General features: G+C 66.2%; 50 protein-coding genes and 1 pseudogene (2 of these 51 running past the window's edge). 23 read left to right on the forward strand and 28 right to left on the reverse strand.

What is annotated here, in order from left to right:
• From L2D00_08790 to L2D00_08800, 3 genes are all read right to left on the reverse strand, one after another.
• Nucleotides 1-91, reverse strand: the 5' portion of a protein-coding gene (locus L2D00_08790; protein WBQ11941.1) for a metallophosphoesterase. 968 nt of this gene lie to the left of the window's left edge; the window shows 91 of its 1,059 coding nt (coding positions 1-91); its start codon is at nt 89-91; its stop codon lies off the left edge, out of view.
• Nucleotides 92-260: 169 nt separating this feature from the next.
• Nucleotides 261-1,253 (reverse strand): glycerophosphodiester phosphodiesterase family protein, encoded by a 993-nt coding sequence (locus L2D00_08795; GenBank protein ID WBQ11942.1) that lies wholly within the window; start codon nt 1,251-1,253, stop codon nt 261-263.
• Nucleotides 1,254-1,298: 45 nt separating this feature from the next.
• Nucleotides 1,299-3,320: a TonB-dependent receptor gene (locus L2D00_08800; protein ID WBQ11943.1), complete on the reverse strand. Its 2,022-nt coding sequence runs from the start codon at nt 3,318-3,320 to the stop codon at nt 1,299-1,301.
• Nucleotides 3,321-3,530: 210 nt separating this feature from the next.
• Here L2D00_08800 and L2D00_08805 point away from each other — a divergent pair, with 210 nt between their 5' ends.
• The gene (locus L2D00_08805) at nt 3,531-4,151 is read left to right on the forward strand and encodes a helix-turn-helix domain-containing protein (protein ID WBQ11944.1); all 621 of its coding nucleotides are present in this window, start codon (nt 3,531-3,533) and stop codon (nt 4,149-4,151) included.
• Nucleotides 4,152-4,195: 44 nt separating this feature from the next.
• On the opposite strand, the gene L2D00_08810 is transcribed toward L2D00_08805, so the two are convergent.
• On the reverse strand, nt 4,196-5,602 hold the full coding sequence (locus L2D00_08810; GenBank protein ID WBQ11945.1) for a beta-lactamase family protein: 1,407 nt from the start codon (nt 5,600-5,602) through the stop codon (nt 4,196-4,198).
• Between the two features lie 199 nt (nt 5,603-5,801).
• On the opposite strand from L2D00_08810, the gene bchI reads away from it, so the two are divergent.
• Genes bchI through L2D00_08830 form a run of 4 tightly spaced genes read left to right on the forward strand, consistent with a single transcriptional unit; the run spans nt 5,802 to nt 10,769 of the window.
• Entirely contained in the window at nt 5,802-6,809 is a 1,008-nt protein-coding gene (bchI, locus tag L2D00_08815) for a magnesium chelatase ATPase subunit I (GenBank protein WBQ11946.1), read from the forward strand.
• Nucleotides 6,806-8,566, forward strand: a complete 1,761-nt coding sequence (locus tag L2D00_08820) for a magnesium chelatase subunit D (protein ID WBQ11947.1) — start codon at nt 6,806-6,808, stop codon at nt 8,564-8,566. The genes bchI and L2D00_08820 overlap by 4 nt, the downstream gene beginning before the upstream one ends.
• Nucleotides 8,563-9,465 carry an alpha/beta fold hydrolase gene (locus tag L2D00_08825; protein ID WBQ11948.1) on the forward strand — a complete coding sequence of 301 codons (903 nt, stop codon included), beginning with the start codon at nt 8,563-8,565 and terminating at the stop codon, nt 9,463-9,465. Before L2D00_08820 ends, L2D00_08825 begins: the two co-directional genes overlap by 4 nt.
• Entirely contained in the window at nt 9,465-10,769 is a 1,305-nt protein-coding gene (locus tag L2D00_08830; protein WBQ11949.1) for a DUF3422 domain-containing protein, read from the forward strand. The genes L2D00_08825 and L2D00_08830 overlap by 1 nt, the downstream gene beginning before the upstream one ends.
• Before the next feature lie 14 nt (nt 10,770-10,783).
• Here the strand turns inward: L2D00_08830 and L2D00_08835 are convergent, their stop codons facing one another.
• Complete coding sequence (locus L2D00_08835) at nt 10,784-11,665, reverse strand: hypothetical protein (protein WBQ11950.1); 882 nt, start codon at nt 11,663-11,665, stop codon at nt 10,784-10,786.
• Here L2D00_08835 and L2D00_08840 point away from each other — a divergent pair.
• Nucleotides 11,658-12,983 carry a cytochrome P450 gene (locus tag L2D00_08840; protein ID WBQ11951.1) on the forward strand — a complete coding sequence of 442 codons (1,326 nt, stop codon included), beginning with the start codon at nt 11,658-11,660 and terminating at the stop codon, nt 12,981-12,983. The two genes, L2D00_08835 and L2D00_08840, sit on opposite strands and share 8 nt — an antisense overlap.
• On the opposite strand, the gene L2D00_08845 is transcribed toward L2D00_08840, so the two are convergent.
• Nucleotides 12,965-14,002, reverse strand: coding sequence for an ATP-grasp domain-containing protein (locus L2D00_08845; GenBank protein ID WBQ11952.1), 1,038 nt, complete (start codon nt 14,000-14,002; stop codon nt 12,965-12,967). The two genes, L2D00_08840 and L2D00_08845, sit on opposite strands and share 19 nt — an antisense overlap.
• Before the next feature lie 352 nt (nt 14,003-14,354).
• On the opposite strand from L2D00_08845, the gene crtI (L2D00_08850) reads away from it, so the two are divergent.
• From crtI (L2D00_08850) to L2D00_08860, 3 genes are all read left to right on the forward strand, one after another.
• Entirely contained in the window at nt 14,355-15,878 is a 1,524-nt protein-coding gene (crtI, locus tag L2D00_08850) for a phytoene desaturase family protein (protein ID WBQ11953.1), read from the forward strand.
• Entirely contained in the window at nt 15,871-16,902 is a 1,032-nt protein-coding gene (locus tag L2D00_08855) for a phytoene/squalene synthase family protein (protein WBQ11954.1), read from the forward strand. Before crtI (L2D00_08850) ends, L2D00_08855 begins: the two co-directional genes overlap by 8 nt.
• Nucleotides 16,903-17,051: 149 nt before the next feature.
• Nucleotides 17,052-17,516, forward strand: coding sequence for a tryptophan-rich sensory protein (locus L2D00_08860; GenBank protein WBQ11955.1), 465 nt, complete (start codon nt 17,052-17,054; stop codon nt 17,514-17,516).
• A gap of 40 nt (nt 17,517-17,556) precedes the next feature.
• Here L2D00_08860 and L2D00_08865 read toward each other — a convergent pair whose 3' ends face one another.
• Both L2D00_08865 and crtI (L2D00_08870) read right to left on the reverse strand, forming a co-directional pair.
• The gene (locus tag L2D00_08865; protein ID WBQ11956.1) at nt 17,557-18,264 is read right to left on the reverse strand and encodes a hypothetical protein; all 708 of its coding nucleotides are present in this window, start codon (nt 18,262-18,264) and stop codon (nt 17,557-17,559) included.
• 116 nt (nt 18,265-18,380) lie between these two features.
• Nucleotides 18,381-19,949, reverse strand: a complete 1,569-nt coding sequence (crtI, locus tag L2D00_08870) for a phytoene desaturase family protein (protein ID WBQ11957.1) — start codon at nt 19,947-19,949, stop codon at nt 18,381-18,383.
• 85 nt (nt 19,950-20,034) lie between these two features.
• On the opposite strand from crtI (L2D00_08870), the gene L2D00_08875 reads away from it, so the two are divergent.
• The 9 genes from L2D00_08875 (at nt 20,035) to pufM (ending at nt 29,640) form a co-directional block, all read left to right on the forward strand.
• Nucleotides 20,035-20,901, forward strand: a complete 867-nt coding sequence (locus L2D00_08875; protein ID WBQ11958.1) for a polyprenyl synthetase family protein — start codon at nt 20,035-20,037, stop codon at nt 20,899-20,901.
• A gap of 8 nt (nt 20,902-20,909) precedes the next feature.
• Nucleotides 20,910-22,013, forward strand: coding sequence for a methyltransferase (locus tag L2D00_08880; GenBank protein WBQ11959.1), 1,104 nt, complete (start codon nt 20,910-20,912; stop codon nt 22,011-22,013).
• Nucleotides 22,014-22,093: 80 nt separating this feature from the next.
• On the forward strand, nt 22,094-23,029 hold the full coding sequence (gene bchC, locus L2D00_08885; protein ID WBQ11960.1) for a chlorophyll synthesis pathway protein BchC: 936 nt from the start codon (nt 22,094-22,096) through the stop codon (nt 23,027-23,029).
• The gene (locus tag L2D00_08890) at nt 23,029-24,024 is read left to right on the forward strand and encodes a chlorophyllide a reductase iron protein subunit X (GenBank protein ID WBQ11961.1); all 996 of its coding nucleotides are present in this window, start codon (nt 23,029-23,031) and stop codon (nt 24,022-24,024) included. Before bchC ends, L2D00_08890 begins: the two co-directional genes overlap by 1 nt.
• Nucleotides 24,025-24,034: 10 nt before the next feature.
• Nucleotides 24,035-25,696, forward strand: a complete 1,662-nt coding sequence (bchY, locus tag L2D00_08895) for a chlorophyllide a reductase subunit Y (protein WBQ11962.1) — start codon at nt 24,035-24,037, stop codon at nt 25,694-25,696.
• The gene (bchZ, locus tag L2D00_08900) at nt 25,690-27,144 is read left to right on the forward strand and encodes a chlorophyllide a reductase subunit Z (GenBank protein WBQ11963.1); all 1,455 of its coding nucleotides are present in this window, start codon (nt 25,690-25,692) and stop codon (nt 27,142-27,144) included. The genes bchY and bchZ overlap by 7 nt, the downstream gene beginning before the upstream one ends.
• 440 nt (nt 27,145-27,584) lie before the next feature.
• Entirely contained in the window at nt 27,585-27,734 is a 150-nt protein-coding gene (locus L2D00_08905; protein WBQ11964.1) for a light-harvesting protein, read from the forward strand.
• A gap of 144 nt (nt 27,735-27,878) precedes the next feature.
• The gene (pufL, locus tag L2D00_08910; protein ID WBQ11965.1) at nt 27,879-28,700 is read left to right on the forward strand and encodes a photosynthetic reaction center subunit L; all 822 of its coding nucleotides are present in this window, start codon (nt 27,879-27,881) and stop codon (nt 28,698-28,700) included.
• 13 nt (nt 28,701-28,713) lie between these two features.
• Complete coding sequence (gene pufM, locus L2D00_08915) at nt 28,714-29,640, forward strand: photosynthetic reaction center subunit M (GenBank protein WBQ11966.1); 927 nt, start codon at nt 28,714-28,716, stop codon at nt 29,638-29,640.
• A 145-nt stretch (nt 29,641-29,785) separates the two neighbouring features.
• Here the strand turns inward: pufM and L2D00_08920 are convergent, their stop codons facing one another.
• The 15 genes and pseudogenes from L2D00_08920 to bchF form a co-directional block, all read right to left on the reverse strand.
• Nucleotides 29,786-30,352 carry an NUDIX domain-containing protein gene (locus L2D00_08920; protein ID WBQ11967.1) on the reverse strand — a complete coding sequence of 189 codons (567 nt, stop codon included), beginning with the start codon at nt 30,350-30,352 and terminating at the stop codon, nt 29,786-29,788.
• Nucleotides 30,319-31,539: a 5-aminolevulinate synthase gene (gene hemA, locus L2D00_08925; GenBank protein WBQ14501.1), complete on the reverse strand. Its 1,221-nt coding sequence runs from the start codon at nt 31,537-31,539 to the stop codon at nt 30,319-30,321. Before hemA ends, L2D00_08920 begins: the two co-directional genes overlap by 34 nt.
• A 14-nt stretch (nt 31,540-31,553) precedes the next feature.
• Nucleotides 31,554-32,330 carry a DUF3623 domain-containing protein gene (locus tag L2D00_08930; protein ID WBQ11968.1) on the reverse strand — a complete coding sequence of 259 codons (777 nt, stop codon included), beginning with the start codon at nt 32,328-32,330 and terminating at the stop codon, nt 31,554-31,556.
• An 11-nt stretch (nt 32,331-32,341) separates the two neighbouring features.
• Nucleotides 32,342-33,430, reverse strand: a complete 1,089-nt coding sequence (gene acsF, locus L2D00_08935; GenBank protein ID WBQ11969.1) for a magnesium-protoporphyrin IX monomethyl ester (oxidative) cyclase — start codon at nt 33,428-33,430, stop codon at nt 32,342-32,344.
• Entirely contained in the window at nt 33,427-33,720 is a 294-nt protein-coding gene (locus tag L2D00_08940; protein ID WBQ11970.1) for a hypothetical protein, read from the reverse strand. Before L2D00_08940 ends, acsF begins: the two co-directional genes overlap by 4 nt.
• A complete protein-coding gene (locus L2D00_08945) occupies nt 33,717-34,199 on the reverse strand; it encodes a hypothetical protein (GenBank protein WBQ11971.1) in 483 nt (160 codons plus the stop codon). Before L2D00_08945 ends, L2D00_08940 begins: the two co-directional genes overlap by 4 nt.
• A gap of 21 nt (nt 34,200-34,220) precedes the next feature.
• Nucleotides 34,221-34,898, reverse strand: a complete 678-nt coding sequence (locus L2D00_08950) for a PH domain-containing protein (GenBank protein ID WBQ11972.1) — start codon at nt 34,896-34,898, stop codon at nt 34,221-34,223.
• A gap of 1 nt (nt 34,899) precedes the next feature.
• Nucleotides 34,900-35,673, reverse strand: coding sequence for a photosynthetic reaction center subunit H (gene puhA / locus L2D00_08955; GenBank protein ID WBQ11973.1), 774 nt, complete (start codon nt 35,671-35,673; stop codon nt 34,900-34,902).
• A gap of 20 nt (nt 35,674-35,693) precedes the next feature.
• Nucleotides 35,694-36,909 (reverse strand): annotated as a pseudogene (locus tag L2D00_08960) (PucC family protein).
• Between the two features lie 215 nt (nt 36,910-37,124).
• On the reverse strand, nt 37,125-37,823 hold the full coding sequence (bchM, locus tag L2D00_08965) for a magnesium protoporphyrin IX methyltransferase (GenBank protein WBQ11974.1): 699 nt from the start codon (nt 37,821-37,823) through the stop codon (nt 37,125-37,127).
• Nucleotides 37,823-38,722, reverse strand: a complete 900-nt coding sequence (bchL, locus tag L2D00_08970) for a ferredoxin:protochlorophyllide reductase (ATP-dependent) iron-sulfur ATP-binding protein (protein WBQ11975.1) — start codon at nt 38,720-38,722, stop codon at nt 37,823-37,825. Before bchL ends, bchM begins: the two co-directional genes overlap by 1 nt.
• 37 nt (nt 38,723-38,759) lie before the next feature.
• Nucleotides 38,760-42,527 carry a magnesium chelatase subunit H gene (locus L2D00_08975; protein WBQ11976.1) on the reverse strand — a complete coding sequence of 1,256 codons (3,768 nt, stop codon included), beginning with the start codon at nt 42,525-42,527 and terminating at the stop codon, nt 38,760-38,762.
• On the reverse strand, nt 42,499-44,079 hold the full coding sequence (locus L2D00_08980; GenBank protein ID WBQ11977.1) for a ferredoxin:protochlorophyllide reductase (ATP-dependent) subunit B: 1,581 nt from the start codon (nt 44,077-44,079) through the stop codon (nt 42,499-42,501). The genes L2D00_08975 and L2D00_08980 overlap by 29 nt, the downstream gene beginning before the upstream one ends.
• A complete protein-coding gene (locus L2D00_08985; GenBank protein ID WBQ11978.1) occupies nt 44,076-45,362 on the reverse strand; it encodes a ferredoxin:protochlorophyllide reductase (ATP-dependent) subunit N in 1,287 nt (428 codons plus the stop codon). Before L2D00_08985 ends, L2D00_08980 begins: the two co-directional genes overlap by 4 nt.
• Nucleotides 45,359-46,015: a 2-vinyl bacteriochlorophyllide hydratase gene (gene bchF / locus L2D00_08990; GenBank protein WBQ11979.1), complete on the reverse strand. Its 657-nt coding sequence runs from the start codon at nt 46,013-46,015 to the stop codon at nt 45,359-45,361. Before bchF ends, L2D00_08985 begins: the two co-directional genes overlap by 4 nt.
• A 187-nt stretch (nt 46,016-46,202) precedes the next feature.
• Here bchF and L2D00_08995 point away from each other — a divergent pair, with 187 nt between their 5' ends.
• From L2D00_08995 to L2D00_09015, 5 genes are all read left to right on the forward strand, one after another.
• Entirely contained in the window at nt 46,203-46,931 is a 729-nt protein-coding gene (locus L2D00_08995) for a response regulator transcription factor (protein WBQ11980.1), read from the forward strand.
• A gap of 8 nt (nt 46,932-46,939) precedes the next feature.
• A complete protein-coding gene (locus tag L2D00_09000; GenBank protein ID WBQ11981.1) occupies nt 46,940-48,253 on the forward strand; it encodes an ATP-binding protein in 1,314 nt (437 codons plus the stop codon).
• An 82-nt stretch (nt 48,254-48,335) separates the two neighbouring features.
• Nucleotides 48,336-50,087, forward strand: a complete 1,752-nt coding sequence (locus L2D00_09005; GenBank protein WBQ11982.1) for a hypothetical protein — start codon at nt 48,336-48,338, stop codon at nt 50,085-50,087.
• A 97-nt stretch (nt 50,088-50,184) separates the two neighbouring features.
• A complete protein-coding gene (locus tag L2D00_09010) occupies nt 50,185-50,736 on the forward strand; it encodes a pilus assembly protein (protein WBQ11983.1) in 552 nt (183 codons plus the stop codon).
• A gap of 3 nt (nt 50,737-50,739) precedes the next feature.
• Nucleotides 50,740-51,456, forward strand: a complete 717-nt coding sequence (locus tag L2D00_09015) for a pilus assembly protein (protein WBQ11984.1) — start codon at nt 50,740-50,742, stop codon at nt 51,454-51,456.
• Nucleotides 51,457-51,459: 3 nt separating this feature from the next.
• Here the strand turns inward: L2D00_09015 and L2D00_09020 are convergent, their stop codons facing one another.
• From L2D00_09020 to thrS, 5 genes are all read right to left on the reverse strand, one after another.
• Nucleotides 51,460-51,954 carry a DUF3429 domain-containing protein gene (locus L2D00_09020; GenBank protein ID WBQ11985.1) on the reverse strand — a complete coding sequence of 165 codons (495 nt, stop codon included), beginning with the start codon at nt 51,952-51,954 and terminating at the stop codon, nt 51,460-51,462.
• 18 nt (nt 51,955-51,972) lie between these two features.
• Complete coding sequence (locus L2D00_09025; protein ID WBQ11986.1) at nt 51,973-52,797, reverse strand: TIGR02186 family protein; 825 nt, start codon at nt 52,795-52,797, stop codon at nt 51,973-51,975.
• The gene (locus L2D00_09030; protein ID WBQ11987.1) at nt 52,794-53,720 is read right to left on the reverse strand and encodes a sulfite exporter TauE/SafE family protein; all 927 of its coding nucleotides are present in this window, start codon (nt 53,718-53,720) and stop codon (nt 52,794-52,796) included. Before L2D00_09030 ends, L2D00_09025 begins: the two co-directional genes overlap by 4 nt.
• Nucleotides 53,721-53,724: 4 nt before the next feature.
• Nucleotides 53,725-56,808 carry a hypothetical protein gene (locus L2D00_09035; GenBank protein WBQ11988.1) on the reverse strand — a complete coding sequence of 1,028 codons (3,084 nt, stop codon included), beginning with the start codon at nt 56,806-56,808 and terminating at the stop codon, nt 53,725-53,727.
• 331 nt (nt 56,809-57,139) lie between these two features.
• Nucleotides 57,140-57,671: the end of a threonine--tRNA ligase gene (thrS, locus tag L2D00_09040; GenBank protein ID WBQ11989.1), read on the reverse strand. The gene runs 1,307 nt beyond the window's last position; only the last 532 of its 1,839 coding nucleotides appear in the window; its start codon lies off the right edge, out of view; it ends in the stop codon at nt 57,140-57,142.

Genomic DNA, 57,671 nt, shown 5'->3' on the forward strand with positions numbered 1-57,671 from the left:
GCGCGGCGTCCGGCGAGCAGGCGGCCAGGAACCCGGCTGCGGCCAGCGCGCAGACGGCGCGAATCCAGGGCATGGAGAGTGTGCGAATCATGGCGTCGGCTTTCTGTCGTGAGCGTGATGGAGGCCTGCGGGATACCCCATCGGCGCGAAAAACTGAAGCGCGCCGAGGCCGCATTCGCGCGCTGACCGGCGAGATTTCGGGCAAGCGCTTGAATGCGCAACGACGTTTTTTTCCCGTGGGCGATACCGCCGCCCGTCGCTTATCCCGCCGTACAGGCCCGGAACGCGGCCAGCGTGTCCTGGCGTTCACTGAGCGCCTCATAGGCGGTCCAGTGGATGTCGGTGGCAATGACCACCACGCCGCCATCGGCGATGTCGCGATAGATGGAGACATCCCCGCTCTCGCGCACATCAGCATCGATATACCAGAGCGCGCCGAACGCGACCGGGATGTCCGCCGCATGCAGCATGTCCCAGATGTCAGGCACGGGTGCACGGTGCACCCCGGTCCAGGCCATCAGACGCTCCGGCGCCACTCCGGCAGCCATCAGCGTATCGAGACGGTCCTGATCCTGGACCTCCACCGAAATCGCCACGCGCGGGTCCACGCCTGCGGCGCGGATAGCCTCTTCGGCGGAATAAACAATCACGGCGGCGTAGCCGATGGCGTCAGCCTCCACCACGGCGGCGGCCACCTCTTCGACAGGCACGCTGGACTTCACATCCAGCTGGACGAAAGCCCGTCCGCGCGCCCAGTCCAGCACTTCCTCCAGGGCAGGAATGGCGAAGTCCGTCACTGCCCCGTCCTGGTCGACCAGGCGCACATCGGCCAGATCAGCGAAATCCATCTCGCTGACCGCGCCGGCGCCGTTCGTGGTGCGCTCCAGCGTGTCATCATGCAGGGCGATGATCACCCCGTCCGCTGTGCGCCTGACATCGATCTCCAGAATCATCGGTCCGCGCGACAGGGTGTAGGCCGCGGTTTCGATCGCGTTCTCCGGATAGCCTGGACCCCAGCCGCCGCGATGGGCGCTGATCAGCGCCGCGCCCTGACTATGCAGGCAGCGCAGCACGTCCGGGATGATCTGACCGTCCGGCGTCACAGCCGGGATGAGCGGTTCAGGCAAGGCCGCACGGGCGGGCTGCGCCGTCGCGGGCGGGGCGGGCGCCATGCCCGGCGCGCCTTCGGGCGCCGAGCAGGCCGCGAGCCAGAGGCAGGAGAAGGCGGCGGACGCCTGTAGGATCGTCTTCATCGGATCATCCTGTCCATGGCTGTGGGTCTGCAGTCGGTCAGAACTCTAGAACCGCACTGAAATGCGCACATCAAACGTGCGCCCATAGGTCCCGTCGCCCAGCTTGTACTCATACTCGGTGTCGAGAATATTCTTCACCGCGCCCTGCAGGGTGACGGCGTCATTGAGCTGGTAGCGCACCGACGCGTTGAACAGCTCAAACCCCGGCATCTCGAAGGTGGAGGGGAAATCTGACAGGAAATCGCTGCGCGCATAACCATCAAAGGTCAGGTTCAGGCGTTCGGTGGCGCGGGCGGTGAAGGCGAAGCTGAACTCGTGCTCAGGCCGGCCGAACAGCTGCACGCCGGTGGCGGCGATCACGGAACGGGCATTGGTGTAGGCCAGGGTCAGATCGAGCCAGTCGGTCAGTTGGGCGCCGGCCTCGACCTCGATCCCGTCCATCTCCACCACGCTGGCGATGTTCTGCGGGCTGCTGACGCCGAGCGCCGGATTGAACACCGAGAAAATGCCATTGTCAGCTTCGCCGATATAACCGGTGACCGAAAGGGAGTAGCCCCCGCCCGGCGAGATGAGGTCGATGCCCGCGTCCACCATCCAGGTCTCTTCCGGCAGCAGATCGGGATTGCCCTGGAAGGTCGCCGACTGACCCAGCAGCTGGCGCAGGCTCGGCGCCTCGCGGCCCGTGCCATAGGAGGCGCGCAGCCGCACGCTTGCCTCGCCGGTCAGGCTCTGGGGCACGCCCCACGACACCGCCGCACGGCCGGTGCGCACGCCGCCGAACAACTCGTTCTCGTCATGGCGCCCGGACAGGGAAAGGAACAAATCTTCGGCGATCTGCCAGTTGAAATTGGCGTAGACGCCCAGATTATCGACACTCTCGTCGATCGCCGCGAACGGCGCGCCGCGCAGGCTGCGGAACTGGGCGCTGTCGCTTGTGTGGTTCACGCCCGCCAGGAAGAACGACTCCGATCCCAGATACGGGCCGGCGCCATCAAATTGCCAGGTGGCGAAGTACTGGATCTCGCGCCGCTCGCCCACGCTGTCGGACGCGCTGGCGGGCGCCTCGCTCAGGCTGTCCAGGCGGGTGTAGGCGATCTGGCCGTCATGGATGAGCCGCCCGCCGAGCGAGTCAGCGGTAAAGCCCGCATTCACGATCAGCTGATCGCTGTCGATATAGCCCTCTGAATCCTGAAACAGGAAGTTGGGCAGCACAGGATCGCCGAACAGGAAAGCGTTGTCGGTCTCATTCACCGCCTGCGCGAACCGCACGCCGCTGCGCAGCTCCAGGCCCTCGCGCGGGCGATAGTCGAGATTGAACGAGGCCGTCGTATTGCGATAGCCGTCATCCTCCACATTGCCCGGCGCGCGGCTGGCGATGGAGATGCCGTCGGTTTCGATGAAGGAGACTGAGGCGGCGTAGCCGAAATCGCCAATCTCGCCCTGCGAGCCGATGCCGGCCTGGACCGTGTTGTGCGTGCCATACCCGCCCATCAGGCGGAAGTCCGGCTCGCCGCGCCCGCGCTTAGTGGTAATGGAGATCACGCCGGCCACCGCCTCGGCGCCGTAGAGGCCCGATTGCGGACCGCGCAGCACTTCAACCCGCTCGATCATGTCCAGCATGACGTGGGAAATGCCGAACTGGTTGGAGAACTCGGACGGATTATTCATCCGCACGCCATCCACCAGGATCAGGGTGTGCTTGGTGGTGAAGCCGCGCATGCGCACCTGGGTGTTCTGACCGAACCCGCCCGAGCGCGTGACCGCCACGCCCGGCAGGCGCTGCAGCACGTCGTCCAGCACCCGCAAATCCTGCAACTCGATATCCTCGGCGGTGAACAGGCTGGCAGCGGACCCCACCTGATCTAGGCTCTGGGGCACCCGGCTGTAGACCGTGATGGTGTCGGCGCCGGGCGTCTGGCGCACGGTCCGGGTGTCCGTCTCCTCGCCGGCAGCCGCCTGGACGACGGCCTCGAGGGTGCCGTCGGAGGTGGCGAAAGCCCCCGGGGTCAGCGCGCTCACAGCGATGAGGCAGCTGGCGAAACGAATGGCGGTCTTGAAACGGGTCATGGGTCCCCTCCTGGGCCGAATGGCGGGATCGGTTTGCATCATTGTTGTGACAGGCGCGCCAAGGCGCTGAAAACTTTCCGTAACGCAAGCGCCTATAACCGCCTGCGCGCCTGCGATACGTTCAGGGGCGGGACCGGCGAGACTGCGCCGAGCGTCACACAACTGTCACACGACAGGCAGACAATGGGGCCAGCGAGCAAGGAGGCCTCCATGATCGAGGGGGAAAGCTACTGGCCGCGTCTGATCAAGAGCGTGCGTTCGCGCGAGAACCTGACCCAGACCGCACTGGCGGCCTGGCTGGGCGTGGATCAGACGACGGTGTCGCGATGGGAACGCGGCCAAGACGCGCCCGCTTTCAGGCTGCGCCAGCGCATCCGTGACCTCTACCGCCAGCGCGCGGCGGGCAAACAGGACCTGGTGGCGCGCGCCCGGGTGCGCAATGCGCTCTGGCCGGCGTCGCTGGTGGGGCCAGGTGCCGTGTTCATCGAGTTCAACGCCCGCGCCCTGAGCGAGATCGGCGTGGAGGCCAGCGACCTGCGCGGACGCAGCATTTACGGCCTGTTCGGGCCGGATGTGGATTGCGTCACCGAGCGTTGGGAAAGCACCGGCATATTCCAGGGCGAGCTGGCCATGACCGTGTCGCTCAACCGCATCGAGGGCCCCACCCGGACGGCCTATATCAAGACGCTCGACACGCCGCATTTCACTTGGGACGGCGATATCTGGTGCCTGTGCGAGATCCAGCGCATCAGCGAGACCGAGCACGCCCGGCTGATGGCGGAGTTTGGCGGCTCCAATTTCGCCCTGCCCTTCGACGCCTTGCATCCCTGAGCGCGGCCGCTCCGGAACGTTCGGTCCCGCGAACGCACCGGCTCTCAGGGCGCGTCGGGCGTGTCCTGCTCAGGGGCCGGCACATCAGCCTCTGGTGCGCTCTCCATAGGCTCCCGCGCGCGGCGCGCCGCCACGGCGGCCCTTGCGAAATCAACCACGCCGTCGGACTGGCCGTTGGTGGCCCCCAGGCGCACCACCACCAGGCCTTCAGACGGGATGATGAAGGCGTACTGGCCCTGAAACCCGTTCATGATGAAGGTCCCGTCGGGCAAGCCGGTTCGGTACATCCAGAAGCCCGATCCGTACAGCCCGTCCGACCCCGGCGTCGGCTCGGACACATAGGCCGTCCAATGGGCGGGGATGATCTGTGTGCCGTCCGGCGCGCGCCCGTCATCGAGATAGAGCTGGCCCAGCCGCGCCCAGTCGCGGGCGCTGGCATACATGTAGCTCGACCATTTCTGGGTTCCCGATTCGTCCGCCTCGAGGATGGCCGTGTTCATCGACAGCGGCTCGAACAGCCAGGCGCGGACGGTTTCGATCACCCCCGCCGGCGTATCACCCAGATACGGCTCCAGCGCAGAGCCCGCGAGGATCGTATTGCCCGACTGATAGTCCCAGCGCTCGCCCGGCGCGGCGATCTGTTCGCGCGTGGCGGCGAACATCGCCATGTCGCTTTGGGTGAACAGCATTTCGGACGTCGGGTCCGTGCCGTCATTGCCTTCATACCCGGCCAGCCCGCCGGTCATGCGCAACAGTTGATCCACAGTGATGTCCGACCGCCCGGCGGCGGCCAGCGCCGGAACCTGACCGGGCGCGTGAATATCGATCAGGCCGCGCTGGACCAGCACGCCGGCCATGGTGGCCGCCAGCGATTTGGTCATCGACCAGCCATGCAGCGCCGTCTCGTGGGTGACGCCGTTCGCATAGCGCTCGGCGACAATGGCGCCATCATGCATCACCAGGGCCGCCAGCGTGTTGCGGCCATCCTCGGTGAACACCGCGTCCAGGGCGGCGTCGAGCGCGGCGGCGTCAAACTGCGCATCGCGATGGGCGGCGTCGATCTGCGCCGAATCAGCGGGACGGGCCGGCACGGAGAGAGCGGCGTCAAACGCGCCCGATCCATGCACCAGCGTGCAGCCCAGGCCCTCGCGGTATACCGCGCGCTGGCGCCAGGCGAGGCCGAGCACGCTGGCCTGCGCCTCGCGGGCGGTCTCGTCCACCGACACGCTGACCAGCGGCAAGGCAGGGCCCAGCAGCGGATCGGTGTACAGCGCCTGCGCCCGCTCCGGCTCAAGGCCGGACACGAAGACGAGGGAACATACCTGTTTGGCGGTGATGCCTGTCCCGCTGGGCAGATAAATCCGTCCGATCGTTGATGTGTTCAAATAAATCGCGCCCGCGCCGATCGCTACGGCCACGATTCCGGCCGCCCCCAACAGAAGCTTTTTCATGATGCCCGCCCTTTTGAACACCGGACCATCGCGGCCCGGGGCAGAATGGTCAAGCGGGCCCGTTGCGCGCGGGCGCGACCGGCTCGTCAATGGCAGCCGAATTGGAGAAACTTCGCCATGCGCCGGTGTCAGACGAAAAAAATTGTGCGAGTGTCCAATTTGCTAGACACTTCAGATTCTGACGAACCGAGGCGCATCCATGACCCTATCCTTTCCCTTCCCCGCGATCGTCGGGCAGGAGGAGATGAAGCAAGCTCTGCTGATCGCTTGTGTCGAACCCAGAGTGGGCGGTGTCTTGATCTTCGGCGACCGCGGCACGGCCAAATCGACCGCTGTACGCGCGCTGGCCGGTCTGCTGCCCGAGATCGAGACCTATGAGCACTGCCCCTATAACAGCGCGCCGGGCTCTGATCCCATTGGCGGCGACGCAAAATCGCGCGGCGCGGTGGTACGCAAACCCACCCCCGTGGTCGATCTGCCGCTGGGCGTGACCGAGGACCGGGTGGTGGGCGCGCTGGATATCGAAAAGGCGCTGCGCAAGGGCGAGAAGGCCTTCGAGCCCGGCTTGCTGGCACGGGCCAATCGCGGATTTCTGTATATCGACGAGGTCAATCTTTTGGAGGACCATATCGTCGATCTGTTGCTGGACGTAGCGGCCACGGGCGAAAATGTCGTCGAGCGCGACGGGCTGAGCGTGCGCCATCCGGCCAAATTCGTTCTGGTGGGCAGCGGCAATCCGGAAGAAGGCGAGCTGCGCCCGCAATTGCTCGACCGGTTCGGCCTGTCGGTGGAAGTCGCCACACCGCGCGATATCGAACACCGCATCGAGGTGGTGCGCCGCCGCGACGCCTTCGAGCGCGACCCGCAGACATTCTGTGAAACCTGGGCCGAGGCCGGCGCAGAGCTGAGAGAGCGCATCTCTGCGGCTCAGAAGCGCGTGGCCAAAATCGAAACCACTGACGCGGTGCTGCGGCGCGCCTCGGAAATCTGTATGGCGCTGGGCGCTGACGGCCTGCGCGGAGAGCTCACCCTGATCCGGGCTGCGCGCGCACAAGCCGCGCTGGAGGGGTCGGACGAGATATCCCTGGAGCATCTGCGCGCCGTGGCGCCCGCCGCCCTGCGCCACCGCCTGCGCCGCGATCCGCTGGACGAGGCCGGCTCGTCCGCCCGTATCGAACGCGGGCTCGCCGAGGCGTTTGCGGCGTGAGCGAGACCACCCATATGCGCGACAGCTGGGGCGAAGCGCGCCTGGCCGCCGCGCTGCTGGCGGTGGATCCCGGTCTCGGCGGCGCGGTGCTCAAAGCCCGCGCCGGCCCTGCGCGCGACGCCTGGCTTGAGACTTTGCGCGATCTGGTCAATGAGGCCGCGCCCTGGCGGCGCATCCCGGCAGGTGTGGGCGATGAGGCGCTGCTGGGCGGCGTCGATCTCGCCGCGACGCTGAAAACGGGACACGCGGTGCAGCGCGCGGGTCTGCTTGATGAAATCCGCGACGGCGTCGGTGTGCTGGCCATGGCCGAGCGCGCCGAGACCGGACTGGCGGCCCGCCTGGCCCTGGCGCTCGACAGTGCGCCTGCGCCCATGCTCATCGCGCTGGATGAAAGCGCCGACCCGGATGAAGGCGCACCCGGCGCGCTCATTGAACGCCTCGCCTTCCACCTCGATCTGTCGAGCGTGTCCTTAAGCGATCTCAACACCGCCCCGCCTGGCCATGACCGCGAAGCCATCGCCATGGCGCGGGTGCGCCTGCCCCATGTGGAGAACGCCGGCGCGGCGCGCGCCCTGACCCAGACTGCGGCGGCGCTGGGCATCAATTCCCTGCGCCCGCCCTTGCTGGCCCTGCGCGCCGCGCGCGCGGCCGCAGCGCTGGAGGGGCTGGACGAGATTGGCGAGGATCAGGCGGCGCTGGCGGCCCGGCTGGTGCTGGGACCGCGCGCGCTTCACTTGCCCCACGAAGACCGGCCGGACGACGACCAGACCGAGGACCAGGAGCCCGATGCACCGCCCCCGGATGATGAGGCACACAACGACAACAGCGAGCCGGACGATCAACCCGAGGACCAGCCCGATGACGCCCACACCCCGGACGAATTGACCGAAATCACCACCGAGGCGGCCAAGGCTGCCATTCCCGCCGGCCTGCTGGCGCGGCTCGAAGCCGGTGTGTCGAACAGCCGGGCGAGCAGTGCCGGTCAGTCCGGTGCCACGCGCAAGAGCGGCCAGCGCGGACGTCCGGCTGGCACGCGCCGGGGCGATCCGGGCGAGGGCCGCAAGCTGGATGTCCTGGCGACCTTGCGCGCCGCAGCCCCCTGGGGCCGCGTGCGCCGGCGTGGCTGGGACCGGCTGAAATCCGGCCCGGCGCTGGAGGTCCGCCGCGAGGACTTCCGCATCAAGCATTTCAAGCAGAAGGCCGAGACGCTGACGATTTTCGTCGTCGATGCCTCCGGTTCTCTGGCGCTCAACCGCCTGTCCGAAGCCAAGGGCGCGGTGGAGCTGATGCTGGCTGAGTCCTACGTGCGGCGTGATCAGGTGGCGCTGATCGCCTTTCGTGGCAGCACGGCCGAAACACTGCTCCCGCCCACCCGCTCGCTCACTCGCGCCAAGAAATGCCTGTCCGCCCTGCCCGGCGGCGGCGGCACGCCGCTGGCCACCGCCATTGAGGCTGCTGAAGTCCTTGCCCACGCCGCCGCGCGGCAGGGACGCACCGTGACGCTGGTTTTCCTCACCGACGGGGCCGCCAATGTCACGCGCGCCGGAACCGGCGGACGGGATGTGGCCCAGGCTGAAGCGCATGATGCCGCACGGCGCCTGCGCGCGGCGGGTCATGCCGCCATCATCGTCGATGTATCGAAGCGGGGCGCGGAGACAGCCCGGTCCGTCGCCCAGAACATGGCCGCCCGCTACGTGCGCCTGCCCGCAGGCAATCCCGGCGCGCTCGCAGACCTTGCACGGACGGCAGCCGCATGACGATCGCGCGCATCCCGGACAACTGGCCCTGGCGCGCCAACAGCGAGATGGTCGCCGCCGGCGGGGTCAGCTGGCATGTCCAGCGCGTCGGGTCGGGGCCGGTACTGCTGCTGATTCACGGCACCGGGGCCTCGACCCATTCCTTCGAGCATCTGGCGCGCGAGCTAAGCGGCGAGTTTGAAATTGTCATGGCAGATCTGCCCGGTCACGGCTTCTCCGGACAGATGGAGGCCCCCGAACTGCCGCTGGTGGCGCAGGCTCTGGGCGCGCTGATGACGCGCCTGGGCACAGGGCCTGCCATGGTCGCGGGACATTCAGCCGGCGCGGCCGTCGCCATCCGCATGACGCTGGACGGGGTGATCCAGCCTAGGGCGGTGATTGGCCTGGCCCCGGCGCTGCAGCCTTATGGCGGTGCCGCAGACGGTATCGCGTCGAAACTCGCCCGGATGGCATTGCTCAATCCGTTCACGCCGCGCCTTTTTGCGATGCGGGCCAACAGCACGAGCGTCGCGCGCCTGATTGCCAAGACAGGCTCACAGCTCGATGAGAGTGGCGTGGCGCAGTATCAGCAATTGCTCAAGCAGCCCGGCCATGTCGCCGGGGCCCTGCGACTGATGGCCCATTGGCAGCTGCGGCCCCTGCTCGCAGACCTGCCGCGCCTGAAAACCTCAACCATAGTAGTGCTCGGCGAGAACGACCGGGCCACGCCGGCCGCCGAGGCATGGGCTGCGGCGCGCCGCATACCGGGCTGCCAGGAGATCCGGCTTCCCGGCCTTGGCCATCTTGCCCATGAAGAAGACCCCGGCCGCACGGCCGATATCATACGCCTCGCTGCACAGGCCGCCGGGCTCGACTTGAGCGCCAGCGCGCACACGCGCCGCATGGCCGGAGGATCCTGATGCCCGCTCTCACCCTGCCCGCCAATCATCCGCGCCGCGTCGATCTCAGCGAAGAGGTTCATGCGCGCCCGCCCCAGCCGCTCACCGCGCCGCTGAGCGCGTCCTATCTCGTTCTCTATACCGGGCCCGAGGAACAGGCCGCCGACCGCGCCGCCATCGCAGCTCTGGGCGCCCGCTTCAGCGCCGCCGAGCCGTCTGAAGGTGCCACGCATTACAGCGCCCATCTGGGCCCGGTACGCGTGATCTGGGAGCGCCACACGGAATTCACCCGCTACACCTTCATTCGCCAGAATGGCGATGAGCGCACCCCCTTCGACAATCCGCCCATCGCCGAAGCGCCCGCCGACTGGCTCGCCGGCCTGCCCGGCCAGGTTATCTTCGCGGCCCATGTCCTGATGGTGAATGCCCCCGAGGACGGCCCCGCCATTGACGAGAATGCCCGGCGCCTGTTCGGCGACGCCGAGCTGGTGGGCTCGCGTATCGCTTCCGGGGGTGCCGTGGCGCTGACCAGCTTCCGCAGCCATGGCGACGGCTTCAATCGCTATCTGATCCGCAATCGCAGCCTGTCGCCGATCCAGGCCGGGCGCCTGATGCGCGGCCTGCTGGAAATGGACACTTACCGCATGATGGCGCTGCTCGGACTGCCCGCCGCGCGCGATCTGGGACGGATCATGACCGCCCGCGAGCAGGAGCTGGCCGGCATCACCCATGAGATGGCCGACGGCATTCATGCCGACGAAAGCGGGCTGCTTGACCGGATTACGCGCCTGCAGTCTGACATCGAACGCCGGCACTCCCAGCACCGCTACCGGTTCGGCGCGTCAGCGGCCTATTACGGCATCGTCCAGGCCCGCATCGAGGAATTGCGCGAGCAGCGCCTGGAGGGCCTGCAAACCTTCGCCGAGTTCGTCGAACGCCGCCTCGCGCCCGCCATGAGCACGGTGGAGGCAGTATCGGACCGGCTGGAATCCATGTCCGAGCATCTGGCGCGGGTCACCCAGCTTTTGTCCACACGCGTCGCCCTGACCCAGCAGCAGGACAGCCGCAAACTGCTCGCCGCCATGGCGCGGCGCGCCAAGATCCAGCTGCGCCTGCAGCGCACGGTGGAAGGGCTCTCGATTGCGGCCATCACCTATTATGTCGTCGGCCTGATCGCCTATTTCGCCAAGGGCACCGAAGTGCTCGGCATGCCGCTGGATGCGGCCATCATCACCGCCGCCGCCGTGCCCATTGTCGCGCTGGCCCTCATTGTCGGCCTGCGGCGCGTGCGCGGCCGGCTCGGCAAGTCGGCGCAGGAGGATTGACGCGCTGAAGCCGCTCAATGTCCGTGCGTCGCCAGCCTTGACGCCTTGCCGACCCTGAACCGCCGACTGACCTGGTGACGGTAGTACAGGATCAGGCCGAGCCCGATCAGCAAAGGCACAGCCCAGAGCACGGGCGCAAGCGCCAGTTCGGGAACCAACCGGACCGCACCAAAGGCAAAGAAGGCCGTATAGACCGATATCCCCGTTCCAACGATGGCCTTTATGTGCTCCAGCAACCACTCGACCGGTCCGGGGCTTCTCCTCAGAAGGAACCAGAGATTGGTGCCCACAGTGGCGAATCCCACAAGCGACATCCCGATCATCATCGGCTGACCCAGATTGAAGCCCTGCAGGGCGCATTGGGCTGACGCGACAAGCAAGACCAGCTGCAGCATGCCGTTGACCCAGTCGCGATTGCGCGTGTGATTATGCTTGTTGACGGCAGCCCGCCAGCCATACCAGGCCAGATTGATGGTCAGGATGGACAGGTAAAGCATCATCCAGCCAAATATCCCCCGCACCAGCGCCGGATCGGAGAACTCTGCATGCTCGGCCAGGTGGGGGTGGGTCTCCATGGGCTGCCACAAGGTCAGGCTTGACATGATGGCCGCGGCCAGCGCGGTTATGAGCATGGCGATGGCGAAGAGTCGGCCTGACAGGCGATGAAGCTTGCCGCCTTTCCGGGCGGCGACGGGCACCCAGAAAACGATCAGTCCTGGCGCACCCGTGATGATGTGAAGGACGATGAAGACAACAAAGATGTCATGTGCAGACATGGATTTAGCACCAACCAGTTGAAGTGTTCGTATCAGGACGGAGGCGACAGGCATGCCAGCAGGAGATTTCAGGCCGCCGCGGCCATCGCGGCTTCCGGCAATCCTGTCGCTGATGCGCACTGTATGGCACGGGGACGGCGACCTGCTCAGCCTGCTTCCCGGCGAGGCGTTCTCCATGAAGGCCGGCGAGCTCGGTTTTTCGCGCCGCTCCATCAAGCTTTTCAATGATCCTGACCTGGTGCGTCAGATTCTCAATGAAACGGACGGGCTTTATCCCAAGAGCGACCTGATGGTGGGGGCGCTGGAGCCGCTCATCGGCGATTCCATTTTCGTTTCGGACGGTCCCAAATGGCGGCGCCAGCGCGCCATGATCGATCCGGCCTTCTCCAAGATGCGCCTCAACCTGGCTTTCGGCGCCATGCAGGCGGCAGCGGCGGATTGCTGCGAACGCCTCGGTGCCGCCGCTGAGACGGGCGCAACACTCTCCCTCGATCAGATTATGAGCGAGCTCACCGCAGACATCATATGCCGTACGGTTTTCTCCATCTCGCTCGACTCCCAGATCTCGCGGGACGTGTTTGAAGATTTTTCGATCTTCGAACGGGGCGTCGCTCAGGTGAAGATATGGCGGCTTATCGTCGACCCGGCCTGGACCCGGGCGGAGCAGGACCCGGATGTGCTGGCGGCCTGCTCCCGGATTCGCAAGCACCTGGGCACCTTGATCGACACCCATTTGGAAGCGGGGGACGGCACCTATGATGACATCGCCAGCGAGGTGATCGCCGCGCGCGACAGCGATACCGGCCAACCCTTTGACCGGGAGGAGCTGATCGACCAGCTGGGCGTCTTCTTCCTGGCCGGACACGAAACCACGGCCAGCGCGCTCACCTGGGCTTTTTACCTGCTGGCCATCCAGCCCGATATACTGGCTCGGTTGCGCGCCGAGGTCAGCGCCGTGTCCGACGGGGGGGGCATCAGCTTCGAAGCCGTGCGCAGATTGCTTTTCACGCGCAGCGTGTTCCGTGAAACCCTTCGCTTGTACCCGCCGATCACCTTCATGCCGCGCGTGGCCATGCGGGCGGGACGAATAGGCCCCTACGCCGTTCGAAAAGGGGCGCTGCTGATGATTTCGCCCTGGACGCTGCAGCGCCACCGGCAATACTGGTCCCGGCCCGATCATTTCGATCCGGATCGCTTCATGCCTGGCCGGGAGGCCGAGATAAACCCCCACGCCTACATCCCCTTCGGGTCCGGTCCGCACACCTGCGTCGGAGCCGGCTTTGCCACGCTGGAAGCGGTACTGATTCTGGCCACCCTGGCGCAGCAGTTTGATTTTGACGTCCTGGCGCGCGACCAGGTCCGCCCCTCCGCCCGCCTTACGACGCGCCCCGCTGAGCAGATCCATGTGCGGGTGAGGCGTCACAACGCAGGCGCCTGATGTGCCGGCGCGCCGGACTGCAGCAGGACTGGCCCCGCAGGATACCACTGGATGTCCAGCGTCGCTGCGTCGCCGAAACTGCGCCCCTGGAAGATCACCTGCTTGAGGACGGGCCATGACATGGGCGTCATCAGCGGAAAAACCCAAGGGTCGGCCGCTGACCAGAGCACATCGCGGGCGCTGGCCATGGTCTTCAACATGCGCCAGAACGCGCCGGGCCTGAGCGCCTGGCTGTAGGCCCGGGTCAGCGCGGTATGACTTTCCTGGTACCGCGGCTGGGCTTTCAGGCGCACCTGATGGCCGATGGGCTGTCCCATGATCACCGCCGCGAGGTCATCATGGCGCATGAAATGGAGACCGCTGGTCAGGCGTGGGTTGCACTCGAGGGGCCAGGGCGTTCCATCCGCGTCAACAATGAAATCAAAAGCGACAAACCCGGTGTACCGGGTCTGCTCGGCAAACCTTGAAACCCATTCATCAATGGCCGCAAGCGCCACTTGCTCAAAGCACACCGCCACGGTTCCGGAGAAAATGAGACCACGATAATTGACATGCGCCAGCACCTCGCCGTTGCGGCAGAATGATTGTGTGCTGTGCTCACGCCCCCTGATCCGGCGCTGCACCACCCAGTCTGCAGACCTGAGCTGATCGGGAAGGGCCTGGCCGGCGCGCAGAAAGTGCAATCCCGATCCCGCGCATCCGAAGCGCGCCTTCATGACCGTTTCGCCAGACTCCGAGAGCGCCGCCGCCCCGGGGCTGTCGCCCAGGCAGGTCGGCGGTGCCCGCAAGCCGGCCCGGGCGGCAGTTTCCATGAACTCGAATTTGTCGTGAAGCGTGAGGATCCGTTCGAACGGTTCGCACAGGAGCTCGGCCGTCTCGGGCAGACGGCCGGCCAGAGCGGCCACATGCATGACTTCCTCGGACACGGGAATGACCAGATCCACCGCCTCCTCGCGGATAATCCGGCACAGAGCGTCCAGATAGGCTTCAGGGTTTGACGCCGGGGCCGGCGTCGTCACGCAGCGCGCGACAGCTCTCGATGGCTTTGATAGATGCAAGGCGAAGGGATCCGCAATGATCACCCGGTTGCCGGCCGCGTGCAGGCATCGCGCCAATTCCAACCCTTTCGGCAACCGCCCAAGGGTCAACAGAATGGTTTTGCCCATGTCCACCGCCGATTCGTCCGAGCCGACTGGCCCAGCCAGAAAATTGAAACAAATTAGTCAACGCTCGGCAATATGAATTCACCCGGTGCAGGCCGCGCCACAGCTGCGCAGCGCCGCACACGGCCGGGCTGGCAAGGCTGGGCGTGTCAATATAGATACTAGAGTGACTGCGCCGAAGCTAAACGATGCGCGGATGGAGGCTACCATGCTCGAACGCACCGATGACACTCCCGCCCAGCAGCCAGGAAAGCCCCATGCGATCGTAATCGGAGCGGGCTTTGGCGGGTTGGCGGCGGCCGTCCGGCTCGGCGCGCGCGGGTATCGCGTCACGGTGCTTGAGAAGCTGGATGCGCCCGGTGGCAGGGCCTATGTCTTCAGGGACAAAGGCTACGTGTTCGATGCCGGGCCCACCATCATTACCGCCCCGTTCCTGCTTGAGGAATTATGGCAGCTGGCCGGGCGCACGTTCCAGGACGAAATCGATCTGCGCGAGATCGACCCCTTCTACGCCATCAGGTTTGACGACGGCAGCGTCATTCACTGCCCGCGCGATGCCGAAGCCATGCGCGCCGAGGTCATGCGGGTGGCCCCGGACGATCTCGCGGGCTATGAGCGCTTCTTGCGCAAGAGCAAGGATATCTTCGAAGTCGGCTTCAAGGAGTTGGCGCATGCGCCCTTCCACACGCTCTCATCCATGGCGCGTGCGACACCAGACCTCATCCGCCTGTCCTCCTATCGGACCGTGCACCAGCTTGTTTCCAAATATGTCAAGAATCCGAAGCTCCAAGTTGCTCTGAGCTTTCACCCCCTGCTCGTAGGCGGAAACCCGTTTGCCGCCAGTTCATTCTATTGTCTGATCTCCCATCTCGAGCGTCAGTGGGGCGTTCACTTCGTCATGGGCGGGACGGGCAGGCTTGTGGAGGGTCTGGTTGACCTGATCAGGGGCCAGGGCGGACAGGTGCTCTGCAACAGCGAAGTGCGTCAGATCAAGGTGGACAACGGCCGGGTCACCGGCGTGGAACTGGCCAGCGGCCGCCATATCCCGTCGCAGGTGATCGTGTCCAATGCCGAAGTCGGACACACCTACAAACATCTCATGTCCGGCGTCCGGCGCAAGCGATGGACGGACCGGAAAGTTGATACGGCCCGTTACTCCATGAGCCTGTTCCTGTGGTATTTCGGAACAAGAAAGCTGTACCCGGACGTGGATCATCACACAATTCTGCTGGGCCCGCGTTATCGGGGGCTGCTCAGCGATATCTTCGAGAAGAAGCACCTGGCGGAGGATTTCAGCCTGTACCTTCACCGCCCGACAGCCACAGACCCCTCCATGGCGCCACCGGGCTGCGAGGCGTTCTATGTGCTGTCGCCGGTTCCCAATCTGACCGGCGATACCGACTGGGCAAAGATGGCCGAGCCCTACCGCCAGGCGGTGGAGCAGCGGCTTGAAGAGACCTTGCTGCCCGGCCTGAAGGGCTCAGTTGAGGTCTCGCGGGTCATGACCCCCCTGGATTTCCGCGACCGCCTGAACTCGGTTCACGGTGCCGCCTTCGGGCTGGAGCCCCTTCTCACCCAGTCAGCCTGGTTCCGGGCCCACAACAAGAGCGAAGAGGTCGAAGGGCTTTACTTGGTCGGCGCTGGCACGCACCCCGGAGCAGGCGTTCCGGGCGTTCTGTCGTCTGCACGCGTACTTGACGCCATCGTGCCGGATGCCGCCGCCTATGGCTGAGCCGTTTGCCAGCCCGCAGGATATTCAGGCCTGTCGCGCAGCGATCAAGGGAGGTTCAAGGAGCTTCTTTGCCGCTTCGTTTCTGTTGCCCAGCGAGGCGCGGGACAGGGCCTTTGCCCTGTACGGGTTCTGCCGATGGGCGGACGATACAGTCGATCAGGGCGAAGACGCCGCAGCGGCCTGTAGCCTCGTCACCCGGCACCTGGAGATGATTTACGCCGGCCAACCGGCCGACAACCCAATCGACCGGGCCTTCAGTGATGTGGTGCGCCAATGCGACATACCACAAGCCTTGCCCGACGCCCTCATCGAGGGTTTTGCCTGGGATGCGACCGGCCGCCAGTATGAGACGCTGTCGGACGTGCGCGCCTATGGCGCCCGGGTGGCGAGCTCGGTCGGAGCGATGATGTCGCTGGTCATGGGCGCCCGGAGCGCCGAGGCCCTGGCGCGCGCTTGCGATCTGGGCGTGGCCATGCAGCTGACCAATATCGCACGGGATGTGGGCGAGGACGCCCGGGCGGGCCGCCTGTACCTGCCGCGCGCCTGGTTTGCCGAAGCGGGCCGCGACCCTGATGCATGGTTGGCCGAGCCATGCTTTGACGAGCACATCGCCGCCTGCGTCGAGCGGTTGCTAACTGAAGCTGACCGCCTGTACCAACGCGCGCGGCCGGGCATTGCCTTCCTCCCGTCCAGGTGCCGGCCCGCCATTCACGCAGCGGCCCGGATCTATCGGGAGATTGGCGTGGAGGCCGGGCGCAACCGGTTCGATACAGTCAATCGCCGCGCGACCACGTCGACCTTGCGCAAGCTGGGTCTGGCGGGAGCCGCAGTGCTTGATGCCGTGTTCGCCTCCAGCGCCGCAGCCGAAGCGCCGCTGGCCGAAACGCGTTTTCTGGTCGATGCCGCCCCGAACGTGCCAGCCCCAGACACGCCGCCGCCCTGGTGGCGGGTGGATGAGGAATGGGGGCGGGTGATCGGAATACTGCATGAAGTTAAGATGAGAGACAGGGCGGCCGGCGGCTGACGCGGCCAAAGACCCGGAGGAACTGCGAGCATGATTCACTATGTATTCTTCGCACTGGAAGCGTTGCTGGCTCTTGTGGTCATTATCTGGGGCTTGCGCGAACTTCGCCGCATGAAGCGCAAGGACGTCAAGGAGAGCAATCGGGAGTAATGGACGCCCCCTATTGGACCCTTCTACCATTTGTCGTCACAGTATTCCTCGCGTCCCTGACCGGGGCGATCTTTCGTCCGGGCGCCTGGTACAAGACCCTGAGCAAGCCCCGCTGGACGCCCCCGGACGTCGTTTTTCCGATCGTCTGGTCCATACTTTACATCGCCATGGCCATAGCGGCCTGGCGGGTGTGGGACCTTGCCGGATGGCATCCTGCGCTCGCCATCTGGGCCTTGCAGCTGGTGCTCAACGCGCTCTGGTCGGCCGTATTCTTCGGGATGCGCAAGCCCGGACTGGCGCTGGCCGAAGTGGTCCTGCTCTGGCTGGCCGTGGCGGCCAATCTCTATGCCTTCGCCCAGATCGACGCCATCGCCGGCTGGCTGCTGGCACCCTATCTGGTGTGGGTGACCATCGCCGCCACCCTCAATCTGGAGATCGTGCGGCTGAACAGAACAAAGGCATGACGAGGGTCTGCGCGGCGCGCCTGGGCAAACAGCTGCCTGTTCAGCGCCAGTACGCCCGCGGCATTCGGAAGGGTAGCATCATTTTCACCACCTGTGACGAGAACCGCGTCAGGTCGAGGCTTTCATGCATCGATGTCCGCCGCGCGCCCAGGAGCTCCGTCTCGATCAACGAGCGCGAGTAGAATGGCGTATCTTCCAGCGTTTCGATCACCCGCGCCGGCCCGTCCGAGCGCGCGGCGCGATCCACCCGCCAGCCGGTCTTTGGCAAAGCCTGTACCCGTGGCGCATCGAATGATTCGGCCCGGCCGGCCGGATCGATGCGCAGGGCAAGCGACTGCCCGCCGCCATCCGCCCAGACCGAATCATACAGGATCGCCGCGCCGCCTTCCGTCGCCGTGCGCGCCCAGTTCCAGGACCGGAACCCCGCTTCCAGCGGTTCGGCGCCGGCATTCATGTCCACATAGCCATCGCCGGAAAAACGTAAAGCCGGCGCGTCAAACTCAGCTTCCACCCGCGCACGGGGCCAGACCGGGCGCCAGACATGGCGGCCTTCCGCGTCCAGCGTAAAGGTCTCGCTTTGCTCCACATCGGGCCGGATCACGACCCGCCCGCGCACGGCCTTGGGCAAAGGCGCACCATGCTCGGCGATGTCATAGATCAGCGCCCCGTCTTCAAAGCGCACCTGGCTGGGGCCCAGCGCCAGGCTGTCGGCGCTCGCCTGCACCGCGCCGCGCCGCCGCTCGGTCATCGCCCAGCGCCGTACGCCGGGGCCGTAGAGGCAAACATTAAGCGCGCAATGATTGAGCGGATCACCCCGGCCCGACCAAGCGTAATAGGGTGAGAAGACACTGCCCAGAAGCGCGATCAGGACGAGGGCGAACCGTCCGTCCTCGCTGACCGCGTCGGCATAGACCCAGCGATATCCGCCGGGTGGAAGCGCCGCATCGAAGCCAAATCGGCCAAGATCGAGCGTGCCGCGATCCGCCCCGACAGCATCGCCGTGGGCACGCCCGGCCCCGGATGCACGCCGCCCCCCGCCAGGTACAGACCCGGCAGCCGGGTGCGCGCGCCCGGCCTCTGGAACGCCGCCTGCCAGCCGTGCAGGGCTCTGCCGTATATGGCCCCGCCGGACCCGGGACAGAGCCTGGCGAAACCGTCCGGCGCTGTTGTGGCGATGCTTTCGAGGTCGAGGTCGAGACCGCGCGCCTGCAACCGGTTGAGTGTCAGATCGAGCCATGCATCCGTCTCCCGGGCCGTATATGTGCGCGCATCGCCATCCGCGGGCGCATTGATCAGAATCAGAAACCGTTCGGGGCCGTCAGGCGGCGGCCCTGCGCCGCGATCTTGCGCGCAAACATAGACCGTCGGGTCATCAGGAATGCGGCCTTCAGCAAACAAGGCGTCAAACTCGGCGGCATAATTGCTTGAAAAAACAACATTGTGCCGATCCAGCGCGAAGCCGTGGGGCCGCCCTGTGGCCGTCCATACCAGCGCCGAGAGACTGCGCGGCAGCCGCGCCGCGCCCAGAGCCGGGGCCGCTGCCTGGCCAAGCAGGCCCTGACGCAGGGCGTCGGGATCAGCATTGGACAGAACCGCGCGCGCAGCCAGAACCTCACCAGATCCCAACCTGACCCCGCAGGCCCGCCCGCCCTCGACAATGACCTGCTCGACGGCCTCGCCATAGCGGATCTCACATCCCAGCCGAGCCGCAAAGGCGGCCATGCCGTGCGCCAGCCGGCTCATGCCGCCTTTGACGTACCAGACGCCGCGCTGCTCCAGCTCGGCGATCATCATGAGCGTGGCCGGCGCCTGATAGGGCGACGCGCCGCAATAGGTGGCGTAGCGGCCAAACAGCTGGCGCAGCCGGGGATCCGGAAAGTAATCTCCCAACGCATCCCAGAGGCTGGAGAATGGCCTCAGCGTCAGCGCCCCACGCGGATTATGCCGCAGCATGCGGCCGGCCAGGCTGACCGGCGACGACTGGGGCATTTGCATGAAGTTCCTGTCCAGAGCCTCATAGAGCCTGCAACCATCCGACAGGAAACGGCGGAACAATCCGGCTTGCCGCGCCCCGCAGAAACGGCCCACCTCATCAATGGAACGCTCGGGATCTGCAAACAGGTCGAACGTGTCCTCTGCATCCCAGGCATGGCGGGCCAGGCGCTCGGCCGGGATGAGGCCGACATAGTCTTCAAATGTGGCCCCGGCCTCCTCGAACAGGCGGTCAAAGGCGCTTCGAAGCGTCATCACGGTCGGACCGGCGTCAATGTCCTGCCCGCCTACATGGAGCGCGCGCATCTTCCCGCCGGGGACGTCAGCCCGCTCGACAAGGGTCACCGGCAAGCCGCGCGACGCGAGGTCAATCGCGGCCGCCAGCCCGCCGACGCCGGCACCGATAATGACCGCGCCGTGCTCAGACCGCGTCCGCATCATTGACAGCCCAAGCTGAAGTGTCCAATCATCATAACACTTAAAGTGACAGGTATTCTTGACGCTCGCAAGCGATGAGGAGCGGGACATGGACGCGGACGCACGCATTGAGGCCAAGCTTCACGCCGCAATCGAGCGGGCTGGCGGCAAGGGATGCCCGCCCCGCTTTTCCGAAGCGCTGGCCTATGCGGTGTTTCCCGGCGGCGCTCGGGTCAGGCCGCAGCTTTTGCTGGCTGTGGCGGCTGCTTGTGGCGATCCGGCTCCGGACCTTGCCGATTCAGCCGCCGCCGCACTTGAGCTACTGCATTGCGCGTCGCTGGTTCATGATGACCTTCCTGCCTTTGATGACGCCAGCCTGCGCCGCGGAAAGCCCACCGTGCACGCCGTATTCGGGCAACCTCTGGCGATTCTCACGGGCGATGCGCTGATCGCGCTGGCCTTCGAAACGATCGCGCTGGCGAAAGCGCCTGACCTATCGCGCCTTCCGGCCCTGACTGCACTGATCGCGCGCTCCATCGGCGCGCCGAACGGAATCTCGGCCGGCCAGGCGTGGGAAAGCGAACCGGCGATACCGCTGGAGCAGTATCACCGCGCAAAGACCGGCGCACTCTTCGTCGCTGCAACCATGGGCGGGGCGCTGGTGGCAGGCGGGAACCCGGAGCGCTGGCGGACTTTGGGTCAAAAGATCGGTGAAGCCTATCAGATCGCTGACGATATAATGGATGCTGCAGGCGGCGGCGAGGCGGGCAAGGGAGCCGGAAAGGATGCGCAGCTCTGTCGGCCCAACTGCGTTCACGAGCTTGGCATGGACGGGGCGATTGGCCGGCTGAAGGCGCGCGTGTCCGAAGCCGTAACGTCAATTCCCGGCGTCAATGGTGCCGACCGGTTACGCCAGATCGTCACCGCCCAGGCTCATCGACTTGTACCCAAGAACATAGCCGTGCCCGCAGAGTAGAGCCGCACATGGGCTGGCGGTCTGCTCTGGGTGATCTTCGCAATGGGCTGGTGTCAGATCCGGGCTTCCGGCGCTGGGCCAAAGCCTTCCCGGCCACGCGCGGCAGCGCCAGGGCCAGTGCGCGCTCGCTTTTCGACCTTTTTGCCGGCTTCGTCTATTCCCAGACTGTACTGGCATGCGTCCAGGCCGACCTGTTCACCTTTCTCAAGGACGGTCCCCAGCCGGTCGAGGCGATCGCCGCCCATGCAGAGCTGCCCTTGGACGGTGCAGCACTGCTGGCGCGCGCTGCGGCATCTCTCAAACTTCTCGAACCGCGCAGCGGCGAGCGTTTTGCGCTTGGCCCACTGGGCGCGGCGCTGATCGGCGAACCAGGCCTGGCCGCCATGGTGCAGCATCACCGCCTGCTATATCAGGACCTCATCGACCCCATGGTGGTGCTGCGCGGGCAGACGCCGGGCCAGCTGGCTGATTTCTGGGGCTATGGGCGCGGCGACGGCGCGTCGGGCCGCCCGGACGCCTATTCCGCCCTCATGGCCGCCACCCTGCCCATGGTCGCCGAGGAGGTGTTCGCGGCAGTAGACCTCAAAAAATACAACACGCTTCTGGATGTGGGCGGCGGCGAAGGCGCATTCGTGAAAGAGGCTGCGCGCGCCGCGCCCCGGCTCTCGCTCGCCCTGTTCGATCTTCCGCCTGTAGCGGCCCGGGCGCGCGAGCGCCTCGCCGAAGCCGGTCTGGCCGATCGCGCCAACATCCATGGCGGCAGCTTCCTTACGGACACGCTGCCCTCCGGGGCTGATCTGATCTCTCTGGTGCGCATCATTCATGATCACAGCGATGACGATGTCATGCGCCTGTTACGCGCCTGCCGCGAATCGATAGCGCCGGGCGGCACGCTTCTGGTCGCCGAACCCATGGCTGACGCCCCCGGCGCCGCGCCCATGGGGGACGCCTATTTCGGATTCTATCTCGCGGCGATGGGCGCAGGCCGGCCGCGTAACGCGGCCCGATTGGCCCGCATGCTGGGCGATGCAGGCTTTGCCGGCGCACGCGTCCACCGGTCGCGAATCCCCCTTATCGCCAGTGTCATGACCGCGCGAACCGGAAAAGCGTAAATCAGAATTGACTGTGGACAGTGTCAATGTAAACTGACAGATGACGCCTTAATCCGACCACAAGCCTGGGGAGGCAAAACTTGGACGCCCTCGCTATCGTTCTCGAAGAGCCCAAGCGCATTGCGCTGAACAGGCTCGATATCGCCGCGCCCGGCGATCAGGACGTGGTGGTCGAAATCGCCTGGTCAGGCGTGAGTACGGGTACCGAGCGCCTGCTCTGGTCCGGCACGATGCCGGCCTTCCCCGGTATGGGCTATCCGCTGGTCCCCGGTTACGAATCCATTGGACGCGTCGTTGAGGCAGGGCCCGCTTCGGGCCGGGCTGAAGGCGACTGGGTCTTTGTTCCGGGCTCACAATGCTTTGGCGCAGTGCGCGGCCTGTTTGGCGGCTCCGCCTCGCGGGTCACCCTGCCCGGCGCGCGCGTCACCCCGGTCGATGAAAATCTCGGCGAGCGCGGCGTGCTGCTGGCGCTGGCCGCCACCGCCTATCACGCCATGGCCAACACCAGTGTCGCGCCGGATCTGATCATCGGACATGGGGCGCTCGGCCGTTTGCTGGCGCGCATCGCGGTCGCCTCCGGCGGGCCTGCCCCGACGGTGTGGGAAATCAACCCGATGCGCATGGATGGCGCGGACGGCTATCCGGTCATCCGCCCCGAAGACGATGCGCGGCGCGATTATCGCGCGATCTATGACGTCAGCGGGGATTCCTCCCTGCTCGACTCGCTGGTGGGCCGGCTGGCCAAGGGTGGCGAGATCGTCCTGGCGGGCTTTTACGCCGAACGGCTGAGCTTCAATTTCGCACCCGCCTTCATGAAAGAAGCCCGCCTGCGCATCGCGGCGGAATTCAATCCCGGCGACCTTGAGGGCGTCGGACACCTGCTCAATAGCGGCGCGCTGTCACTGGATGGACTGATCACCCATTACAGCGCGCCCGATGCGGCCGGAGAGGCGTACGAAACCGCTTTCTCCGACGCCAACTGCCTGAAAATGATCATTGATTGGAGTGCCCATTAATGGATGGCGAATTCAAGCAAGACAGCGGCTCTGACGCGCTTCGGCGTGAAGCGGCGATCGAGCCCGATGCGGTCCATACCGGACCGATCAAGAAGACCACACAGGTCATCGCCATCTATGGCAAGGGCGGGATCGGCAAGTCGTTCACCCTGTCCAATCTCAGCTATATGATGGCCCAGCTGGGCAAGAAGGTCCTGCTGATCGGTTGCGACCCGAAGAGCGATACGACCTCGCTCCTGTTCGGCGGCCGCGCCTGCCCCACCATTATCGAGACCTCGTCCAAGAAAAAACTGGCGGGCGAAGCTGTCGCCATTGGTGATGTCTGCTTCAAGCGCGACGGCGTGTTCGCCATGGAGCTCGGCGGACCGGAAGTCGGCCGCGGCTGCGGCGGACGTGGCATCATTCACGGGTTCGAGCTTCTGGAAAGCCTCGGCTTCCACGAGTGGGATTTCGACTATGTCCTGCTGGACTTCCTGGGCGACGTGGTGTGCGGCGGCTTCGGCCTGCCGATCGCCCGCGACATGTGCCAGAAGGTGATCGTGGTCGGCTCCAACGACCTGCAATCGCTCTACGTGGCCAACAATGTCTGCTCGGCGGTGGAGTATTTCCGCAAGCTGGGCGGCAATGTCGGTGTGGCCGGCCTGGTCATCAACAAGGATGACGGCACGGGCGAGGCCCAGGCCTTCGCCAAGCAGGTCGGCATTCCGGTTCTGGCCGCCATTCCGGCCGATGACGACATCCGCAAGAAGAGCGCCAATTACGAGATCATTGGCCGTCCCGGTTCGCCCTGGGCGGCGCTGTTTGAAGAGCTGGGGATCAATGTCGCCGACGCGCCTCCGGTGCAGCCCTCGCCGTTGAGCCAGGACGAGCTTTTGGCCCTGTTCGACTCCCAGGAGGCCGAAGGCTTCTCCATGACGCCGGCGACCTCGGCGGACATGTGCGGGCTCAACCATGTTGAAAAGCCCTCCCTTGAAGTCGTGTACGACGAAGTCTGAGGGCAGCGGCATGGCGAAAGACTCTGTGACTCTGATCAATACCCGCTCCGGTGGAGAGGTGCGTTATGACGGTGCCGGCGAGACATCGCTGGACGATACCGCCGTGGTGAGCGCGCCCGTCCAGGCCATGACCGCACCGGGTGACGCATCAGCGGCGCAGGGCATGCCGTCTGCGGCGGCGGGCGATGGGTCGGGCTGTCACGCCGGCGCGGAAAAAATGCTGGCCCAGGCGAAAGCCTCGGGCGCGTCAGAGATTCTCGAGCAATACGAGAAAGACTATCCCAAAGGCCCCCACGACCAGCCGCAATCCATGTGCCCGGCCTTCGGCTCGCTGCGCGTGGGGCTGCGCATGCGCCGCACCGCGACGATCCTGTCGGGCTCGGCCTGCTGCGTGTACGGGCTGACCTTCACCTCGCACTTTTACGGCGCGCGCCGGACGGTGGGCTATGTTCCGTTCAATTCGGAAACGCTGGTCACCGGCAAGCTGTTCGAGGACATCCGTGACGCAGTCTATGACATGGCCGACCCGGACAATTACGACGCCATCGTGATCACCAATCTGTGTGTCCCGACCGCGTCCGGGGTACCGTTGCGTCTTCTGCCCAAGGAAATCAACGGCGTGCGCATCATCGGCATCGACGTGCCGGGCTTTGGCGTACCGACCCATGCCGAGGCCAAGGACGTTCTGGCCGGCGCGATGCTCAATTACGCCCGCACCGAGGCCGAGCTCGGCCCGGTCCAGGCACCCGACCGTCCGCGCGACGAGCGCCCCACGGTGACCTTGCTGGGCGAGATGTTCCCGGCGGATCCGGTGGTGATCGGCCGCCTGCTTGAGCCTATGGGCCTGGGGGCCGGACCGGTGGTCCCGACGCGCGAATGGCGCGAGCTCTATGCCGCGCTCGACAGCCAGGTCGTCGGCGCGATCCACCCCTTCTACACCGCCTCCATCCGCGAGTTCAAAGCCGCCGGGCGCGCCATTGTCGGTTCCGCGCCGGTGGGCCGCGACGGCACAGCGGCCTGGCTTGAGGCCATCGGCGCGGCGGCCAATGTCTCCAACGCGAAGATCGAAGCGGCCAAGCAGGCGGTCCTGCCGGCCATCGAGGGCGCGCTCAAGGCCAAGCCGATCCAGGGCCGCATCACCCTGTCGGGCTATGAAGGCTCTGAGTTGCTGGTCGCGCGCCTGCTGGTCGAAAGCGGCGCGGACGTGCGATATGTCGGCACCGCCTGCCCCAAGACGCCCTGGTCGGCGGATGATCTCGAATGGCTGACCGCCAAGGGCGTCCACGTCCAGTTCCGTGCATCGCTGGAACAGGACATGGCGGCGTTCCGCGAGTTCAAGCCCGATCTGGCCATCGGCACGACGCCAGTGGTGCAGGCGGTAAAAGAGACCGGCACGCCGTCGCTCTACTTTACCAATCTCATCTCCGCCCGGCCCCTGATGGGTCCGGCGGGTGCCGGCTCCCTGGCCGAAGTCGTCAATGCGGCCATGGGCTCCAAACACCGCTTTGACACCATGCGCGACTTCTTTGAGGGCGTCGGTACCGGCCATGCGGCCGGGGTGTGGGAAGACACGCCCGAGGATGTGCGCACCTTCCGCATGAAAGAGGCCCGCAAGCGCTTCAGCGCCGAAAAAGCCCGCGAAAAAGCGATCGAGGCGCCGACAGGATGCTAGTACTCGATCACGACAGGGCCGGTGGATACTGGGGCGCGGTATATGTCTTCACTGCGGTGAAGGGCCTGCAGGTCATCATCGACGGACCGGTGGGATGCGAAAACCTGCCCGTCACGTCCGTCCTCCACTATACAGACGCTCTGCCGCCCCATGAGCTGCCCATTGTGGTCACGGGGCTCAGCGAAGACGAAATGGGCGCAGGCACCGAAGAGGCCATGAAGCGCGCCCATGCCGTGCTGGAGCCCGACCTGCCCGCGGTGGTGGTTACCGGCTCCATCGCCGAGATGATCGGCGGCGGCGTGACGCCCGAGGGCATGAATATCCATCGCTTCCTGCCGCGCACGATCGACGAGGATCAGTGGCAGAGCGCCGACCGCGCCCTCCTGTGGCTGTGGACCGAATACGGTGCCAAGCATGGCAAGCGGCCCAAGGCGAAAAAACGCGCCGAGGGTGCCAAGCCGCGCGTGAATATCATTGGCCCGGCCTATGGCATGTTCAACATGCCGTCAGACCTCGCCGAAATCCGCCGCCTGATCGAAGGCATCGGCGCGGAGGTCAACATGGTCTTCCCGCTGGGAAGCCACCTGGCCAATGCGCCGCGCCTGGTCGATGCCGACGTCAATATCTGCATGTATCGCGAGTTCGGGCGGCTTCTGTGCGAAGCGCTCGACATGCCGTATCTGCAGGCGCCCATCGGCCTGCATTCGACCACCAAATTCCTGCGCAAGCTGGCTGAATTGCTCGAGCTGGACGCCGAGCCCTTCATCGAGCGCGAGCGCCACACCACGATCAAGCCGCTCTGGGATCTGTGGCGGTCGGTCACCCAGGACTTTTTCGGCACGGCGAGCTTTGCCGTGGTGGCCAACGAGACCTACGCCCGGGGCCTGAAGCATTTCCTCCACGAGGAGATGGGTCTGCCGTGCACCTTCGCCTTCTCCCGGCGCGCCGGCGTGAAGCCGGACAATGCCGCCGTGCGCCAGGCGATCAAGGACACGCCGCCCTTCATCATGTTCGGCAGCTTCAACGAGCGCATGTATCTGGCCGAGACCGGCGGACGCGCGCGCTTCATCCCCGCCTCTTTCCCGGGCGCGGTGATCCGCCGGCACACCGGCACGCCCTTCATGGGCTATTCGGGCGCCACCTACATCATCCAGGAAACCTGCAACGCGCTGTTCGACGCGCTGTTCCACATCCTGCCCCTGGGCACGGACATGGACCGCGCGCCCGCCACGCCCGCACGCCTCGCCCGCGAGCTTACCTGGGACAGCGATGCGCGCGCCCTCCTGGACGAACTGGTGTCGCGCGAGCCCATCTTGGTGCGCATATCGGCCGCCAAGCAGCTGCGCGACGCGGCGGAACACGACGCACGCTCAGCCGGCGAGACCCGGGTGTCGACCACCCGTGTGGCCAAGACCGGGCGGGCCTTGAAGGCAGGGAGTCCGGCATGACGCAGGCCCCACACATGAAGAATCGTGCGGGTGAAACCTGCATCCCCGTGCCAGCGGCCAAGTGGGCGGCGCCGGGGTATGCGGCGACACCCGGTCGAAAGAACATTTCACACCAGAACCTGACCACTGGTGCGGATGAGCCAGATCTTGACTTGATCTGGTGCCCTTGCCGCGAGGGTTCTGCGCGGTAACCGCCGACAGGCAAAAGGGAGGTCATTCCTATGGCTTCAGATAGAGAGTCTCTTTCGGGGCTCACCCACGGAGAGGCGCAAGAGATTCATCGCTATTTTGTGAAAAGTGCGATCCTCATGTCCCTCTTCCCGTTTCTCGCACACGTTTCACTGTGGCTCTACAAGCCTTGGCTCTCGTTCTAGAGTCACGCAACAAAAGGAATCGAGACAATGTGGAGAGTTTGGCTTCTGTTTGATCCGCGCCGCGTAATGATCGCGCTCGCGGTATTTTTGTTCACCCTCGCAGTGCTTATCCATTTCATCCTGCTCTCAAGTGACAGGTACAACTGGATTGATGGCGCAGCGGGCGGTGGCGCTTCGGCGTCACTGAGCCAGGACGTTGAAGTCGTCAACCTCTAGCAGGTTGAGCATCTTGATGCCGCCCCATTCAGGGGCAGCAAGCCGGACACGTATGTGTGTTCCGGTCAATGCTGACGGCCGTACAGCGGTGCCGGGCTCCATGCGCCCGGCACCGCCCGGACGACCGATAACGGAGACAGCGCAATGGCATTATTGAGTTACGAGCGCAAATATCGGGTCCGCGGCGGAACGCTGATCGGCGGTGATCTGTTTGATTTCTGGGTCGGTCCGTTCTTTGTCGGCTTCTTCGGCGTGACCACGATTTTCTTCGCGGTGCTGGGCACCGGGCTGATCTTTTTCGCTGCCTCGCTCGGCGATACCTGGAATCCCTGGCTGATCGACATTCAGCCACCTGACGTCAGCTACGGGCTTGCCCTGGCGCCGATGCGGGAAGGCGGTCTGTGGCAGATCATCACGATCTGCGCAACGGGTGCTTTTGTATCCTGGGCCCTGCGAGAAGTGGAAATCTGCCGCAAGCTGGGCATCGGCTATCACGTGCCCATCGCCTTTGGTGTGGCGATCTTCGCCTTTGTGACCCTCAACGTGTTCCGGCCCATGCTGCTGGGTGCCTGGGGGGAAGGTTTCCCCTACGGCATCATGAGTCACCTCGATTGGGTCTCCAACGTGGGCTACGCCTACGTGAACTTCCACTACAACCCGGCGCACATGATCGCGGTGAGCTTCTTCTTCATCACGACCTTCGCCTTGGGCCTTCACGGCGCGCTTGTTCTGTCGGCGACCAATCCCGGCAAGGGCAAGACGGTGAAGACGCCGGACCACGAAGACACCTTCTTCCGAGACATCCTGGGCTATTCTATCGGCCCGCTGGGGATCCACCGTCTGGGCTTGTTCCTCGCCCTGTCGGCCGGTTTCTGGAGCGCAGTCTGCATCATCATCTCCGGACCCTGGGTCCGGTCATGGGTGGACTGGTGGGAATGGTGGCGCGAGCTGCCGATCTGGAGCTGAGCGGAGACATATGATGACAACCTATCAAAACATCTTCACCCAGGTTCAGGTCCGCGGTCCGGTCGAGCAGGGCGTACACCTGCCGGCCGGCGACGAACCGCGCTATGGCGGGGGTTTCTTCAGCCACCTGCTGGGCCGGATCGGCAACGCCCAGATCGGTCCGATCTATCTCGGCTTCACCGGTGTCGCCTCGCTCATCTGCGGCTTCATCGCGATCGAGATCATCGGGCTGAACATGCTGGCCTCGGTGAACTGGGACCCGCTGGCTTTCGGCCGCGAGTTCTTCTGGCTGACCCTGGATCCCCCGGGACCTGAATACGGCTTCCAGCCCTTCGTGCCTCTCAATGAGGGCGGATGGTACATATTGGCCGGCTTCTTCCTGACCGCGTCCATCCTGCTGTGGTGGGTGCGCACATACCGGCGCGCCATCCAGCTCGGCCTGGGCACCCATGTGGCCTGGGCGTTCGCCTCGGCGATCTGGCTGTACCTGGTGCTGGGCTTTATCCGGCCCATGCTCATGGGTGACTGGTCCCAGGCGGTGCCGTTCGGCATTTTCAGCCATCTGGACTGGACCAATAACTTCTCCCTGATCTACGGGAACCTCTTCTACAACCCGTTCCACATGCTCTCGATCGCCTTCCTATATGGCTCAGCCCTGCTGTTCGCCATGCACGGCGCGACGATCCTGGCGGTGGGCCGGTTTGGTGGGGACCGCGAGATCGAGCAGATCACGGATCGCGGGACCGCCACCGAAAGGGCGGCGCTGTTCTGGCGCTGGACCATGGGCTTCAACGCGACGATGGAATCCATCCACCGTTGGGCATGGTGGTTCGCGGTCCTGACGACCCTGACGGGGGGAATCGGTATCCTGATCACAGGCACACTTGTGGACAACTGGTTCATCTGGGCCAGCGAGAACGGGATCGCGCGGCCGCTCTAGGGCCCCGCACGACCCATCCCTCGACGGGCATGCCAAAGACCCCCGGGCGGCGCACCCAGCGCTTCCCGGGGGTCTTTTTTGCAGTGATTGTGAACTTTGATTGTGAGCCGTGCCTTTTGAGCCAGCGCCCATCAGACCCCGGGTATTACCCCGTAAGCCCCAGCGCGTCCCAGCGCTCCAGATAGATACGCAGCCAGGGCGCAAAGCGCTCGGGAGCCTCCGCCACCTCACGCAGCAGCACCTCACGGCTTACCCAGCGCACGTCGCACACTTCCAACGGGTTCAGAGCGAAAGTGAGCGCACAGCGATCTACATGCGCGCGGAACAGGCGCACGCGCTCATATTCGACCATCCCGCCGCCGACATCAGCCCGGTAGGTGGTCTGGGCAAATTCGGTGAGATCGAGATCGACTCCCAGCTCCTCGCCGAGGCGCCGGCGGGCGCTGACGCACGCATCCTCACCCCAGTCGGGATGCGTACAGCAGGCGTTCGCCCACAGTCCGGCGCAGTGATATTTGCTGGCCGCCCGACGCTGCAGCAGCGTCTCGGGGCCATCAAAGACAAACACCGAGACAGCATCGTGCAACAGCCCCTCACGATGCGCTTTCAGCTTCTCCACAGGGAAGCGCGCGCCGTCAGGGCCGATGGCCGAAATGATGCGATCGTCCGGACCGGAGGTCAGGCGGCACCGTATTTTCGGTGCAGGGCGCATTCCGACCAGATTTCCGACAGGGCTGTGATCAGGCGATCAATGTCTGCATCGCTGTGGACCGGCGAGGGCGTGATGCGCAGGCGCTCGGTCCCTTTGGGCACGGTAGGATAGTTGATCGGCTGCACATAGATGCCGTGCTCGCTCATCAGCCAGTCGCTGATGCGCTTGCACTTGACCGGCTCGCCCACCATCACCGGCACGATATGGCTGGGATTGTCCAGGGTGGGAATACCCATGGCTGCGAGTTTGGCGCGCACGCGGCGCACATTGCGGCGCTGGCGCTGGCGCTCCATGTCGGAGACCTTGAGGTAGCGCACCGCCGCCAGCGCGCCGGCGGCCACGGCCGGCGGCAGGGCGGTGGTGAAGATAAAGCCCGAGGAGAAGGAGCGCACGAAGTCGCACATCGCGGCCGAGCCGGCGATGTAACCGCCCATGACGCCATAGGCCTTGCCCAGCGTGCCCTCGATCAGGGTGACGCGGTCCATCAGGCCTTCACGTTCGGCAATGCCGCCGCCGCGCGGGCCGTACAGGCCCACCGCATGCACTTCATCCAGATAGGTCATCGCGCAATGGCGCTCGGCCACGTCGCAGATCTCGGCAATGGGCGCGATGTCGCCATCCATGGAATAGACCGATTCAAACGCCACCAGCTTGGGCGCATCGGGATCAAGCTGGCTGAGGCGCCGGTCCAGGTCCTCGGGATCATTGTGCGCAAAGACATGCTTCTCGGCGCGCGAGTGGCGTATGCCCTCGATCATCGACGCATGGTTCTGCGCATCCGACATCACGATGCAGCCGGGAATGCGCGCCGCCAGCGTGCCCAGCGTCGCCCAGTTGGACACATAGCCCGACGTAAACAGCAGCGCGGCTTCCTTGCCATGCAGATCGGCCAGCTCACGCTCCAGCAGCACGTGATAGTGATTGGTGCCCGAGATATTGCGGGTCCCCCCCGCCCCGGCACCACAGCGGTCCAGCGCCTCATGCATGGCGTCGAGCACCACGGCGTTCTGGCCCATGCCCAGATAATCGTTCGAGCACCAGACCGTCACCTCGGTCTCGATATCGTCCTGGTGACGCGTGGCGACCGGGAAGGCACCTTTGCGCCGCTCGATATCATTGAAGACGCGGTAATTGCCTTCGGCTTTCAGATTGCTGAGCTCGTTTTCAAAAAATGCCTGGAAGTCCATCATGTCCCCTCCCCTCACAGATCGGGCGAGCGGCGCGGGTCGCGCGCCGGCAAGAGCCAACGCCACAGCGCTGCGTCAGGCAGCGGCAGGGCCAGAAACAGGTGTTCGAGCACGCCGAGGGCCGCAAGCGTCCCCAATAGCGCGAAGGCGGCCGCCTCAAAGGGCGAGGCAGCGGTGACGGCGCTCCAGATCAAAGCCCCGGTGATCAGCGCTATCACGCTGGTGGTGACGACAAAGAAGCACCCGGCCGGACGGGGGCTGAAATAACTGCGCAGATGGCCAAGCCGTCCGGGCAGGAACTGGTCTGTGAAATGGGGCGCGCCCAGGAAGAGATTGAATTTCGAGCTCAGCCGCAGGGCGAACAGCAGCACGAAGAGCTGAAGCGCCACCTGGTTAGCGGCGCCGAGGCTCATGACAGCCATCACCACGACCGTGGCCGCAATGGCCAGCTCATGATGCATCAGCGTCGCCGCCGCGGCCCGGAACCGCGGCCAGCCGGTCAGATTGTCCGGGCATGGCTTGCGGTTGGGGCCGGTGAGATAACCGAACAGGAAGCTCATCTCATGCCACGCCCACAGCGTCAGTGCGCACAGCGCACCGGCATAGGCACCGAACGGCGTCGTGATGTCACGCACCATCCAGAGACCGATCAGACTGCCCACCGCCAGCACGCTGACGATGGCCATCGCGGCACGGCGCGAGCGCTCGGAGCGCTCGCCCAGCATCAGGATCGCACCGGTGGAGAACCACCAGAGCGCCAGCATGGCGAGGATGGGGGCGACCAGGCTCATGCGCAGGCTCGCTACCAGACCGGTGCCAGGCGCACGTCTTCGGGCAGGTCGTGGCGCTGAACCGGATGCAGATACAGGGTGACAAAGGTGGTGAAGGCCTGGAAGGCGGCGACGCCGCGCTTGAGGCCGCCCATCACCCCGCCCTGCGCCTTGGCGTCCTCCATACGGCCCATCACCGCCCGCATGCGCTCAAGGCCAGCACGGAATTTCGGGCTGTCCGTGTCCAGCGTCAGCGGATACACCTGCCGCGTGATCTCGGTGGTCAGGCGGAAGACCTGATGATCGTATTCGGTGGGATCAACGCCCAGCGCCGCGTGGAAGTGCGGCCGCGCGTGATCGCGCACATACATGGTCGAATACACCGCCACCAGGAAGAAGCGGATCCACAGCTTGTTCATGCCGCGCAGAAGGTGCGGATTAGCGCGCATGATCAGCGCGAACGCCTCGCCATGGCGGAACTCGTCATTGCACCATTCCTTGAACCAGTTGAAAATCGGGTGGAACTGGTATTCGGGATTGCGCTCGAGCTGCCGGTAGATGGTGATGTAGCGCGCATAGCCGATCTTCTCCGACAGATACGTCGCATACAGAATGAATTTCGGCTTGAAGAAGGTGTATTTCTTGGTCTTGGTCAGGAAGCCGAGATCCACGCCGATCCCGTAATCCTTCAGACAGGTGTTGATGAAGCCGGCATGGCGGCTCTCATCACGCGCCATCATCTTGAACAGCTTGCGCATGTCGGGATTTTTCGTGTTCTTCACGATCTCCCCGTAGAGCACGCAGCCGGAAAACTCCGAGGTCAGCGAACTGACCAGGAAGTCCACGAATTCCTTGCGCAGACCCTCGGGCAGGCTCATGAGCGCGTTGTCGAACGCCTCTGTACGCTTGAAGTGACCCTTGTTGGGATCGGCTTCCATCTCGGCGATCAGCTTGTCCCATTCGGCGCGCATCGGCTCGACATCCAGCGCATCCATTTCCTTGAAGTCGGTCGTGTAGAAGCGCGGGCTCAAAATCGTGTCGGTCTGGGCCAGACGCGTGGATTCATTCGGTTCCTGGCGCGCACGGGGCGCAGCGGCAGTATCGAGGGTCGCGGTGTTCATAATTTCCTCCCGGCGGAAAAGCTGACTTCATAAAGCTCGGTGATTTCCAGGCGCGCCATGAAGCGCGTCCACTGGCGTGACAGCCAGCCCGCGCGCATGACGGTCGCCACCCGGTCATAGCGGGCGGACTCCCCGTAATTGACCCGGATCGGAGAGCCGTGCACGCGCACCCGGTCGCCCGGATAGATCGGCACATCACCGGCCAGCGCCACATGGGCGTGCAGATGTTCGTTTGTGTGCTCCACCTCGATGGTGCAGTTCACATCAAACTGGCGCGGACCCCGGCTCATGACGCGCTGCCTTCGGCTTCAGCACGCAGGCTTTGCTCGCCGCGCTCCAGTATCTCGGTGAAAGCGGCCAGATTATCCGGCCCGAAGGCGTTGAGATACATCTGCACGCCGCTGGCCGGATCGATCAGCCAGAGGGCGCCGCCTTCGAACCGCGACAATTGCACCGGCGTCTCGCGGCCCATGCCGCGCATGCGGCGCTGGCGCGCCACGGTGCGCATGATGGCGCGCACGAACACGCCTTCATTCTCGCCATACTCGATGAGACGCGCGCCCGTCACGGCATTGTCCACCGTGACCAGGCCGCGCGCTCCATCTTCAAAGAGGAGTTCGGTTGTCGCAATCGGTACGCCTTCGGGGGCATAACGCGCCCCGCCGCCGGTGAATTGCGTGACCGCCGCCAGAATGACCGTCAGCACGACAAGGACACCCATGCCCTGCACGGCGCGGCGGTGGATGACTTCCTGACGGTTCTCTTTCATGGGCTCGGTTTCCATCGGTTTCTAGCTGTTCACCGCCGCCGCGCCACGGTCAGGCATGGACTGGCGGCGGGGCTTTTCAGTCGCCGGAACCGCGATGCGCGGCGCCGGCTGACCCGCCTTCTCCGCGAGCGCCACGGCCAGCACGCGGGCGGCTTCGGCCGCGTCGGGCAGGCCGCGCAGCATGGGCTGGGCGTTGTTGAGGTGCCAGGGCCGCACGTGCGGCCACAGCGACAGATAGGCCACGCGGTCCGGTCCGGTCAGCTTGAGCGGAATATCGCCATTGCCGCTGGCGCGGGCCTTGAGCGAGGCCGAGCCGATCACCTTGAACGGGATGTTGACCGCCTTGGGCAGCGCCACCCCGGCGCGGATCACGACCCGCTCATTGGTCACCGTGTAGACCGTCGAGCGGGCGATCAGCCAGGCAAAGAGCGACAACAGGCCAATGGCTGCGGCGGCGAGCAGGACCTGCAGGACCGCCGTCGTGGCCGCCTCGCCGGCGGCGACGCCGGCCGACAGGCCGGAGCTGGCCTCCCAGGTGACGAGGATGGCGAAATAGATCGCCACCGCACGCACATGGAAGACATGCAGGGCCAGCGATTTCCAGTCCGGCGCGCCGCTCCAGAGGACACGCTCGCCTTCTGGAAGCTTGTCGGGCAGGCCGGGGATGGGCTCAGGTTTGATTTTATCGGGATCACACATCTTACAACCAGGGCTCCGATCTGTCGGGCGTGGCGTAGAGCGTGCCAGCTCCGTAATATGCGCTGATGCGATCCTCTTCGAGGCGCGTGACCTGAGCTGACGATGCGTGGGCGGGCACGCCGTCGAACTGGCTGGCCAGAATTGACGACACGATGACCTTGCCGGACTTGCCCTTCACGTTGGCGAAGGCGTACGGCAGCAGCACCTTGCGTCCTCCAGCAGACAACTCGATCTCATAGTAGCGGACGAGGGCTTCGGCGCGGTCGACCCAGATATCGGTCACCTTGCCGGCAGAGTTGCCGTCCGCGCCCACCACGTCCATCCCCCGCGGATCGGAATCCTGCTCGGCGACCGAGAAGGCCGGCAGGATCGACATCGGCACGATCTTCGGCAGGTTTTCATGGGTCAGGTCCGGCACATCCTCGCGCATCGCATAGGCACCCGGTCCGATGCCCGACTGCATGGGATCGCCGACAGGCTGGATGGGCGCGCCGGCCCAGGGGGCAAGCCGCTTGAACCGGTCAGCGAGGCTCGCATCGCGTTGACCGTCCGGCTTCACCACCGAGCGCCCGTCGGCAAGCTTGTAGGTCTTGGCAGCCGGCATCCAGGTGACGCCGATGCTTTCCAGTTTCCCGGTTTCATCGGACTCCAGCGGAAAGCCTTCGCGGCGCCCTTCCTTCTGAAGATGAAAAACCAGACCAATAAAGAACACGACAAACAGTATGAACAGGAGTGTTGCGAAGTCTAAAGATCCGATGATCTGTACGCCTTCCATGTGTGGCCTCCTTCAAGCCCCTAGCCGGGAAACTCGGCCAAGCCGAATTTACCCCGAGCACGCTCCGGTCCGCTGACCCTGTACCGGGCCAGCGGCCCGATCGCCGCGAGCGCGGCGAACAAGAGCGCAATTTCAATGTGATAGACGACCGAATACCCGACAGCGGGCCCGGTCATGCCCGGACCCAGCGCGCCAGCCTGACCCAGCGCATCGGCAACGTCCCGCACGCCACCGCCGAGGGCGATGGCCGCGCCGGCGCAGGTTGCCTGCACCGCGCCCCAGGCACCCAGTGCCATGCCCGACCCGCTGCTCTCGCCCAGCTCCATCGCCGCGGTGAGCGTACCCACGGCGAACAGGCCGCCGCCAAGGCCGATCAGGACGGTGCCGGCGCGAAACAGCAAGGGCGACCCCAGCGGATCGGACAGGATCACGAACGCAAAGGCGAAGACGCCCACGACCATGCCATAGGCAGCCAGGCGATGAGGATCGACCCCGGCGCTGAGACCCTTCGCCGCCAGGGCAAAGCCGGCCAGCGCGCCGAACGCCCACAGCGCGGTCAGCACCGTGGTTCCGGCGACGGAAAGGCCTAGCACTTCCCCGCCATACGGCTCCAGCAGCACGTCCTGCATGGAAAAGGCCGCAGCGCCCAGGCCAATGGCGACGAGCAGGCGCGTCTGGCGCCCACCCNKGGRAAARGGCYYCCMRGGCCTCTGCAAAGGTCTGGCGCGGACGATTGGCGCCGGTCTTCTGGGGCGCGCGCGCTTCCTGTCGCCAAAGGGCGACCATGTTCAGCACAAGGGTCAGCGCCGCGGCCCCCTGGACCACCCGGATCAGCTGCGTGGGCGAAAAATCATTCAGCGCCAGCCCGATTATGAGCGCGCTGATCAACATCCCGAAGAGCAGCATGAGGTAGAGCAGCGCCACCACACGGGGGCGGTTCTCGTCGCTGGACAGGTCGGTGGCCAGCGCCAGGCCGGCGGTCTGGGTGGTGTGCATGCCTGCCCCGACCAGCAGAAACGCCAGCGCTGACGCCGCCATTCCGAACCAGAGCGGACCGGCATTCTCAACCGTCAGCAGGATCAGCGCGAACGGCATGATCGACAGCCCGCCAAACTGAAGCAGTGTTCCGAACCAGATGAAGGGCACGCGCCGCCAGCCGATGGCGGATACATATGTGTCCGACCTGAACCCGATCAGGGCGCGCAGCGGCGCGAACACCAGCGGCAGGGCCACCATCAGCGCGACCAGCACGGCGGGCATGCCGAGCTCCGCGATCATCACCCGGTTGAGCGTGCCGGTGAGCAGAACCGCGGCCATGCCCACAGACACCTGGAACAGAGACAGGCGCAGAATACGGCTGAGCGGCAGCTCTTTGGTGGCCACGTCCGCAAAGGGGAGCATGGACATTCCAAACTCCGCCCAGCGCCGCGCCAGAGATGCCGATTCGCGCTTCATGCCTGCACCAGCTCCATCGCCTGAGAGATGTAGAAGAAGCTGTCGATGCGCTTGGTCCGCCCGATCCGCCAGCCCTTGAGGTCCGGGCAGGCTTCGATGCGGCGGCGCAGGCCGCTTTCAGAGATCGGGACGATCGCCGGGGCGCGGTCCGATTTGGGAAACAGCTTGCCGGCCGCATGCATCACGGTGAGCAGAGGCGTGCGCGGTGCAAAGCTGAACATGACCGAGGTTCTGGCCCGGCTGGCCAGGCCCTTGATCATGGCGACCATGTCATCGGGCCCGTAATGGATCACCGAATCCATCGCCACGACGCGGTCGACCATGCCGCCCGACGCATCAAGCATATCGCCCGCGCGGAAGGTCACCGAGCCCGGCAGGTCGGTCGGCGCACGCTGGGCGGCGATCTCCAGGAGGGTCGCCGACAGATCGACAGCCTCCACGTGGGCACCGCGGCCCGCCATGGCGAAGGAGAGCTGGCCCGGCCCGCAGCCCGCATCCAGCACGGTCTCGCCAGCCATGTTTTCCGGCAGCCAGGACAGGAAGGTGTCGCGCAATGAGTCGCGGCCCGCGCGCACGGTGGCGCGCACGCCGCTGACCGGCGCTTCGGACGTCAGCTTGGCCCAGGCATCGGCCGCGGTGCGGTCGAAATAGGTCTCAAGCGCGTCGCGCGTGTTTGTGTAGGTGAGGTTGGCCATCAATCAAATCCCAGGAAATCGAAGATCTCGCGATCTTTCATCGGCGTGGCCAGGCACGGCTCGATCCCGGCCAGAAGCGAGGCGGCCAGACGCAGATACTCGTTCTTCACCGCCTCCAGCTCGGGCGTGGAATCCATCTCGAACAGGGTGCGCTTTTTCAGCCGTGACAAGCGGATGGCGTCCAGATCGGGGAAGTGGGCCAGGCGCTTGAGCCCGGTTTCGGCCGCGAACCGGTCGATCTGGTCAGTGGCCGCCGAGCGGTTGGCGATCACGCCGCCCAGGCGCACTTCGTAATTCTTCGACTTGGCCCCGATGGCCGCCATGATCCGGTTCATGGCGAAGATGGAGTCAAAATCATTGGCCGCCACGATCAGCCCGCGATGGGCATGCTGCAGCGGCGAGGCGAAGCCGCCGCACACCACATCGCCCAGCACGTCGAAAATCACCACGTCGGCGTCGTCCAGAAGATGGTGTTCTTTCAGAAGCTTGACTGTCTGGCCGACCACATAGCCGCCGCAGCCCGTGCCCGCCGGCGGGCCGCCCGCCTCCACGCACATCACCCCGTTATAGCCCTCGAACACGAAGTCTTCGGTGCGCAGCTCCTCGGTGTGGAAGTCGACGCTTTCCAGCACGTCGATCACCGTCGGGGCGAGGCGCTTGGTCAGGGTGAAGGTGGAATCATGCTTCGGGTCGCAGCCGATCTGAAGCACTTTCTTGCCCAGCTTGGAAAACGCGACCGACAGGTTCGACGAGGTCGTCGACTTGCCGATGCCACCCTTGCCATAGACCGCGAACACTTTCGCAGAATCAATGGCCAGCGTGGGGTCCAGATGGACCTGAAGACTGCCCTCTCCGTCAGGGCGCTTGGGCGCGGGTCGATTGAGGTTCAGCGTGGTCATTGGGCCATCCTTGTGCGCGAGGGTGGGATGCGCGCGGTCATGCGATTTTCACTGCGGCGGGGGCGATTCCCTCCAGCCGGTCTTCAATGGCTTCACCGGCGCGCCGCAACGCCTCCAGCGTGGCGGCGTCGGGCCGCCAATAGCTGCGCTCATGTGCTTCGATCAGGCGTTCGGACAGGCGCGCCGAGGCCTTCGGGTTGAGCTCGGCGAGGCGGTCGCGCATCGCTTCGTCCAGCACATAAGTCTCGGTGATTTTCTGATAGACCCAGGGGTCAACCTGGCCGGTGGTGGCCGACCAGCCCATCGTGTTGGTGACGTGGGCCTCGATATTGCGCACGCCCTCATGGCCGTGACGCAGCATGGATTCGTACCAGCGCGGATTGAGCACCCGGGTGCGGGTCTCCAGCGCCACCTGTTCGGACAGGGAGCGCACCTTGCCCTCGCCCGAGGTCTGATCGCCGATATAGACCGGGGATTCCTTGCCGCGGGCGCGGTGCACTGCGCGGCCAATGCCGCCCAGCGTATCGAAGTAGTGATCGATGGTGGTGACGCCGAGCTCTACCGAGTCAAGATTCTGATAGGCCAGATCCACTTCGCTCAGGATCGAACCCAGAAGCTCGCCCTGTTTGGCCGGCATGCCATTGCGGCCGAACGCATAGCATTTGCGGGTCTGATAGGCGTCGGCCAGCTCGTTCTCGTCATCCCACATGCCGCTGTCGATCAGCTGGTTGACGTTGGCACCATAGGCCCCGTCCGCATTGGAGAAGACGCGCAAGGAGGCGGTGTCCATGTCAACGCCATGCTGCGCAGCATAAGCCAGCGCATGACGGCGCACCGGGTTCATCTCCGCCGGCTCGTCCGCCGTGGCGGCCAGATACGCGGCCTCGGCCAGCATTTTCGTCTGCAGCGGCAGAAGATCGCGGAAAATGCCCGACAGCGTCATCAGCACGTCGATGCGCGCGCGGCCTAACTCCTCCAGCGGGATCAGCTCGGCACCCGCCAGGCGCCCGAAGGAGTCCTGCCGGGGGCGCGCGCCGACGAGCGCCAGTGCCTGGGCGATGGGTCCGCCTTCGGTTTTGAGATTATCGGTGCCCCACAGCACCAGCGCGACGGTTTCCGGCATCGCGCCGGTATCGGCAATATGGCGGTCGATCAGGCGCTGCGCCTGCGCCGCGCCGTCCCGGACCGCCCAGGGGCTCGGCAGACGGAACGGGTCGAAGCCGTGCAGATTGCGGCCCGTGGGCAGAATGTCCGGATTGCGTACCAGATCACCGCCGGCCACCGGCGCGACGAAGCCGCCGCCAATGGCGTGCAGGGTGGAGTCCAGTTCTCGATTGGCGCTGAGACCGTTCTGGGTTTTTTCCAGACGGTCGAACACCGGTGCCCAGGTTTCACGCTGGGCGGCCGGCAGCAGGGCCAGCGCCGAGGCGGCTTCGCCGGTTTCCATCAACCGGTCGAGCGCATTGTCGGGCGGCGGGGTGCCGCGCTCGATCTCGGCAATGGCCGAGAGCAGTTCGCGGCGTGCCGCCGTGTCCGGCACTTCACCCAGAATATGAAGGCCATTGGGAATAAGCGTGCTTTCCAGCTCGGTCAGCGTATCGCGCAGGGCGGCGATATGGGCGGCGTCCGCGCCGGTCCACAGCGGCTCGGGCTTGGCCAGATCCAGAACAGAGGCCTGGGTCTGGATCAGCTCGGCCAGCGCGTCGCGGCGATTGGCCGGCGTGTCGGGCGGCAGGAGGCGCCAGTCGCTCAGCGTGGCTTTCAGCTCGGTCATGCCGCGATACAGGCCCGCCTTGGAGATGGGCGGCGTCAGATAGCTGATCAGCGTGGCCGCGCTGCGCCGCTTGGCTATCAGGCCTTCGGACGGGTTGTCTGCACAGTAGAGATAGAAATTGGGTACATCGCCGATCAGCCGGTCGGACCAGCACTCGCTGGACATGCCGGTCTGCTTGCCGGGCATGAATTCCAGCGCGCCATGGGTGCCAAAATGCAGCACTGCGTCGGCCGCGAAATCCTCGCGCACATAGCGGTAGAAGGCCGAGAAGGAGTGGGTCGGCGCGAACGAGCCTTCAAACAGAAGGCGCATCGGGTCGCCCTCATACCCGAACGAGGGCTGGAGGCCGATCATCACATTCCCGAACTTGGCGCCGAGCACGAAGATCGAGCGGCCATCGGTGTCCTTGCGGCCCGGCGCCGGACCCCACTGGGCTTCGATCTCTTTGAGGTGCGGCTCGCGCATCACGTGATCATTGATGGGGATGCGGTCGAGGATATTGGCGTCGGTGCCGAACCGGACCGAGTCGCCCTCCAGCACGGCCGCGCGCAAATCGTCCACCGTGGCAGGCGGCTCCACCGAATAGCCTTCGGCCTTCATGGCATGCAGCAGATTGTGGAGCGAGGCGAAGACCGACAGATTCGCCGCCGTGCCCGCCGCGCCGGCATTGGGCGGGAAGTTGAACAGGACGACCGCAACCTTGCGGTCTTTCAGCTTGGCGCGACGCAAGCGCACCAGCTTGGCCACACGGGCCGCCAGAGCTTCGGCGCGCTCGGCGCAGACCTGCATGGCGCGCGGCTGGCCTTCGGGGAAAGTGCACTCGCGCTTGCAGCCGTGGCACACACGTCCGTCCGCGCAGCGTCCGCCGAACACCATGGGATTGGTGGCGCCGTCCAGCTCGGGCAGGGTCACCATCATGGAGGCTTCGACCGGCGTCAGCCCGGCGGTGGAGGCGCGCCAGTCTTCCAGCGACTGGAACTCCAGCGGATGAGCGGCGAGATACGGCACGTCCAGCTTGGCCAGCAGCGCCTCGGCGGCGCGCGCGTCGTTATAGGCAGGGCCACCCACCAGCGAGAAACCGGTCAGCGAGAGCACCACGTCCACTTTCGGGCGGCCATGCTCGATAAAGAAATGCTCCACCGCCGGGCGGGCATCGAGGCCACTGGCAAAGGCCGGCACCACGTCCAGGCCATGGGCTTCGAGGGCGCGGATCACACCGTCATAATGGGCGGTATCGCCTGCCAGAAGGTAAGAGCGCATGACCAGCAGGCCGACGGTGCCCTTGCCCTGACCGCGACCGGCCGGCAGAGCCGAGACGCTATCCGCGATCCGGCCCGGGAAATCAGGGTGGTATAGCCCCTCTTCGGGGTATTCCACCGGCGGGTCGACCTTGGCGCGGCCGCGCAGCACGGCGCGCGGGCCTGCAGCGTAGCGGTCGACCAGATTGCGGATCATGTTGGTGAAATTGGATTCCGACCCGGCCAGCCAGTACTGCATGGTCAGGAAATAGGCGCGTAAATCCTGGGCCTTGCCGGGCAGGAAGCGCAGAAGCTTGGGCAGCCGGCGCAGCATGGCCAGCTGGCTCTTGCCGCCCGCCTTGGGCGCGCCATTGTTCGACCCGCCGCGCAGTTTCTTCAGCGCCATCATGAGCCCGCTCTGGGGCGCGCTCATGTCCAGCCCGCCCAGGCGCGTCAGGCGCACCACTTCGGGTGCCGACATGGAGCCGACAATGGCATCGCACTCGGGCGCACGCGCCTCGAGCGCCGGCAGCACCGCCTGGATGTGGTCTTCGAGAAACAGCATGTTGGCGGCGATGATGTCGCCGCGGGCAATGTCATCAAGGCAGCGCGCCAGGGAGTCCGGGCTCGCCGCGAAATCCGCCGCCGCATGAAACGCCAGTTCCAGTCCGGGATAGTCTGCCCGCAAGCTGTGCTGAGCACGCTCCGCCGCGCCCGCCAGATGATTGTCCAGCGTGACGATCACGACGCGAATGGGGGCCACCTCAGCGGCCGAAATGGGCTTTTGCATCATAGAGCGTCTCCAGCGTAATCACCTCCGCACCGCTTTGCGCGGCGAAGGTCTCGGCGTTCCGGCGAGCCTTGCCGCGCACGAAGAAGGGGATCTTCTTCAGCTCGGCCAGAGCGTCGTCGCGCCAGACCGCGGCGGCGTCAGCTGTTTCAGGGGTGTCGTCGGCCTGCACCGCAGGCGCGGGAGCGGGCACCGGAGCCGGCGCCTGCTTGTGCGAACCCAGATGGGAGGGTCCGGCGTCGTTGCTGAACTCGAAGTCCTCGCGGAACATGCCCAGCAAGTGCTCTTCCAGGCCCATCACCAGCGGATGGACCCAGGTGTCGAACAGGACATTGGCACCCTCATAGCCCATTTGCGGGGCGTAGCGGGCGGGGAAGTCCTCCACATGGACCGGCGCGGAGATCACCGCGCAGCCAATGCCGAGGCGCTTGGCGATGTGGCGCTCCATCTGCGTGCCGAGCACCAGTTCGGGCGCAGCCGCTTCGATGGCGGCTTCCACTTCCAGGTAATCGTCGCTGATCAGCGCCTCGACGCCATAGCGCTGCGCGGTTTCGCGCACCGTGCGGGCGAACTCGCGATTATAGGCCCCTAGCCCGACAAGCTCGAAGCCCATCTCCTCGACGGCGACGCGCGCCGCGGCGACCGCATGGGTCGCATCACCGAACACGAAAACGCGCTTGCCGGTCAGATAATTGCTGTCCACAGACCGCGACCACCAGGGCTGGCGCAGGTCTTCATCATCCAGCGCCGGGGCGGGATCGACACCGGCCATCTCGGCCACTTCGCGCACGAAGTCGCGCGTGGCACCCACGCCGATGGGAACGATTTTCGTGCGCGGCTGACCGAATGTCTTCTCCAGCCAGCGCGCAGCCTCCTCGCCGATCTCGGGATAGAGGACGACGTTGAAGTCCGCCTCGCCCATGCGGGCAATGTCGGCGGCCGCCGCGCCCAGCGGGGCGCAGACATGCACTTCGATGCCGAGACGGCCCAGAAGCTTCGTGATTTCCTTGATGTCATCGCGATGGCGGAAGCCCAGCGCCGTGCCACCCAGAATATTGCAGCGCGGCGGTCCGGGCGCGCGTGCCGCCCGGGGCTCGCCCGGCGCCGGCGCATACGCACCGGCCAGCCCGCGCACCAGGCGGTAGAAGGTTTCCGACGCGCCCCAGTTTTCACGGCGCATATACGAAGGCAGTTCCAGCGGCAGCACCGGGCAGGGCAGGCCCAGCGTCAGGGCCAGGCCACCAGGATCATCCTGGATCAGCTCTGCCGTGCATGACGCCCCCACCAGCATCGCCGCCGGCTTGAAGCGCGCATAGGCGTCGCGGGCGGCGTCCATGAACAGCTCGGCGGTATCCGAGCCCAGATCACGCGCTTGGAAGGTTGTGTAGGTCACGGGCGGGCGGTGATTGCGCCGTTCGATCATCGTGAACAGGAGATCGGCATAGGTGTCGCCCTGCGGCGCGTGCAGCACGTAGTGCACGTCCTTCATGGCCGTTGCGACCCGCATGGCACCGACATGGGGCGGACCTTCATATGTCCAGACCGTCAGCTTCATCCAACCCTCAACAGATCGCGGCGCCGCAGCGGGCGCGTAAACAGTTCGGCCAGATCACCGGCCTGCTCAAAGCCGTGGATCGGCGTGAAGACGAGCTCGATCGCCCATTTGGTCGACAGGCCTTCAGCCTCCAGCGGATTGGCCAGGCCCAGCCCGCACACCGTCAGGTCCGGGCGCGCGGCGCGGCAGCGGTCGAGCTGGGAATCCACGTGCTGGCCTTCGCTCAGCTGCACGCCGGCCGGCAGGCGCGGCAGTTCGCAATCGAGATGGCTGCGGTGCAGATAGGGCGTGCCGACCTCGATCAGCCGGGCGCCCAACTCCTCATGGAGGAAGCGCGCCAGCGGAATTTCCAGCTGGGAATCGGGGAAGAAGAAGACGCTGCGCCCGGTGAAATCCGCGCGATGGGCCGTCAGGGCCCGTTCGGCACGGGCACGCGGCGCGGCCACAACAGCCTCGAACCGCCCGGCATCGATGCTCCAGACATCCGCCGCCGCGCGCAGCCAGGCTTCGGTACCCTTGGCACCCAGCGGGAACGGGGCCGAAATGCGCTTGGCACCGCGGGCATCCAGCGCCGCACCGGTGCGCCCGAGAAAAGGCTGGGCCAGCAGATAGCGGGTATTGGGTCCGACCGGGGGCAGATCGTTTGACGTGCGCGCGGGCAGGAAACGGACCGGCCCGATCCCCATCGCCTCGAACAGGCGGGTGAACTGGTCCTCGACCACATCGGCCAGCGCCCCCACCACCAGGAGCGAGGCTTCGGACGACGTGTCCTGCGGCAGCTCGGGGACGAGCGCCTCGAGGCACGCATCCTCGCCTTCGGTGAAGGTGGTCTCAATGCCGCTGCCCGAATAGGCCAGAACGCGCACGCCGGAGTGGGCGGCATCCAGGCGCGAGGCGGCGCGCGACAGATCCATCTTGATCACTTCGCTGGGGCAGGACCCTACGAGGAAAAGCGTCTTGATGTCGGGGCGGCGGGCCAGAACCTGCGCCGCGACACGGTCCAGTTCCTCATTCGCATCGGCCATGCCGGCCAGATCGCGCTCTTCAATGATGGCGGTGGCAAAGCGGGGCTCGGCGAAAATCATCACGCCGGCCGCCGACTGCATCAGGTGCGCGCAGGTGCGCGAGCCGACGATCAGAAAGAAAGCGTCCTGGATCTTGCGGTGCAGCCACATGATCCCGGTGAGGCCGCAGAACACTTCGCGTTGACCGCGCTCACGCAGCACAACGCTGTCACGCATCCCGTCGAGCGGCGCAGGCGCAGAGGCAGAAGCCGCGGTCAAGAGATTGCTCCCTCCAGGCGGGCCGCGCGCAGCTTCCACAGAAACTGCCCTGCGTTGATGACGTAGGTGAAGTAAGCCGCCAGCGCGATCATCATCTGCTGGTCGGGCGTGCCGAGATTGAACAGCACCGCGCCGATATAGGCGGTGTGCAGCGCCAGCACGACCATGGAGAAGACGTCTTCCCAGAAGAAGGACGGGGCGAAGAGATAGCGGCCGAACACCACTTTTTCCCAGACCGCCCCGGTCACCATGATCAGATAGAGCACCAGCGTCTTGATGATCACCGACGCAGTGGCCAGCCCATAGCCCTCGCCGGTGGCCAGATAGCGCACGACCAGAAACAGGCTGACGGCGAATACGAGAAACTGAAGCGGCGCGAGCACGCCCTGAACCAGCGTCCAGGGAGACTCGTCGCGCTTGCGGCGCTGCTCGGGCGTGTAGAGCGGAACGTGAGGCTTGGAGGCCGCGCGGTGGGTGCGGCGGCGGTAATTGGTGCCGCATCCGGCATGTGCCGTCCAGGGACAGGGGGCCACCGTGTCGATCCAGCCCTGCAGCATGCGATCTACCGTGGAACCGATACCGGTCGAGCCGCCGGGCGTTCGCCCTTGTACGGTTGAAAACTGGCGATTGCGGCTATCAGCTTCGGCCTGCATGACTCGCCCTCCCTTGGTCTCTTCTTGGGATGAAGGTACGGCAGCGGCTGACGAAGTGTCAATATTGTTTGACGTTCTGTCGATTTGACAGTCTGGCAGGCGCTTTGGCCGATGACGGGCCTTGCGAGCAGCGCCATTGGCGTGCGCCGCGCGCTGGGGCATGATCACGGGATGACCGCGGCGCGCCATGTCTGAACCCCGCCCCCACCACGTGCTGGTTGTCGATGATGACGACCGGATCCGCGACCTGCTGGCGCGGTTCCTGCGCGAGAAAGGCCTGCGCGTCTCGCCCGCGCCCGACGGCGCGCGCGCCCTGGCCCTGATGGAGCAGATCAGCTTCGATCTGGTGATTCTCGACGTGATGATGCCGGGGCTGGACGGCTTCGAAGTCACCCGGCGCGTGCGTGAACGCGCTACCACACCGATCCTGCTTCTAACGGCGCGCGGGGAACCGGAGGATCGCATTCGCGGCCTGTCGCTCGGCGCGGATGATTATCTGTCCAAGCCTTTCGAACCGGAGGAGCTGGTCCTGCGCGTGCAGGCGATCCTGCGCCGGTCCCTGCCCCGCCAGCTGGGCCCCGCCCGGGTCAGCTTTGGCGAGTGGATGTTTGAAATGGCCACGCTGCGCCTGACGCGCGACGGCCAGCCCGTGCGCCTGACCGGCGGCGAGGCGGCGCTGCTGCACGCGCTGGCCGCCCAGCCGGGCGAGCCGGTCAGCCGCGCAACCCTGTCCGAACGCGCCGCTGCCGGTGCGGGTGAACGGGCGGTGGATGTCCAGATCACGCGCCTGCGCCGCAAGGTCGAGGCCGATCCCAAGGCGCCGGTCTGGGTCCAGACCGTGCGCGGGGAAGGCTACCGCCTGGTGGCCGAGCCGGTCTATGCGCCGATGACGCCCGTCACGGCGGTGAGCGGGTGAGGCCGGTCATGCGCTTCCGCCTGCGAACCATCATGCCCAAGGGCCTGTTCGCCCGGTCGCTGCTGATCATCGTGCTGCCGGTGGCGCTCATGCAGGGCGCGGTGACCTGGGCGTTTTTCGAGCAGCACTGGCGCTCCACCACGGCGCGCCTTTCGGAAAATATTGCCGGCGATGTCGCCATGATCGTGGAGATGCACGCGCGCTCCAGCGGAGAGGAGTTCGAGCCGATCGCCAACCTCGCCTTCTCCACTCTGGGCCTCAGTGTGGAGTTCCGCCCTGATGATGCCCTGCCCGACAGCCGGCGCACCGCCTTTTTCCGGGTGCTGGACCGCACCTTGCGCCGCGCGCTGGCAGGCCAGCTTACCGAGCCGTTCTGGTTCGACACCACGCGCTATCCCAACTATGTCGACATCCGCGTGCAGGCGGGTGGCGGCGTGTTGCGCTTCATCGCCGCGCGCGAACAGGTGTTCGCCACCACAGGCCATATCTTCGTCATCTGGCTCAGCGGCGCGACGCTGCTGCTCATGACCGTCGCCATCCTGTTCATCCGCAACCAGGTCAAACCGATCCGCCAGCTCGCCGAAGCCGCCGAGGCGTTCGGCCGGGGACAGGACGTGGAGCGCTTCAAGCCCGCCGGCGCGCGCGAGGTGCGCCAGGCCGCCAGCGCTTTCCTGGATATGCGCGCGCGCCTGAAACGCCACATGGAACAGCGCACCCAGCTGCTCGCCGGGGTCAGCCATGATCTGCGTACCCCTCTCACCCGCTTGCGCCTGCAGCTCGCCTTGATGCCCGACAGCCCCGAACGCGAGGCCGCGCGCAGCGATATCGCGGACATGGAGGCGGCGCTGGAGGAGTATCTGGCCTTCGCACGCGGCCAGGCCGGCGAGGAACCCGGGCCGGTGGACCTGACGGCGCTGTGCGAAACCCTGGGCGATGAGGCCGCGCGTCAGGGCGTGGATCTGCGCCTTGATCTGGAAGAAGAGCTGACGGTCCAGGCCCGCGAAAACGCGCTCAAGCGCGCCCTGGTCAATCTCGTTCAGAATGCTGCCGCCCATGGGCAGGACGTCGCGCTGAGTGCAAGACGCCAGGGGCCGCGCATCGAAGTGGTCATTGATGATGACGGGCCGGGCATCGCGCCGGACCTGCGCGAGGACGCCTTCCGGCCCTTCAACCGCCTCGATGACTCGCGCAATGCCAACCGCACTGGTGTCGGGCTGGGCCTGGCGATTGCCCGTGACACAGTGCGCGCCCATGGCGGCGAGCTGCGCCTGGAAGACTCCCCGATGGGCGGATTGCGCGCGCGGATATCGCTGCCTGCCTGACGCTTCACGGCGCGCGCGGCCTTGACCGCGCCATGATCGTCGCGTGTTCTCGCCCCTGACGCCGCGCAAACGGAGATCGCCTATGGCTGGCATTGCATTGATCGCATGGACGGGTGCCGCCATGCTGGCCTCAACTGTCGCGCCGCCCGCCGGACCGCATCTGCAGGGCGCGGCATACCTCGACGCCCGGTCCGCTCCGTTCGAGGCGCTGGCTGATACTGTCTGGACACGCACCCGCACCCCGCTGAGCGGCGAGGGTGGCGGAACCCGCGTTGAGATGGCCGCTCATTTCGGAGCGGACTGGGCCGCCTGGCGCGTCGAGGGCAGCGCTGAATCCCTGGCTGACTGGCGCACACGCCGCCTGCTTACCCTGTCCGCCGACGGGCAGACGCTGACCAATGCCAGCCTGTACGGCGAGACGCGCCGCCGGCTGGATACCTATGTGGCGCTGTCGGGCGCGGGCGCGCGCGAGGAGATCGCATTCGGATCTGCCGGCGTGTTTCACCGTGTCTGGCTGGAAGCGGCCATGGGGATCGCCGCTGTAAGCGGCACGCTCAGCTTCGAAGACACACCCGCCGGCTTTGACGCCCGCTTTGAAGACGACCGGCTTTTCCGTGCCGATTTCGGCGGCCAGGATGACAGCTGGTGCGAGACCGCGCCTCTGGACGGAAACGCCGCAAGGTCCGCGCGGGGCTGGCTGCGTCACGCCGCGCCGGTGCATCCTGACGTCATGGACCGGCTGGAGACCGCACCGCAGTTTCCATGCGCCTTCGAGCTGACCGTCTACAGCCCTGAAAGCCCGCAAGGCCGCCGCGAGCGATGGGTGATGCAGCCGGTGCCGGACGCGGAACCGCTTGATGCCGCGCAAGCCGATGAGCCGGTGCAGGCCAGCGCCCCGCCGGCGGCCCCGGTTGAGGACCGCCCGCCCAGCATTGCCGAACTGCTCGCCATGTTCGATGAAGCCGGCGATGCAGGCGTAGACGCCGAGCTGGTGATGCGCGCCCTGTCCGCGTCAAACTCTGCCGGCACCAGCCCGGCCAACGCGCCGGCCCCGGCCGCCCGTCCCGCGCCGGCGCGCACGGTCCGGGCGTATACAACCGGCGGCCCGCTGGGCCTGCGCCTGCCCGGTGGCGTGGCGGGTGCGCGCCTTGTGCTGAACGGCGATGAGTATCTGGACGCCGCCGGCGCGGCGGCGCTCTCCGCGGTGACCGGTCCTGCGAGCCGCGCACCGGACCATGCCGATTTCTACGAAGCCTTCGAGACCGCGCGCAGCACCGGCCAGCTGGCCGAGGCGCTGCTGATCAGCGTTCAGGAAACCCATCATTTCGGCCCGTGCCCGGAAGAAGCCATGGTGGGCAGCGCGCGCCTGACCTGCGCCCTGGTGCACGATCTGGTCCGCAGCGGGATCGGGAATGCGCGCTTTGAACGCGCGGCCCAGGGGCTGGACGCGGCCATGGAAGGGGCCCACCGCGCAGCCGTTGAGTCCCTTTCGGTCTTTGCCGGGAGCGACGGCTACGCCGGTGCCGCCGCACAATTGCTCACCGCCAGTGCCCTGATCGGCTGGGGCCCTGACAGCCTGCAGGCCCGGCCCGACCTGGATGCGGCCGGCCTTCTGCTTGAAGCCATCGAGGCCGATCCGTTCGCGCAGGAGGCCTATTGGCGTCTGGGACAGCGCTTCATGGAGGCCGGTGGCGCTGAGACGGCCTGGACCTTGTTCGATCTGGGCCGCAACCTGCCCGCCCGCGCGCCGGGGCCGGGCCTCGCCCAGGTCGATATCATCGAGGCACGACTGGCCGGTCTGGCCCCGCACTGGCTGCCATCCACCGGCGACTGACCGGGTGACGCGTGGCGCGCGCGTCGGCCGTGCGCTCATGATTTGCTAACCGTGTCTCTTGACCGGGCATTAAGCGCGTACCGGTAAAGCTGGGCGCATGAATGACCCTGTGCGCCAAGGGGCGGGCCGCCGCCATTTGCTGACCCTGCGCTTTATCAAGGCGCGCGAGGGCGCGACGGCTGTCGAATTCGCGATCATCGCCGGACCCTTCTTTCTTCTGCTTATGGGCATAATCGAGATTGCCCTGTTCTTCTTCGCCTCCACCATGATCGAAACCGCCACCGCCGACGCCGCACGCCAGATCCGCACGGGCGAGGTATTGATGGCCGGCGACGGACCGGGCGAGTTCCGCAACCGCATCTGCGCGCGCGCCGGGCCGGTTCTGGACTGCGCGCGGATTCAGGTCGATGTGCGCCGGGTCGACAGCTTCGGTGCCGCCCAGCTGGGCGCGCTCATTGGCGAGGACGGCGTGGATTCTTCCGGCTTCGGCTTCGATCCGGGCGGTCCGGGCGAGATTGTCGTGGTGCGCGCCGTCTATGAATGGCCGCTGATCGCGCCGGGTCAGCTCAATGGCATGGCCAATCTGCCGGGCAACAAGCGCCTGATTGTTGCCTCGGCAGCCTTCCGCAATGAACAGTTCGGAACCTGATCCATGATCGCGCGCCTGGCCCGCTTCCTGTCTCTGGCCCGCTTCACCCGCGACCGGCGCGGCGTGTCGGCGGTGGAATTCGCCCTGATCGCGCCGATCATGATCACAATGTATCTGGGCACCGCACAGCTCAGCCTGGCGCTGAGCGCTGACCGCAAGGTGTACAACGCTGCGCTGGTGGTGGCCGATCTGACCGCCCAGCGCGACACCGTGAACAATGCCGAGCTCGCCGATTACTTCGCGGCCGGGCGCGCCATGGCGGCACCGTTTGACGCTGCAGGCCTGGCGCTGCGCGTATCCTCGGTGCGCATGCATGATGATGGCGAGGTTTTCCTGGCCTGGAGCCAGGCCGATGGCATGGCACCGGCCGCGTCTCCGCCAGCGCTGCCCGCCGGTCTCCTGGTCCCTGGCGGGTCGGTGATCGTGGTGGACGCCGAAATGGTCTTCACCACATCGTTCGGCGAATTGTTCGGCGGCGGAGTGACCTTGAGCGATACTGCCCTGCTGCGACCGCGCCGCTCTGGCCATGTGAACAATGCCAGCGAGCCCAATGGCGGGCTGGAAGCCCCGCCTGTGGAGTTGGTCCCGGAACCTGAGCCTGAGCCGGAGCCTGAACCGGAGCCCGAGCCCGAGCCGGAGCCCGAACCGGAGCCCGAACCCGTGGCACCGACGCCCCCGCCCAGCTGCTCGTGGCTCGCGCGCCTGTTCCGCCTGTGCTGAGGGCTAGAGGCTGAAGGTCGGCGACCAGCGGATGAATGCGGCCAGCATCAGGCTGAGCATGGCACCCGCCGTCAGCAGCAGCCGCAGCGGCAGATACCAGCCGGGGAAGGTCGCCCCGCGCACCGCTGACCGGTCCCACAGATATTGCAGGGCGAAGCCGAAGATCAGCACGCCCCAGCCCGCCAGTTCCATATCCAGCGGCAGGCCGGGCCGGGCCCAGACCTGCATCAGCACCGCCAGCCAGCCGGCCAGCGCCACCGATACCGCCAGGATCAGCACACCCGGGCGCGGCGCGTCGGCGCGGATGACCAGCTCCGCCGCCCAGCGTCCGCCCGCCAGGAATGACAGGATCACCGCAGCATAGACCGGCAGGGCGTTGGCCGCCTGCAGCGCGACCTGCCCGCCCAGCGCCAGTCCCAGCGCGCCACCCACAAAGGGAATGAGCCCGGCAAAACCGAGCACCACAGGCAGAAGCGGGGCATCACTGAGGCGTTTCATCAGGGTCCTCCCGGGTGATCAGGCGCGGCGCATCACGAAGGCGGCCAGCCATCCGGCGAACACCGCGAGCAGCACGGACAACAGGCCATAGGCGAGCGGGCGGTCATGGGCAAGATCATAGATGGCCCGCTCGGTGCCGCCCTTGACCACCTCCAGCGAGGTGCGCCGCACCGCGATGGGCACACCGTCACGAAACAGATAGACATCCGCATCATAGACGCCCGTGGGCGTCGCCGGGGGCAGCACCACCCGCGCGCGGAACAGGCCGGCCTCCAGGATCTCCACCCCGTCAGGCGCTTCCACATACAGCGCGTCGCGCGCCTTGTTGCGCACCAGCGCCGTGCGGTAGTCGACAATCGCCGCGCCGATATCGGACACCACCACGCCTGCCACGCCGAAGCGGGTCTCGATCCGCTCGCTCTCCGGCGCTGACAGACGCACATGGTCCATGCCGATGCGGTTGCGGCGCAAGGCCGAGAAGGTCGCAAATTCGGCCAGGGGCCGGGTCGACGCCACAGCGTAGTATCCCGCCACTTCGTCAAATATCACCGGGTCGGCATTGACCCACACGCCCAGAACGCGCTGGCGGCGCATGACGCGCAGATCGCGCACCGGTCCGCGCACCACCACCGCGATGTCATCGCCGTCGGTCAGCCCTACCGCCGCACCGTAGAGCACCAGCTCCGCGCCGGAGAAGTTGGAGCGGATCTCCACCACATTCTCTGTCAGGGCTGCGGCGATCTGGGGTTCCGGCCCCAGGCTCTCAGACTGTCCGCGCGCCGGGGTGCCCGCCAGAGCCAGGCCCGCCGCCACCATGGCCATCAGGGCCGGCCGCGTGATCATGGCAGCCCCCTGAGTTCGATGAGCACGTAGAGATCGGCTGGTTCCGCGGTCAGATCCCAGACAAGCTTCAAACACACCGCCACCACGATCAGGGCCAGGCCCGCGCGCAATTCCTCCGCCCGCAACTTCGCGCCGTAGCGCGCGCCGATCTGCGCGCCCACCACGCCGCCGACGATCAGGATCGCGGCCAGCACAATGTCCACGGTCTGGTTCTGTGCGGCGTGCAGCACGGTGGTCAGCGCGGTCACAAACAGGATCTGAAACAGCGAGGTGCCGATCACCACATTGGTGGGCATGCGCAGGAGATAGATCATGGCCGGCACGGCGATGAAGCCCCCGCCCACCCCCATCAGCGCCGCCATCACCCCCACCAGAAAGCCCAGCGCCAAAGGCGGGATCACGCTCATATAGAGGCCCGACACCGCAAACCGGGTCTTGAACGGCAGGGCGTCGATCAGCGTGCGTTTGCGGCGCGCGGGGCGGGCCGGGGCGATATTGCGCGAGCGCCGCACGATGGCGCCGACGCTTTCAAACAGCATCAGCGAGCCGATGACCCCCAGAAACCCGACATAGCAAAGCGCGATCACCAGATCGATCTGGCCGGTGGCCTGCAGCAGGGCGAAAATCTGCACCCCGGCCACCGATCCGGCGGCACCGCCCGCAATCAGGATCACGCCCATCTTGATGTCCAGCGAGCGGCGGCGGAAATGCGCAATGGCCCCGGACATGGATGAGGCGACGATCTGGTTGATCTGGGTGGATACTGCCACGGCGGGCGGTACGCCCATGAACATCAGGATCGGGGTCATCAGAAATCCCCCGCCCACGCCGAACAGGCCGGACAGGAAACCGACGCCAAGACCCAGAGCAAGCAGGACGAAGAGGTTGAGAGAGACTTCCGCGATCGGCAGGTAGATCAGCACGGCCCTAGCCGGCCGCTTGCCAGGGCTGGCGCGGATAGCGGCCCTGGGCGCGCGGATCAGCCGGACGCGGCGTAAAGCTCTCGGCCACGCCATCGGCCGCGGCGCGCTGTTCGGAGCTGAGCTCGCGGCGCAGCGTGGTGGCGCGCGCACCCGCATCCTCGTCGCCTGCATTCGCCGCAATGCGCAGCCAGGCATAGGCGTCAGCGGGGCTTTGCGGCACGCCGAAGCCTTCCTGGAACAGAAGCGCGATATTGAACTGGCTGTCGCGATTGCCGTGCAGGGCCGCCTGCTGGAACCAGCGCGCCGCCGCAGCCTGATTGTCCGGTGTATCGTCCGCCGCGATGAACAAGCCGCCTGCCTCGAACATGGCCAGCACATTGCCTGCTTCCGCCGCGCGCACCATCCACAGACGGGCGGCCTCGGGATCGGCGCTGACGCCCTGGCCGCGTTGCAGCATGCCGGCATAGCGGCGCATGGCGTCAGGCACGCCCTGTTCAGCGGCGCGGCGCATCAGGGCGGCACCGTCGCTGACCGCGCCTGCGTCCATCCGCTCCAGCGCCAGCTGATAGCGCGCCACCGGATCGCCGTCCGCAGCGGCACGCTCCAGCGTCAGCGGTTCGGGAGCGGGTTCGGGAGCGGGCTCCGGCGCAGGGGTCTGCTCAGGGGTTTGCACAGGCGTCTCGGCGCGCGGCTCGGGCTGAGCGGGGACGCGGTCCGCGCGCTGCACCGTCGCAGGCTCGGGCAAAGCCGGGGCGGGCGTGAGGTCCGGCGCGGGTTCCGCCTGTGTTTCCGCAGGTGTGCCCGCCACAACGGCACCGGCTTCATCTGCAGGCATCCCGGCAGCATTATCTCCCAGCGTGGCCGGCTCGGACACACGCGCGCGCACTTCCGGTCCGCCCGCGTCTGCAAACAGCGTGGTCAGGGTTTCCGACGGATCAGCCGCAGCCGTGACCGGCCGCTCGCCGCCGCCGAACGCATCGAGGGCGAGCATGCCCGCAGCGGCGGCCACCGCGGCGAAGCCCAGCACGCTGGCGGCCACCAGCATCAGGCGGGTGCGGCCCGAACCCGGCTCGGCGGGCGGGCTCCAGTCTGCGCTGGTGGACCGGTTGGCGCGCACCGTCTTGCGCGCAGCGGCCAGGAAATCGGCGTCAGCAGTGGCGCCCAGGCGCGCCGGGCGTGCGGGCTGGGCCGGCCGCGACGGCGCAGGCTCCGGCGCGCGCTCGGACCAGGCCGGCGCGCCATACTCTCCGGTGGCGTAGTGCTGCTCAGAGTACGGATCGCCTTGTGTCACACGGGCGGCGATCTCGAAACTGTCCGGCTCACCCGCCGGGTCGAGGAGACCCGGTGGCTGGGGCAAAGGCGCACCAAAATCAACCGGCACCGATGCGGTCTCGAAACCGTCCAGCGCCGCTGCGCGCGGGCGCGCCGTTTCGACCTGATCCCCGTCGCCGCCATCACCGTCATCGCCGCCACCATCCTTGCCACCGCGCCGGCGTGCCGGTGTGTCAGTGGCAGGGGTGCGGGTTTCCCCGCGGCGTTCGATGGCTTCCAGCCGGTCAGCCAGCGCCGTCATGGCGCGCTGGACAGGGGACAACACGTCGGCGGTCTCGCTGCCCGCCTGATCGAGACGCTGATACACCCCGTCCATGGCGTCGGTGATGCGCTGGGCGGTGCGCTCTTCAGACGCGCGGATGCGCGCATCCAGATCGGCTTCCGGCGCACGAGCGCGCGCCTGTTCAATACGTTCGACTACCTGGGCCATGCGTTCGCCTGCCGCCTCGACCGCCTGGGCCGAGCGTTCCTCGGCCTTCTGCACGCGCTCGGCAAGGGTTTCGCCCAGACGGGCGACCTCTTCGCCGATCCGGCGCACAGCGGCGGTGTTTTCAGCCCGGACCGTGTCGAGCCGGGATTCCAGTCCGGTCTGATCCTCGCGGGACCGGCGCGCGCGCTCGGTCTCGCTGAAACGATGCTCCAGGCGCTGCTCGGCGGCCTCGATACGCCGGTCTACGGCGCGCGAGACGCGCCCGACCTCGTGAGCGATCCGATTGAGCGCTTCGGACTGGCGCGTTTCGGCCGCTGACAAGCGGCTTTCCGCCGCTTCCAGCGCCCGCTCCAGCCGGCCCGGACCTGCGCCCGCGCCATCCAGCGAAGCGATCTGGCGCCCCCAGTCCTCGCGCGTTTCGCGGATGATCGCGGCCAGTTCCCGGCCCAGCACTTCAAACCGGCGATTGATTTCGTCCGCGCCTACCGACGAGCCCTGACGCGCTTCCAGCTCGCGCAGCCGGGCGTCCAGCGCCTGCTGGGAACCGGCCAGCGCCTCGGCGGCGCTATGGGTGGCGTTTTCCGCAGCGATGATCCGGCTTTGCAGGCGCCGCGCAATGTCCTCGACGCCGCGCAGGGTTTCGCCCACACGCTGGGACTGCGCCTCCACCTGATCGCGCAACGCCTTCTGATCATCGCGCAGCCGCGACTCGGTCTCGTCCAGGCGCGCGCCCAGCACCTTGGCGGCGCGCTCGGCCCCCTCGCGCCGGCGTTCGTCCTTGTGGGTGAGATTATCCAGTTCGGCGCGTACATCGCGCTCGGTCTCGTAAAGGCGTGCGGCGAGTTTGCCGACCGTCGTCTCGACCGCTTTCAATGCCGACGGATCGGCACCGCCGCCCGGCCCTGCCCGCTCCAGACGGCGCAGGCGCTCGAGCAATTCGTCATGGCGCGCGCGGGTGCGCGCCAGCGCCTCCTCGATCTCGCCATCGTCTTCGTCGCGTGTCTCTTCCAGCGCTTCGAGGCGGCGCGACAGCGCCAGCACGGACTGGTCCACGCCGGTCAGGGCCAGGGTCGAGCGCTGTTCGGAGGCTTCCAGCCGGTCGGTCAGCCGGCGGATGACCGCGCGCAGCGCATCATCGTCATCGCCATCACCACCGCCGCCACTGCCAAATCCGGGATAGCCCGACAGGCGCTCGTCCCAATCGGGGCTGCCGGCCTGAGGCCCGTCATCGAGGATCACGCGGTTGAGCCAGTCGCCCAGCGTCATGCCTTCCCGGCGCGCCGCCGTCTTGGCGATCGCGCGGGCGCGAGGGTCGATACCCTTCACACTCCAAGGCGCCCCGGACGGCATGCCGAATCAACTCCCAAAAACCCATGCTGACGGTAACTGACCGGTTAATCTTGTGTAAACCAGATGCAAGACCGCAATATCTGGTATCCACACCCAATCCCGGCTCATCCGCCGCAGCGCGCAACACTGCTGGGTTAACAAAAGCGGGCGTTGCGGTTAACGCCGCGTAAAACTGTGTAAACCTGCGCTGGACGCAGTGCAGGGACCGCGCGCGCCGCACCGGGGCAAGCCGGCCTCCAAAGCAAAACGGGGCACCCCCATGGGGGTGCCCCGCGCAGGCAATCTCTCCAAAAACCGGGCCCTGGGATCAGGCGTCCTGGGTCTCGCGCGCAGGCAGGTCTCGGCGGGTACGCTGCTCCTGGCCGATGCGGGCAATGAAGTCGTCCAGGCTGAACACGCCCAGATCACCCTGATCGCGATGGCGCACGGCCACCGCGCCGGCCTCGGCCTCGGCGTCACCCACCACCAGCATATAAGGGATTTTCTGGGTCTGGGCGGTGCGGATTTTCTTCTGCATCCGCTCATGACCCAGATCAGCCTCGGCGCGCACCCCTCCGCTGGCGGCACCGATGTCCGCCTTCATCAGCGTGCGGCGCACCTTAAGGGCATAGTCCTCATGCCGGTCGGCGATGGGGATGACCACCGCCTGCACCGGCGCCAGCCAGACCGGCAGCTTGCCGGCATAGTGCTCGAGCAAGATGCCGGTGAACCGCTCCAGCGAGCCGAACAGCGCCCGGTGGAGCATCACCGGCGCCCGCTTCTCGCCGTCCGGGGCGATATAGGTGGCACCCAGCCGCTCGGGCAGGTTCAGGTCCACCTGCAGCGTGCCGCACTGCCAG

This window comes from Hyphomonadaceae bacterium BL14, from assembly GCA_027627705.1.
Taxonomy (GTDB): Bacteria; Pseudomonadota; Alphaproteobacteria; order Caulobacterales; family Maricaulaceae; genus Oceanicaulis.

What these genes read in the sequence shown, in the direction of transcription:
- L2D00_08995 (WBQ11980.1), top strand. Translation starts at nt 46,203, where the DNA reads ATGTCTGAACCCCGCCCCCACCACGTGCTGGTTGTCGATGATGACGAC.
- L2D00_09010 (WBQ11983.1), top strand. Translation starts at nt 50,185, where the DNA reads ATGAATGACCCTGTGCGCCAAGGGGCGGGCCGCCGCCATTTGCTGACC.
- L2D00_08975 (WBQ11976.1), bottom strand. Translation starts at nt 42,527, where the DNA reads ATGATGCAAAAGCCCATTTCGGCCGCTGAGGTGGCCCCCATTCGCGTC.
- bchL (WBQ11975.1), bottom strand. Translation starts at nt 38,722, where the DNA reads ATGACCACGCTGAACCTCAATCGACCCGCGCCCAAGCGCCCTGACGGA.
- L2D00_08950 (WBQ11972.1), bottom strand. Translation starts at nt 34,898, where the DNA reads ATGTGTGATCCCGATAAAATCAAACCTGAGCCCATCCCCGGCCTGCCC.
- L2D00_08930 (WBQ11968.1), bottom strand. Translation starts at nt 32,330, where the DNA reads ATGAGCCTGGTCGCCCCCATCCTCGCCATGCTGGCGCTCTGGTGGTTC.
- L2D00_09015 (WBQ11984.1), top strand. Translation starts at nt 50,740, where the DNA reads ATGATCGCGCGCCTGGCCCGCTTCCTGTCTCTGGCCCGCTTCACCCGC.
- acsF (WBQ11969.1), bottom strand. Translation starts at nt 33,430, where the DNA reads ATGAACACCGCGACCCTCGATACTGCCGCTGCGCCCCGTGCGCGCCAG.
- pufL (WBQ11965.1), top strand. Translation starts at nt 27,879, where the DNA reads ATGGCATTATTGAGTTACGAGCGCAAATATCGGGTCCGCGGCGGAACG.
- L2D00_08855 (WBQ11954.1), top strand. Translation starts at nt 15,871, where the DNA reads ATGGCTGAGCCGTTTGCCAGCCCGCAGGATATTCAGGCCTGTCGCGCA.
- L2D00_08840 (WBQ11951.1), top strand. Translation starts at nt 11,658, where the DNA reads ATGCGCACTGTATGGCACGGGGACGGCGACCTGCTCAGCCTGCTTCCC.
- L2D00_08805 (WBQ11944.1), top strand. Translation starts at nt 3,531, where the DNA reads ATGATCGAGGGGGAAAGCTACTGGCCGCGTCTGATCAAGAGCGTGCGT.
- L2D00_08905 (WBQ11964.1), top strand. Translation starts at nt 27,585, where the DNA reads ATGATCGCGCTCGCGGTATTTTTGTTCACCCTCGCAGTGCTTATCCAT.
- L2D00_08800 (WBQ11943.1), bottom strand. Translation starts at nt 3,320, where the DNA reads ATGACCCGTTTCAAGACCGCCATTCGTTTCGCCAGCTGCCTCATCGCT.
- puhA (WBQ11973.1), bottom strand. Translation starts at nt 35,673, where the DNA reads ATGGAAGGCGTACAGATCATCGGATCTTTAGACTTCGCAACACTCCTG.
- L2D00_08825 (WBQ11948.1), top strand. Translation starts at nt 8,563, where the DNA reads ATGACGATCGCGCGCATCCCGGACAACTGGCCCTGGCGCGCCAACAGC.
- L2D00_08860 (WBQ11955.1), top strand. Translation starts at nt 17,052, where the DNA reads ATGGACGCCCCCTATTGGACCCTTCTACCATTTGTCGTCACAGTATTC.
- L2D00_08795 (WBQ11942.1), bottom strand. Translation starts at nt 1,253, where the DNA reads ATGAAGACGATCCTACAGGCGTCCGCCGCCTTCTCCTGCCTCTGGCTC.
- pufM (WBQ11966.1), top strand. Translation starts at nt 28,714, where the DNA reads ATGACAACCTATCAAAACATCTTCACCCAGGTTCAGGTCCGCGGTCCG.
- bchZ (WBQ11963.1), top strand. Translation starts at nt 25,690, where the DNA reads ATGCTAGTACTCGATCACGACAGGGCCGGTGGATACTGGGGCGCGGTA.
- bchF (WBQ11979.1), bottom strand. Translation starts at nt 46,015, where the DNA reads ATGCAGGCCGAAGCTGATAGCCGCAATCGCCAGTTTTCAACCGTACAA.
- L2D00_08865 (WBQ11956.1), bottom strand. Translation starts at nt 18,264, where the DNA reads ATGACCGAGCGGCGGCGCGGCGCGGTGCAGGCGAGCGCCGACAGCCTG.
- L2D00_09000 (WBQ11981.1), top strand. Translation starts at nt 46,940, where the DNA reads ATGCGCTTCCGCCTGCGAACCATCATGCCCAAGGGCCTGTTCGCCCGG.
- L2D00_08890 (WBQ11961.1), top strand. Translation starts at nt 23,029, where the DNA reads ATGGATGGCGAATTCAAGCAAGACAGCGGCTCTGACGCGCTTCGGCGT.
- L2D00_09025 (WBQ11986.1), bottom strand. Translation starts at nt 52,797, where the DNA reads ATGATCACGCGGCCGGCCCTGATGGCCATGGTGGCGGCGGGCCTGGCT.
- bchY (WBQ11962.1), top strand. Translation starts at nt 24,035, where the DNA reads ATGGCGAAAGACTCTGTGACTCTGATCAATACCCGCTCCGGTGGAGAG.
- L2D00_08940 (WBQ11970.1), bottom strand. Translation starts at nt 33,720, where the DNA reads ATGAGCCGGGGTCCGCGCCAGTTTGATGTGAACTGCACCATCGAGGTG.
- L2D00_08980 (WBQ11977.1), bottom strand. Translation starts at nt 44,079, where the DNA reads ATGAAGCTGACGGTCTGGACATATGAAGGTCCGCCCCATGTCGGTGCC.
- L2D00_08810 (WBQ11945.1), bottom strand. Translation starts at nt 5,602, where the DNA reads ATGAAAAAGCTTCTGTTGGGGGCGGCCGGAATCGTGGCCGTAGCGATC.
- L2D00_08875 (WBQ11958.1), top strand. Translation starts at nt 20,035, where the DNA reads ATGGACGCGGACGCACGCATTGAGGCCAAGCTTCACGCCGCAATCGAG.
- bchM (WBQ11974.1), bottom strand. Translation starts at nt 37,823, where the DNA reads ATGGCCAACCTCACCTACACAAACACGCGCGACGCGCTTGAGACCTAT.
- crtI (WBQ11957.1), bottom strand. Translation starts at nt 19,949, where the DNA reads ATGATGCGGACGCGGTCTGAGCACGGCGCGGTCATTATCGGTGCCGGC.
- L2D00_09020 (WBQ11985.1), bottom strand. Translation starts at nt 51,954, where the DNA reads ATGAAACGCCTCAGTGATGCCCCGCTTCTGCCTGTGGTGCTCGGTTTT.
- hemA (WBQ14501.1), bottom strand. Translation starts at nt 31,539, where the DNA reads ATGGACTTCCAGGCATTTTTTGAAAACGAGCTCAGCAATCTGAAAGCC.
- L2D00_08880 (WBQ11959.1), top strand. Translation starts at nt 20,910, where the DNA reads ATGGGCTGGCGGTCTGCTCTGGGTGATCTTCGCAATGGGCTGGTGTCA.
- L2D00_08830 (WBQ11949.1), top strand. Translation starts at nt 9,465, where the DNA reads ATGCCCGCTCTCACCCTGCCCGCCAATCATCCGCGCCGCGTCGATCTC.
- L2D00_08945 (WBQ11971.1), bottom strand. Translation starts at nt 34,199, where the DNA reads ATGAAAGAGAACCGTCAGGAAGTCATCCACCGCCGCGCCGTGCAGGGC.
- L2D00_09005 (WBQ11982.1), top strand. Translation starts at nt 48,336, where the DNA reads ATGGCTGGCATTGCATTGATCGCATGGACGGGTGCCGCCATGCTGGCC.
- bchI (WBQ11946.1), top strand. Translation starts at nt 5,802, where the DNA reads ATGACCCTATCCTTTCCCTTCCCCGCGATCGTCGGGCAGGAGGAGATG.
- L2D00_08920 (WBQ11967.1), bottom strand. Translation starts at nt 30,352, where the DNA reads ATGCGCCCTGCACCGAAAATACGGTGCCGCCTGACCTCCGGTCCGGAC.
- crtI (WBQ11953.1), top strand. Translation starts at nt 14,355, where the DNA reads ATGCTCGAACGCACCGATGACACTCCCGCCCAGCAGCCAGGAAAGCCC.